The organism is Rhodoferax sp. TH121, assembly GCF_002251855.1.
In the GTDB taxonomy this organism is placed as follows: Bacteria; Pseudomonadota; Gammaproteobacteria; order Burkholderiales; family Burkholderiaceae_C; genus Allorhodoferax.
On the sequence record NZ_NOXW01000020.1, the window covers coordinates 112,320 to 168,224 of the forward strand.

Here is a 55,905-nt window from a genome sequence, read left to right on the forward strand (position 1 = left end):
GCGAGAAGGGGCTTTGTCATGATTGACATGATTTACAACACGGGTTTGGGATTGATCGCCTCATCGTGGTGGGCCGGCTTTGTATGGCCTGTGATTTGGACTCTGCTGAAAATTGTCGTGGTGGTCCTACCACTCATGGGTGCCGTTGCTTACCTCACTTTGTGGGAGCGCAAGTTTCTCGGGTGGATGCAGGTCCGTGTCGGTCCGAATCGTGTCGGCCCTTGGGGTTTGTTGCAGCCTATTGCCGACGCCTTGAAACTGCTTACGAAGGAAATTCTGGTTCCAACCCAGGCTAGCAAAGGCCTGTTCTTCATTGGGCCCATTCTGACTATCATGCCTGCCATGGCGGCTTGGGCTGTCATTCCCTTCGGTCCCGATGTCGCACTTGCAAATATCAATGCGGGCCTGCTGTTCGTAATGGCCATTACCTCCATGGAAGTGTATGGCGTGGTGATTGCCGGTTGGGCATCCAACTCCAAATACGCCTTTCTCGGGGCTCTACGTGCTTCGGCGCAGATGGTCAGTTACGAAATTGCGATGGGTTTTTGCTTGGTGATCGTATTGATGATTTCCGGAAGTATGAATCTTTCGGAAATTGTGATGGGGCAGGGCAAGGGTGACTTTGCCGCGATGGGCCTTGGCTTTCTGTCTTGGAACTGGCTGCCTTTGCTGCCCATTTTTGTTGTTTACATTATTTCTGGCTTGGCTGAAACCAACCGTCATCCTTTCGATGTGGTCGAGGGCGAAGCGGAAATTGTTGCCGGCCATATGGTCGAGTACTCGGGTATGTCCTACGCCATGTTTTATTTGGCCGAGTACGCCAACATGTGGCTGATTTCCATCCTGGCCTCCCTGATGTTTTTGGGTGGCTGGTTGTCGCCAGTGGCCGCGCTGGACTTCATCCCCGGATGGATTTGGCTTGGCATCAAGACCTGTGCCATTGTCAGTTTGTTCATCTGGGTGCGTGCCACATTCCCTCGTTTCCGTTATGACCAGATCATGCGTTTGGGGTGGAAAGTATTTATCCCCGTCACACTGGTTTGGCTCCTGGTCATTGGTGGCTGGATGCAAACCCCCTTCAGCATCTGGAAGTGAAGGAGCTGCCCATGTCTTCCAATTCTGTTGCCCGTATGCCTTCCGCTTTTTCTCTCAAGGATTTTCTCTACAGCTTCCTGCTCGTGGAGCTTTTCAAGGGCTTGGCCCTGACGGGGCGTTACCTGTTCCGCCGCAAGGTGACAGTCCAGTTCCCCGAAGAGAAAACGCCGCTGTCTCCTCGCTTTCGTGGCCTGCATGCACTGCGCCGCTACGAAAACGGTGAAGAGCGGTGTATTGCCTGCAAGCTGTGTGAAGCAGTGTGCCCAGCGATGGCAATCACCATTGAATCCGACGTGCGGGACGATGGTTCGCGTCGCACCACCCGTTACGACATCGATCTGACGAAATGTATTTTCTGTGGCTTCTGTGAAGAAAGCTGCCCCGTGGACTCAATTGTGGAGACCCATATCTTGGAATACCACGGCGAGAAGCGCGGGGATTTATATTTCACCAAAGAGATGCTGTTGGCTGTTGGTGATCGTTATGAGCCAGAGATTGCTGCCAACAAGCAAGCTGACGCCAAGTACCGCTGATCTGTCGCAAGAAAGTGTTTGAATCATGAGTGTTACGACTGGTCTCTTTTATGCCTTCTCGGCCGTGCTGCTGTTCGCCGCATTCCGAGTCATCACGGCGCGTAATCCGGTACATGCTGCCCTGTATCTCGTGTTGACCTTTTTTCAGGCCGCACTGATCTGGATGTTGCTCAAAGCCGAGTTTTTGTCCATCGCGCTGGTGCTGGTCTATGTGGGGGCTGTGATGGTGCTGTTTTTGTTCGTCGTGATGATGATGGACGTCAATGTGGAAAATTTACGCTTGGGTTTCTGGAAGCATTTCCCGCTGGCCGCGCTTGTCGGTGTCGTCATTGCCCTGGAAATGGCGGCAGTGCTGATGGGCGGGTTCCGTATCGTCGAGGATCCCTCGCTAGCGGCAACAGCCAGCAACTCGAACACCAAGGACATCGGCGTGCTGCTATTCACGCAATATCTCCTTCCGCTGGAAGTAGCTGCAGCCATTTTGTTGGTTGCCATGATCGCTGCCATCGCACTGACCTTGCGCGCCCGCAAGGACAGCAAGTATGTAGATCCTGCGGAACAGGTTCGTGTCAAATCACGTGACCGTATGACCGTAGTGAAGATGGCCTCTACCCAGGCCGCCCCGGCAGTTCTTGCCGAAGCCGACGCGGAGAAAAAACAATGACTTTGACCTTGGGCCATTTTCTGTCGCTGGGTGCCATGCTGTTCGCCCTGTCGGTGGTCGGCATTTTCCTGAACCGCCGCAATCTGATCGTTCTGCTGATGGCCATCGAACTTATGCTGCTGGCTGTCAACACCAACTTTGTGGCCTTTTCCCATTACCTCAATGACCTGCACGGACAGATTTTCGTGCTCTTCATCATGACAGTGGCCGCCGCCGAAGCCGCTATTGGCCTGGCCATTTTGGTGCTGTTGTTCCGCAACAAGAACAGCATCAGCGTGGACGAACTCAATTCGCTCAAAGGTTAAACACAATGAGCCAAACCCTTTCCGCATCGACCTTGCTGGCCGTTCCGCTGGCCCCTCTGGCTGGTGCCGCGCTGGCCGGTATATTCGGCACCCGTTTCGGTGGTAACTGGATCGGTCGCAAGCTGAGTCACACACTCACGATCCTCGGCGTGCTGATCGCATTTATCCTGTCGGTCGACACCCTGAAGTCTGTGGTCTTGGATGGCGCACACTTCAACGAAACACTCTACACCTGGATGGTGGTGGGAGGGCTCAAGATGGAGGTCGGCTTTCTGGTAGATAGCCTGACTGCCATGATGATGTGTGTCGTGACTTTCGTGTCCCTGATGGTGCACCTCTACACCGTGGGCTACATGGAAGAAGACGAAGGCTATAACCGCTTTTTCGCCTACATCTCGTTGTTCACCTTCTCCATGCTCATGCTGGTAATGAGCAACAACTTGCTGCAGCTGTTTTTCGGTTGGGAAGCTGTGGGCTTGGTGTCTTACCTGTTAATCGGCTTCTGGTTCAACAAGCCCACTGCCATCTTTGCCAACATGAAGGCCTTCTTGGTCAACCGTGTCGGTGACTTCGGCTTTATCTTGGGCATCGGCCTCATTGTGGCCTATGCGGGCACGCTGAACTACAGCGAGGTGTTTGCGAAGACCGGTGAATTGGCGCAGCTAGGCTTTCCCGGTACCGACTGGATGTTGGTCACCGTTATCTGTATCTGCCTGTTTGTTGGCGCTATGGGCAAGTCTGCGCAGTTCCCGCTGCACGTGTGGTTGCCCGACTCCATGGAAGGGCCTACGCCGATTTCCGCGTTGATCCACGCTGCAACTATGGTGACCGCCGGAATCTTTATGGTGGCACGCATGTCGCCCCTGTTCGAGCTCAGCGACACAGCTTTGAACTTCATCCTCGTCATTGGCGCCATCACGGCACTCTTCATGGGATTTCTAGGCATCATCCAGAACGACATCAAGCGTGTCGTAGCCTACTCCACGCTATCGCAGTTGGGTTACATGACGGTGGCCCTCGGAGCTTCGGCCTACTCGGTGGCAGTGTTCCACCTGATGACCCACGCCTTCTTCAAGGCCTTGCTGTTCCTTGGTGCTGGTTCAGTGATCATGGGCGTGCACCACAACCAAGACATACGCTGGATGGGTGGGTTGCGCAAGTACATGCCGATCACGTGGATCACCTCTTTGCTGGGCTCTCTTGCACTGATCGGAACGCCTTTGTTTGCTGGCTTTTATTCCAAAGACAGCATTATCGAAGCCGTGCACTTCAGTCATTTGCCAGCTGCCGGTTTCGCAAACTTTGCGGTGTTGGCAGGTGTGTTCGTGACTGCGTTTTATTCGTTCCGTATGTATTTCTTGGTGTTCCACGGCAAGGAGCGGTTTGACCAAAATCCCGATGCGCACCACGATGATCATCATGGTGATCATGGGCACGACCATCAGCCACACGAGTCTCCTTGGGTCGTAACTGTACCGTTGGTTTTGTTGGCGATTCCCTCTGTACTGATTGGGTACTTGACCATTCAGCCCATGCTGTTCGGCGATTTCTTCAAGGATGTGATTTTTGTCAATGCCGAAAAGCATGGCGCTATGGCAGGCCTAGCAGGGATTTTCCATGGGCCCTCGCAAATGGCCATGCATGCGTTTTCCACTGCACCCTTCTGGTTGGCACTCGCAGGTGTGGTGGCTTCGTATCTGATGTACATGGTTTTCCCTGCTGTTCCTGCGGCCATCAAGCGCAGTGTCATGCCTTTGTTTTACTTGCTGGAAAACAAGTATTACCTGGACTGGATCAACGAAAACATCCTTGCCCGTGGTGCCCGTGCATTAGGGACAGGCCTATGGAAGGTTGGTGACCAAGCGGTAATTGATGGCACGGTGGTCAATGGTTCTTGGAAGCTGGTGGGCTGGGTGTCATCCATCGTGCGCAAGGGACAGTCCGGTTATTTGTACCACTATGCGCTGGTCATGATTCTTGGCATCTTTGTCCTGATGACGTACTTCGTTTGGCTCAAGTAGGAGAAAAATAATATGGGTTTGTTGAGCCTCGCTATCTGGGTTCCCATCGCATTCGGCGCGGTGCTGTTGGCTTGTGGTCGTGACGAACATGTCAAGGCGGTTCGCTGGATTGCCTTGGTTGGTGCTGTGGTCAGCTTCCTGTTGACCTTGCCTTTATATGGACAGTTTGACACCACGACCGCAGCCATGCAGTTTGTGGAAAAGGCAGCTTGGATTAGCCGCTTCAATGTCTACTACCACTTGGGCGTAGATGGCATCTCCTTCTGGTTTGTTCCGCTCACAGCCTTTATTACTGTAGTGGTGGTCATTGCAGGCTGGGAGGCTATCACTCAGCGCGTCAACCAATACATGGGCGCCTTCCTGATTTTGAGCGGACTCATGATTGGTGTGTTCACAGCACTGGATGGTTTGCTGTTCTACGTGTTCTTCGAAGCCACACTGATTCCGATGTACCTCATCATCGGTATCTGGGGTGGTCCCAACAAGATCTACGCCGCGTTCAAGTTCTTTCTCTACACCTTGCTCGGCTCCCTGTTGATGTTGGTGGCTTTGATTTACCTCTACACCAAGTCGGGTGGTAGCTTTGACTTGGCCACTTGGCATGCCCTGCCTCTGGGTAGTACCGCGCAAACCTTGCTGTTCTTTGCTTTTTTTGCAGCATTTGCAGTGAAGGTTCCAATGTGGCCAGTACACACTTGGCTGCCAGATGTGCACGTTGAGGCGCCCACTGGTGGCTCTGCCGTACTGGCCGCCATCATGCTCAAACTTGGCGCCTACGGTTTTCTGCGTTTCTCAATGCCCATTGCACCCGATGCTGCACACGAGTGGGGTGGTGTCATGGTGGCGCTGTCCTTGATTGCAGTTGTTTACGTGGGCTTGGTAGCCATGGTGCAGCAAGACATGAAGAAGCTGGTGGCGTATTCGTCGGTGGCGCACATGGGCTTCGTGACCCTGGGTTTCTTTATCTTCAATGACTTGGGTGTGTCCGGTGGCTTGGTGCAAATGATCGCGCACGGCTTTGTGTCTGGCGCCATGTTCTTGTCGATTGGTGTGTTGTATGACCGTGTGCATTCGCGGGAAATCGCCAGTTATGGCGGTGTGGTCAACACCATGCCCAAATTCGCCGCATTTGCCTTGTTGTTTGCCATGGCCAATTGTGGTTTGCCAGGTACCGCCGGCTTTGTGGGCGAATGGATGGTGATCCTGGGGGCTGTGAAGTTCAATTTTTGGATCGGTTTTGCAGCTGCCAGTGCACTGATTTTTGGTGCCGCCTATACCTTGTGGATGTTCAAGCGGGTGTATCTTGGTCCTGTCACCAATGACGATGTGAAGGGGTTGACGGATATCAATGCACGAGAGTTCTTTATGTTGGCACTCTTAGCTGTCGCGGTGTTGTACATGGGGCTCCACCCCAAACCCTTCACTGATGTGATGGACGTTTCTGTGGCCGAGTTGCTCAAGCACGTGGCCGCGTCCAAGTTGAACTGATCCAACTGAATTGCGAGACGAACGATGATAGACAAACTCAGTTTGATCACGGTATTGCCAGAAATCATTCTGCTGGTCATGGCCTGTGCCATTGCCCTGATTGATTTGCGCGTGAAGTCGCCGTTGCGTGGTGTGACCCATGTGCTGACCTTGTTGACGCTGGCGGCAGTTGCATTGTTGCAAGCGTCCTATGCCTCCACCGGCCTCACGCAGTACGCCTTTAGCAATATGGTGGTAAGCGACGCCATGGGCAACTGGCTCAAGTGCTTTGCCACACTGGCCGTGATGGTGACCCTGGTGTATGGTCGTGCCTACGCTGGACAGCGAGACATGCTACGCGGCGGTGAGCTTTTCACCTTGAGCATTTTTGCGCTGCTTGGCATGTTTGTGATGATTTCCGGCAATAACTTCCTTGTCATTTATATGGGCCTGGAGTTGTTGACTCTGTCCAGTTATGCCTTGGTAGCCTTGCGCCGTGACCATGTGGCCGCGACCGAAGCAGCCATGAAATATTTTGTGCTCGGTGCAATGGCATCTGGCTTCCTGCTTTATGGCATGTCCATGTTGTACGGCGCCACCGGATCTCTGGACGTGAACGAAGTGTTCAAGGCCATCGCGTCGGGCCAGATTCGCCACATGGTGCTGGTGTTTGGTTTGGTGTTTCTGGTGGCTGGCTTGGCGTTCAAGTTGGGTGTGGTGCCGTTCCATATGTGGATTCCCGATGTCTATCAGGGCGCACCCACTGCGGTGACCTTGATGATTGGTGGCGCCCCCAAACTGGCGGCCTTTGCCATCGTCATGCGACTGTTGGTCGAGGGTATGCTGCCCCTGGCGGGAGACTGGCAGCAGATGCTGATGCTCTTGTCGATTGGCTCCCTGCTGATTGGCAACTTGGCTGCCATTGCACAGACCAACATCAAACGTATGCTGGCCTTCTCTACCATTGCACAAATGGGCTTTGTGTTGCTTGGCCTGATGTCTGGTGTTGTGAATGGAAATACAGCGTCGGGCGCCAATGCGTATAGCTCTGCGATGTTCTATGTGGTCAGTTATGTGCTCACCACTTTGGCCACCTTTGGTGTGATCTTGCTGCTGTCGCGCGATGGCTTCGAGAGCGAGGAAATTGCCGACTTCGCAGGTTTGAATCAGCGTAGCCCGCTGTACGCCGCGGTCATGGCAATCTGTCTGTTTTCCTTGGCAGGTATTCCACCGATGGTGGGCTTCTATGCCAAGCTGTCGGTGCTGCAGGCCTTGATTGCATCGGGTGACAGTTTCTATTTGGCGATTGCCGTGTTTGCGGTACTCATGTCGCTGATCGGTGCTTTCTATTACTTGCGTCTTATCAAAGTCATGTACTTTGATGAGCCCATCACCGTCACAACTGTCACAGCACCTGTGGACGTGCGTGTGGTCTTGTGCATCAACGGTGGACTGGTGCTGGTGCTGGGTGTTTTCCCAAGCGGCCTGATGGCTGTCTGTGCCAACTCCGTACGCCAAATGCTGGGCAGCTAAGCACTTTGGCGCTTAGTCTAGGCCTAGCCTTGACGTAACAACCATGATGAATTCTTTTTCTGCAGGTTTCGTCCTTGCTTTGGCTTTCGTGTGTGCCAACCTCCCGTTCTTCACGGAACGTCTGCTGGGCCTGTATCGTTTGGGGGCTGCGAATAAGTCCTTGGGCTGGCGGCTGCTGGAGCTTTTGTTCCTATACAGCCTGACGGGTGCCGTTGGCTTGGGACTGGAGCATCGTGCAGGGCAAATCAGTCCACAGGGGTGGGAGTTTTATGCCATCACCCTTGCTTTGTTTGTGACGTTTGCGTTCCCGGGTTTTGTCTACCGCTACCTGTTCAAACGAGCGGGGTAAGTCAAAGATCACCATGGACGATGACAGTCACCTGATCGAGCGCAAGACATCTGGCGAGGAAATTCTCAAAGGGCATTTTCTACACGCATTTCGTGACCAGGTGTTGCTGCCCAATGGAAAGGCGGCAACGCGTGAATATGTGATCCACCCCGGTGCGGTAATGGTCATACCCTTGCTCGACGACGGCAGTGGGGGGCTCAAGTTGGTGTTGGAGCGCCAGTACCGTTACCCCGTAGAGCGCGTGATGATCGAGTTCCCGGCGGGCAAACTGGATGCAGGCGAAGGTGTACAGCGCTGTGCTGAGCGTGAATTGCTGGAAGAGACTGGTTACACGGCAGGCGCGTGGGCTCGGGCCGGTGTCATGCACCCTGTCATTTCGTATTCCACTGAGTTCATCGACATTTGGTTCGCTCGCGACTTGAAATTGGGGCCACGCAAGCTTGACGAGGGCGAGTTCCTCGATGTGTTCACCGCAACACCCACTGAATTCCTGCAGTGGTGCCGTGAAGGACGCGTCACCGATGCGAAGACCTTGGCCGGCGCACTCTGGGTCCAGAACGTGCTCAAAGGGAATTGGTCATTGGAGTGGGGCGCACCGTTGTCCGTCTGAACTGGGCCTTGGCATGAAAGTCCTTGATCTCGCGTGCAGCCGGCATCACCTCTTTGAAGGCTGGTTTGCGTCGGAAGACGATTTCGTCAATCAGTGCCAGCTCGGTTTGGTGCAATGCCCTGTGTGCGCAGACCCGACGGTGGTGAAGAAGCTCAGTGCGCCGCGGCTTAACCTTTCGGGTGCACGTGAACCTCAGCCTTCTACGCCTGCCCTGGCATCAGCCCCTAGCCCCACCCCACCTGCACGCATGGGTGAAGTGGAAACTGCGCTGGCCGCTGCCTGGATGGCCGTGGCCCGCCATGTGATAGCGAACACCGCCGATGTGGGCGGCCAATTCGTGGAAGAAGCCCGCAAGATGCATTACGGCGAAGCGGAAGTGCGCAGCATCCGTGGGCAGGCCACCTTGGAACAGGCGCAGGAGCTGGTGGAGGAGGGCATTGAAGTCATGCCGCTCCTGTTGCCCGAGGCCTTGAAAGGCCCGCTCCAGTAGAGCGGGCGCCCGCGTCAGGGGTACAGGCCGCGCAACTCGCGCGCGTGCAGTATGCGCTTGCAGGCGACGATGAAGGTGGCGGTGCGCAGGCTGACCTTGTGGTCTTGTGCCACGTTCCAGACGCCGGCAAAGGCCTCCTTCATGATGCGCACCAGGCGGGCATTGATCTCGTCCTCGCTCCAGAAGAAGCTGGAGAAATCCTGCACCCATTCAAAGTAGCTCACTGTCACACCGCCGGCATTGGCAATCACATCGGGCAATACCAGCACATTGCGCTCTTGCAGGATGTCGTCTGCCTCGGGGGTGGTCGGGCCGTTCGCGCCTTCGATGACCAGCTTGGCCTTGATGCGCCCGGCGTTCGCCTTGGTGATTTGCTGCTCCAGCGCAGCAGGAATCAGGATGTCGCAGTCCACATCCCAGAAGGCATCATTCGCAAGGGTTTCGGCGGGTGTGAACCCAGCCACCGTTCCGTGCGCGGCCACGTGGGCCAGCAGTGCCGGCACATCCAGGCCGGACTCTTTGTAGATGGTGCCGCCGTGGTCCTGCACCGCCACCACACGGGCGCCAGCTTGTGCAAACAGCTTGCCGGCGATACCGCCCACGTTGCCAAAACCTTGCACAGCCACACGCGCTTTGGAAACATCCAGGCCGATGTGCTGCGCGGCTTCCACGCCCACGGTGTAGACGCCGCGGCCTGTAGCCTCGCGCCGGCCCAAGGAGCCACCCAGGTCGATCGGCTTACCAGTCACCACACCGGTGGCGGTGGCGCCTTCGTTCATGGAGTAGGTGTCCATCATCCAGGCCATCACCTGTTCATTGGTGTTCACGTCAGGTGCCGGGATGTCCTTGGTGGGCCCGATGATGATGCCGATCTCGCTGGTGTAGCGGCGCGTCAAGCGTTCCAGCTCACCGCGTGACAGTGTCTTGGGATCGACGCGGATGCCGCCCTTGGCCCCGCCGTAAGGCACGTTCACTGCCGCGTTCTTGATAGACATCCATGCTGACAGGGCCATCACTTCCGACAGCGTCACATCCTGGTGAAAACGCACTCCGCCCTTGCCGGGGCCGCGCGAGGTATTGTGCTGCACGCGGTAGCCCTCAAAGTGGGCTACGGTGCCGTTGTCGAGCTGAATAGGCACATCCACGATCAGTGCGCGTTTGGGGCGCTTGAGGGTTTCGGCCCAGCGGGCCAGGTGGCCCAGGTAGGGTGTGACGCGGTCGACTTGTTGCAGGTAAATGCCCCAGGGGCCCAAGTGATCGGCCTGCAGGTAAGAGGGCAGCGCATGGGTGGTGGCTGCGGGATGTGCGGGAGACGCCGGGTTAGCGTGGTGTTGCGACATGAATGCTCCTTGTGGTTGTCGTCATGGCCCGCAATGTAGGCGGGCCACAGCGACCTGTCCAAGGCCACTTCATTTGCAAACTATGCAAAAAATTAATAACGATGTCAGGCCCGAACGTCCAGAATGCGCCCGGTGGATTGTCCCTGGCTGTTCAGCACCGGGGGCGTGTCGCCGTCCTGCTTGAGTGGGTTGCCGCTGGCCGCAAACTTGGGGCTGGCCGTGGTGTACATGCGTTCCAGAAAATTCTGTGTGGCCGGCGGCACTTCGCTGCTGGGGCGGCGAAATGCGCTCGTGTAGGTACTGTCCTTGGCTTGGCCGGCAGCACTGAGTGAGCGCGCGGTCTGATTTTTGTCCTGTGCCTCACGCTCGGCATCGTCAGCCTGCGCACGCAAATCGCTGGCCCGCGCCTCTGCAGAGTCAGCTTCGCGTCGCGCCTGCTCAATACGCGCCTTGCTCAGCGTCGCTTGCAAGGACGGCGATGCCGAGTTGGTAGCGGTGATGGCGACCATGGCCGCAGGCTCCGTGGCGGCTCAGGCGGTGACGTTGAGCAGCTGGCCGGTGGTTTGCCCTTGGGTGTTGACCACGGGTTTGGGCTTGGGTTCTTCGGTCTTTTGGCGTTCAGCTGCTTTGGCCTGGAGTTCGCGTTGCTGCGTTTCCCGCACTTCCTGGGTGCGCTGGGCCGCTTGGGTCTGCTGTACCTGCTGGGGCTTGGCTTTGCTGACGTCCATACCGTTCTCCTGCGAGTTGAATGCCTCGATTTTAGGCACTTTGCCCCCGCTTTTCAATGCTATGTCCAGCGCAGGTCGTGCTCACTCAAGCGTTGAATTGCAGTGCCGCCAGCCCGGCATATACACCGCCGCGCGCCACCAGTTCGGCGTGCGTGCCCTGTTCCACCAGCTGGCCGTGGTCCAGCACCACGATCAGGTCGGCCTTTTGCACCGTGGCGAGGCGGTGGGCAATCACCAGCGTGGTGCGGTCGCGCATGGCACTCTCCAGCGCGGCCTGCACCATGCGTTCGCTCTCGGCGTCCAGCGCGCTGGTGGCTTCGTCCAGCAGGAGCAGGGGCGGGTTCTTGAGCATGGCGCGGGCAATGGCGATGCGTTGGCGCTGCCCGCCGGAGAGCCGCACGCCGCGCTCGCCAAGGAAGGTGTCGTAGCCCAGGGGCAGGGCGCTGATGAACTCGTGGGCGAAGGCGGCCTGGGCGGCGGTTTTTACCTCGGCATCGGTGGCGTCTGGCTTGCCATAGCGGATGTTTTCCAGCGCCGTGCTGGAGAAGATCACCGCGTCTTGCGGCACGATGCCCACGCGCTGGCGCAGTGCGTCCAGCGCCATGTCGCGCGTGCCCATGCCGTCCAGCAAGATGCGGCCACCCTGCGGGTCGTAGTAGCGCAGCAGCAGCTGGAATACCGTGCTCTTGCCCGCTCCGCTGGGGCCGACGATGGCTACGGTCTGGCCGGGTTGCACGTTCAGGCTGAAGTTTTGCAGCGCGGGTTGCAAAGGGCGTGACGGGTAATGGAAGTCAATAGCTTCAAATTTGATAGCACTCCCCGCAGAGGGCATGGGGGCTAGCTGCGGTTTTGAGGGTGAAGTAATGGGCGACTGTGTGTTCAGCAGCTCCATCAGCCGCTCGGTGGCGCCTGCTGCGCGCAGCAGGTCGCCATAGACCTCGCCCAGCACCGCAAAAGCGCTGGCCAGGATGATCACGTACACCACAGTCTGCCCCAGATGGCCGGCGGTGATACGGCCTTCGGCCACCGCCTGGGTGCCCTGGTACAGGCCCCACAGCAGCGCTGCACTGGTGGCAATGATGATGAAGGCCACCAGCACCGAGCGCATCAGGCTGCGCTTGGTGGCGGTCGCAAAGGCGTTGTCGGTGGAGGTGACAAAGCGCACCGTCTCGCGCCCTTCGGCGGTGTAGCTTTGCACCACGGGAATTGCGTTGAGCACCTCGGCCGCAATCGCGCTGGAGTCGGCCACCCGGTCCTGGCTGGCGCGTGAGAGTTTGCGCACCCGCCGGCCGAACCACAGGCTGGGCATCACGATGAGCACCAGCACCGCCAGCACCTGCAGCATCACCACCGGGTTGGTCCACACCAGCACGGCCAGCGCGCCCACGCCCATCACCGCGTTGCGCAGTCCCATGCTCAGCGACGAGCCCACCACGGTTTGCACCAGCGTGGTATCGGCCGACAGGCGCGAGAGCACCTCGCCGGTTTGCGTGGTCTCAAAAAACTCCGGGCTCTGTTTGAGCACATGGCCGTAGACCGCGTTGCGCAGGTCGGCGGTCACGCGCTCGCCCAGCCAGCTGACCATGTAAAACCGCGCTGCCGAAAAAAGGCCCAGCGCCACCGCCACTGCAAACAGCGCAGCAAAGTGATCGCGCAGCGCCATCATCTGCGCCCCCTTGTCGGTCTGCACCAGCCCGCCGTCAATCAGGCTGCGCAGCGCGATCGGGAAGGCCAGCGTGGCGCCCGCTGCCAGCACCAGAAACACCAGCGCCATGCCAATGCGCCCCCGGTAGGGCCGCAGAAACGGCAGCAGGCCGGAGAGGGATTGGGGGTTGCTGGCTTTGGGGCGGTCGGATGAAGTCATGGCAGCCTAGGTGGGGACGAGGGCGGTAGAGGCAAGGCAGGTCGAGAAATATAGTCAAATATGCCTTTGGCCTCCGTCATTATTGCGTGAGCAGCTATTGAATTTGTAGCGTTTGTTTTTCGGTTTGTTGCGGTATGTTGCTGTGCCTTTAGAGCTTCAGGGCTGCTGCATACCCCGTCATCTCCAGGTAGCCGCGCCCCACTAGCGTGCCTTTGCTGTCCCATACTTCGCTCAGGCCTTCCCAGTAGATGGCGCCGGTAGAGCTGCGACTGTCGAGCTCCTGGTTGTCGATAACGGCCTTCACGGTATAGAAATCGCCCGCGGTGCGCACCACCCATTCCACGGGGTAGCTGGCACGGCTCATGGGGCTGCGCCAGCTGCGCACAGGGCGGAACAGCACCTCGCCGCGCGAGAAGGCATACCGTGCGCCGGCCGCGCTGCGGAAGGAGCCACCGTCCCATAAAACGCCGCCTTGCCGGTCGCGCAGCTGAAAGGCGGTCAGTGCGCTGCCGTCGAACAGGTTGATGCCAATCCAGTCCCAGCCCACGGCCTGCGGATGCAGCACTTCTTGGCTCCATTCGTGGTCCAGCCAAGCGGTGCTGCCGGCCTCCAGCGCCCGTGTCTGACCCTGCAGGGTGATGCTGCCACTGACCTGCAGCTGTGGCACGCTGTAGTAGTAGCTGGCCTGCTTTTCCTCCGGCCCCTTGCGTGACAGGCCGTCTTTGCCCTGCAGCAGCACGGGCTGCATGGCTTTGAAGCGCAGGTTCAGGTTGAAGTTGCTCGCAGGAATCTGGGCGTGCAGGTCCGCGCCTTGGCGCAACAGCGACCAATCGCGCAGCAGCACGCCGGTGTCTTGTGCGCTGGCGGAGGCGGTGTCAGCCGGGTTGCTACCCGCAGGTTCGCCGGACCAACGGGCGATGCGCTGGTCGTGCCAGAGTTTCCTGCCTGCCACATCGGTGACGGCCGCATGCGCAAACAGCAGCTGTTTGGCGGCCAGGCGTGATCGCATCTCTTGGGTCGCCGCCACGCGGCTGCGAAAAAATGTGACCTGGAAACCCAAAGCGGCCGTTTGGCCCGCGACGTTGGCGTAGCCCGTGAGGTACCACCACTCGGTGGCGAAGTCGTTGTGGCTACCCGCATCGCGCGGGAAGGTGAGCTGCTTGGCAGGCAGCGCCCAGGCACCGGGCAGCAAGCCTGCCAACAGGGGCGCTGCCAAGGCTTTACGCCGCGCAATCAAGGACGCTGTCACCGTATTCAGCGGCTCCCTGTGCGGGCCAGGCGTTGGGCCACGGTGGGCGAGGGCTTGCCCGACAGTGCGTCCAGGCGCTGGCCCATGGCGGCCTCTAACTGGTCCAGCCGCGTCTGGGTGGCAGGGTGGGTGCTCAGCGCCAGGGTGAAGACCGGGTTGTCGGGTTTGGCCGTGCGCAGCTGCTGCAGCACGGCTACCAGGCCATAGGGGTCAAAACCCGCGCGCGCGGCCAAGGCCACGCCACTGCGGTCGGCATCAAACTCGTCGCCTTGGTCCAGGCCCTTGGAATACACCTCGCGCCCCAGTGCCAGCAGTTGGGCCGAGAGTGCGCCCTGCGCGTTGTTGCCCAGTTGCGATGCAATGGCGCGGGTCAGCAGGCCGGTTTGTGCCGACTTGCGCATTGCAGCCAAGTGGTGTTTGGCCACCACGTGGTGGATCTCGTGCGCCAGGATGCCGGCCAGCTCCGACTCATCGGCCACAGAGTCGATGAGGCCCTTGGTCACAAACACATAACCACCCGGTGCGGCAAAGGCGTTGTAGCCTGCGTCATCCAGCACCGCAAAGGTCCATGGCAGGTTGGGGCGCTCGGATTGCAGGCTGATCCAGCGGCCCAGGCGGTTCACATAGCGCTGCAAGGCTACATCCCGGTGCAGCGGCTTGGCACCCAGCAGCACCGCGGCGAGCTGGCGGCCCATCTCGATTTCCTTGGGTTCGTCGATCTGCTCCATCGATTGCGAGAGCATGTTGGCGAGGTCATGGGTGTTGGCCGCTGCTGCCGGGGCGCTGTTATTGCCCGGTGCATTGGGTTTGAGGATGTTTTGCAGCAAGCCACCCAGCACCTTGCCGGGGTCTTGCGCCACGGCCGACCAGGGCAACGCGGCGCAGCAGGCCGCTAAAGTCAAGGAGAGCAAAGTGCGCTTCATGGGGAATATCCTGGGCCGGAGGCGGTGGCAGGCGTGGGGGGCGCAGGTATTGGCAGCGGGTCCACGAGGCGGGCGCTCAGGCTGGCATCGGCGGCAAATCGTTTGGCCTGCGCCGCATCCTGGCGCAAACCCTCTGCCTGGGCCAGGGCGGCCAGATTGGGTTGGGCGTTGGCTATGTCTTCGGCCCCCAGGCCACGAATGCCCACTGTGGCCGTGGTGCCGCTGGTGTTCGGGTTCGGTGCACTGCCGCGGTTGAACAGGTTGGAGAGCCCGCGCAATGCACCAGTGGCGGCGCTGGCCACGTTGCCCTGTTCGGTGGCCGTGCCTACGTCAAACAGGTGAATCCAACCACTGGCGCCCGCCGCTGTTTTGACCTGCACCCATGGGCCTTGTCGGATGGGTTGGCGGGTCAGGGTAGTTTGGGCTGGCAGCGTGGCCAGGGCCGCGGTGCTGTCGGCGGGGCCTTCGCGCAGAGTGGTCTGGCGCTTGGTGACCAGGGCCTCCTGGGCCCAGGCGCCCGCGCCGCCCATCAGGGCCAGGGCCAGCAAAGTCAGAGAGATGGGTTTACGCATGGAGGCCATTGTCAGGGAAGGGCTGCCACGCGGCAATGCCCAGGCGCGTCACGCTGTGCTCAGTCCGGGTGGGCCTGGGTTTCAGGGTCAGGCTCCTCGCCAATGGCCTTGCGGGTGATGGCAGCCTGCGCCATCAACCAGGCACAAAACGCCTGAATCTCGGGGCGTGTGCGGCTGCGCGGCCCAACCATCAGAAAGTACACCAGCGGCGTGTCGATGCGGCCATTGGGCAGCACCTCCACCAGGTCGCCACTGGCCAGGCTATCGGCCACCAGTGGCATGCGCGCCAGCGCCACGCCCTGGCCGGTCAGCGCCGCCTGCACGATCTGGTGCGCGTAGTTGAAATACATCCAGCGCTTGGGTTCCAGCTTGGGCAGGTCGTTGCCGTCCAGCCAGCGCCGCCAGGTCAGCCATTCCAGGTTCTGGTGGCGGTGACTGTCGCTGGCCTCCAACAGGGCAAAGCGGTTCAGGTCAGCGGCTTTGCGCAGTGGCGGCCCGCTTTTGAGCAGCCAGGGGCTGGCCACGGGGGTGAGCTGCTCGCCAAACAGTCGTACCGCATCAGGACCCGCGTTGCCGGGGCGGGTGTAGCGGATGGCGAGGTCCACATCGCTGGTGTCCAGGTCCACCGGGTTGTCGGTGGCGTCCAAGCGGATGTCGATGTCGGGGTACTCGGCCTGGAAGGCTTCGAGCCGCGGAATCAGCCACATGGACGCAAAGGACGCCCAAGTGGAAATGGCCACACTCTTGCGCCCCGCCGTGCGGCGGATCAGGCGCACGGCACTGTCTACCCGCTCCAGCGAAGGCAGCACGGCACGCAACAATTGCGCGCCCGCGCTGGTCAGTTCCACGGCGCGTGTGTGGCGCAAAAACAGAGGCACGCCCACCTCGTCTTCCAGCGCCTGCACTTGGCGGCTCACCGCGCTTTGGGTCAGCGACAGTTCTTCAGCCGCCGCACGGAAATTGAGGTGGCGCGCCACTGCCTCCAGCGCGCGCAGGTGGCCTACCGCAATGGGGCGGGTGCGCAGACGGATCTCGGTGCTGGAGGGTGCAGCGTTAGACATGGCAGGGCAAAGATTGATGCGGGAATGGAATGAATAGCATAGCCCGATTTCATTGGACGGTGTTGCAGTGCAGCGTGATCATTCATTGCCCAACCACCTTTTGAAGGAGTCCACCATGTCAGCCCACCGCCCATCCTTCCAACGTCCGCTTTCGAAAGGCGTGTCCGACGCCCTGTCCGGCCTCAGCCTTGCCACCCCACTGGACCACGCTGTTGATCTGCCGCCGGATGCCGAGGCAATGGAGCTGGACGCACCCTGGAAGCTGCTCCAGGGCTGCGCCGTGACCTTGCGGCCGCGGACTGCCGGTGTGTTGCGTGTGGTGTCGGGCCGGGCCTGGGCGACGCTGGATGTGTCCTGTCACACCCCGCTGACCGAGAGCGGAGACCATTTCGTCGCCCTGGGTCACGACCTGCAACTGCGCGCCGGGCAGCGTGTGGTGGTGGAGGCGTGGCCCTACAAGGGACAGGACGGAATTCAGCTCCAATGGGTGGCACAGCCACAGACCTGCCTGGCCACGCGCTTCCAGACCAATGTGGTGCAACCGCTGCGCGATGTGGGGCAGGGGCTGGGTCTGGTGGCACGCGCCCTTGGCCGCCTAGTGGCAGGGCTGGCGAGTTATGCCAACGTCCTGACCGCAGGCCGCGGCCGTGTACTGCAAGGGCTGGAATCCAACGCTCCTTGAGCGGAGCGAGGGGTTTCGCTGCCGGGCCGCCCCAAGGCGAAACGCGCCCCCCTGGGGGGCAGCGAGCCGCGCAGCGGCGGAGCGTGGGGGCAATGTCCTAGGCGCTGTCTCTCAGTTGCAGTGTGTAGCCCAGATTGATGCAAGGTGAGGCGACCGTTTCCCCTTGCATCAACGCCACCAGCATCTGCCCCGCGGCTTCGCCTATTTCTGCACGCGGTGTGCGCACCGTCGTCAGCGGCGGCAGCATCTGGTCGCTGCCCGTCAAATCGTTGAAGCCCGCAATCGCCACCTGTTGCGGTACGGCCACCCCCAAGCGCAAGGCGGCCAATAGTGCGCCTTGGGCCAGGTCGTCGTTGCAAAAAAAGATCGCGTCTACCGGCGGCTGTTGGCCCATGATTTGCTCGAACATGCGTGCACCCAGCGACAACGAAGATGCGGCCGGGTTCAGCCATTCCAGTGTGGCATCGTAGTGCCCTGCTGCTTGCAGGGCTTGGCGCCAGCCCTCAAGCCGTTGCAGGGTTCGCGGGTCCAGCTGGGCGGCTGCAAAGGCAATGCGCCGGTGGCCCTTGTCCAGCAAATGGCGCGTCAGATCACGGCCTGCGTCACGCTGGGAAAAGCCTACGCAGTAGGCGCCTTCAGGGGCCTCGGCGGTCATCAGGTGCACACAGGGCACACCACTGTGCGCGATCAGGCTGCGTGTGGCGTCGCTGCGCTCCAGCCCGGTCACGATGAGTCCGGCCGGGCGGTGCAGCAGCTGTTCGCGCAACAAGCTTTCTTCTTCACTCGCGTCGTAATGGGTGATGCCGATCAGGGTCTGGTACCCGGCCTGGCGAAGGGTTTGTTGCAGTGCCTCTAGCAAGTCCACAAACAAGGCGTTGGACAGCATGGGAATCAGTACGGCTACATGGCTGCTCTGGCCCGAAGCCAGGGCACGGGCAGCCGGGTTGGGGACATACCCCAGCGTGTTCGCCGCCGCCTGCACTTTGGCCACCAACTCGGCAGCCACGGCCCGCTCGCCGCGCAAGGCGCGTGACACGGTGATGGGGCTCACACCGGCGAGGTGGGCCACATCGGCCAGCGTAACGCGGCCGGTGGCGCGGGGGCGAAGGGGGGCGGTCATGTCCTAGGGAAACTACTGAAATGGATGGAATGATCTTCGCATAGGATAGCGCTATCCAATGTGGTGATGGTCACGGGCAAACCCGTACTCGGTTTCATTGAGACATTTGCCTGTTTCTGCCCCACATCTTTTTTGAACTATCAAGGATAGCGCTGTCCAATTTATGGAACCCATGCATTCCATCGTCATCATGGGCGTGGCCGGCTGCGGCAAGTCCAGCCTGGGGGAGCAGGTGGCGCAGGCCATGGGGCTGCCGCTGGTGGAGGGCGACGACCACCACAGCCCAGCCAACCGCGACAAGATGGCCCGTGGCATCGCCCTGACCGATGCCGACCGGGCCGACTGGCTGGCTACGCTGGGGGCACAGCTGCAGGCCCGGCCGGGTGGGGCCGTGGTGACATGCTCGGCGCTCAAGCGCGCCTATCGCGACCGCCTGCGCCAAGCTGCACCAGGCCTGCGCTTTGTATTTCTGGAGATCGGCAAGGCCGAAGCCCAGGCCCGTGTGGGTGCGCGCGCATCGCATTTCTTTTCCAGCAGCCTGGTGGACAACCAGTTCGCCACGCTGGAGTCCCCGGTGGGCGAGGCTGGCGTCTTGCGCCTGGACGCAACCCGTCCCCTGGCCCAGCTGCAGACCTCAGTAACCGATTGGCTGGCCACAACGCAGGAGCCTGCATGACTGATCCCGTGAAAGACCCGGCTGCAAGGCCCGGCAAGTTTGTCCATCTGACCCAGGGGCTCATGGCCCTGTGCCTGGGCGTGATGGCGGTATCGGTGTTTGTGAACGTGGTGCTGCGCTACGGCTTTGGCAGTGGCGTGGCTGCCAGCGAAGAGCTGTCGCGCCTTCTGTTTGTCTGGATGGTGTTTATCGGCGCCACGGCGGCATATCCAGCGGGTGAGCACATGGCCTTCACCAGCCTGGTCGCCCTGCTGCAAAAGCGTCCACGGGCGCTGGCGGTGATGACTGCGGTGATCCGTTTGCTGGTGCTGCTGGCCTGTGTGTTGCTGGGGCGCGGTGCCTGGCAGCAAGTGGTGGTGGGGCTGGACAGCTACTCGGTCGTGATGGCGTACCCCACTGCCTTGCTGCCCCTGCCGGCCCTGCTGTGCGCTACTGCAATTGGCGCCATGGCCCTGTGGGAACTCATACAACGTACGCCGCTGGACCTCGGTCACGGCGCAGAAGTCGAATAAGTATGCGCCCCCACGTTCACATTCGTTCACTGCCCCCCGAGGGCGCCGCAGCCCTCCTGGAGGCGGCTCGTCGGAGGTTTCATGTCTAACGAAGGTCTCGCTTTTATTGTGTTTTGCGTCGGCATGCTGGCGCTCATGGGCATCGGCATGAACATGGCCCTGTCGCTGGTGCTGACCGGTGCTGCCATGGCCTGGGTGCTTGATTTTTGGGACACGCAGCTGCTGGCCCAGAACCTGGTGGCGGGGGTTGACAGCTTTCCGCTGCTCGCGGTGCCTTTCTTTATCCTGGCCGGTGAACTGATGAACAGCGGCGGCATCAGCCGGCGCATCATCACCATGGCGCAGGCTTGGGTGGGGCATATCAAAGGCGGTCTGGGCTTTGTGGCGATTGGTGCAGCGGTGCTGATGGCCAGCATGAGCGGCTCGGCTTTGGCCGACACGGCCGCGCTGGCCACCATCCTCATGCCCATGATGCGCCAGCAGGGCTACCCCATGCACACGTCTGCAGGCTTGATTGCCTCGGGCGGCATCATTGCGCCCATCATTCCGCCCAGCATGCCGTTCGTGATTTACGGCGTGACCACCAATACCTCGATCTCGTCGCTGTTTCTCTCTGGCATCGTGCCCGGGCTCATCATGGGTGCGGGTCTTTTGGTGGCCTGGAAACTGGTGCTACGCGACCTGGATTTGCCCGAAGGCCAGCCGCTGCCGCTGCGCGAGCGCCTGCAGGCCACACGCAAGGCGTTCTGGGCGATGCTCATGCCACTGATCATCATCGGCGGCATGAAGACCGGCGTCTTCACGCCGACCGAAGCTGCGGTGGTGGCTGCGTTTTATGCCTTGGTGGTGGCGCTGTTTATCCACCGTGAGATGAAGGCCACGGCCGTGTATGGCGTGCTGGTGCGTGCGGCCAAGACCACGGCCATCGTGATGTTCCTGTGCGCCGGTGCGCAAGTGGCCAGCTACATGATCACTTTGGCGGATCTGCCTGCCACGCTGACCGGCTGGCTCGGCCCACTGGTGGAGAGTCCGCGCCTCTTGATGGTGGTGATGATGCTGGTGTTGATCCTGGTGGGCACCGCGCTGGATCTCACGCCCACCATCCTGATCTTCGCGCCGGTGATGCTGCCCATCGCCGTCAAGGCTGGCATTGACCCGGTCTATTTCGGCCTGATGTTTGTGCTCAACGGCGCCATCGGCCTGATCACGCCGCCGGTGGGTACGGTGCTCAATGTGGTGGCAGGTGTCGGGCGCCTGCCGCTGCACCAGGTCATCAAGGGCGTGAACCCTTTTCTCATCACCTACACGCTGATCCTGTTCCTGTTTGTGCTGTTCCCGCAAATCGTGACTGCGCCCGTGGCGTGGATGCGTTGAGTTCCGTTCCCCCTGTTCCCGCTCTCTTCCCGTCTTTTTTCACAACAACACCAGGAGACATTCCATGAAAACTTCCACCACCCTCATCCGCCGCGCCGTGTTGGCCGTGGCCGGAGCCGCCGTCTTCAGCGCTGCGCTGCCCGCCTTGGCGCAAGACATCAAACCCCGCCTGATCCGTTTTGGCTACGGCCTCAACGAACAAAGCAACCAGGGCCGTGCCGCCAAGGTGTTTGCCGAGGCGGTGGAGAAAGCCTCGGGCGGCAAGATGAAGGTGCGCACCATTGGCGCTTCAGCGCTGGGCCCGGATGTGCAGATGCAGAACTCGCTGATTGGCGGCGCCCAGGAAATGATGGTCGGCTCCACCGCCACACTGGTCGGTATCACCAAAGAAATGGCGCTGTGGGATACGCCCTTTTTGATCAGCAACGCGAAGGAAGCCGATGCGCTCCTGGATGGTCCGATTGGCGACAAGATCCGCAACAAGCTGCCCGAGAAAGGCTTGGTCGGTCTGGCCTATTGGGAAAACGGCTTTCGCAACCTGACCAACAGCAAGCGTGCCATCAGCAAGGTGGAAGATCTGGAAGGTATCAAGCTGCGTGTGATGCAAAACAACGTGTTCCTCAACAGCTTCAAGACCCTGGGTGCCAACGCTGTGCCCATGGCATTCTCGGAGTTGTTCAGCGCGCTGGAAACCAACACTGTGGACGGCCAAGAGAACCCCTTCAACACCATTCTGTCGAGCAAGTTCTACGAAGTGCAGAAGTACATGACGGTGACCAACCACGTCTACAGCCCCTGGATCGTGATGGCCAGCAAGAAGTGGTGGGACCAACTGTCCAAAGACGAACAAAAGATCTTGAGCGACGCCGCCAAGCTGAGCCGTGACTTTGAACGCAAGGATACGCGCGAGGAAGCTTCCCGTGCTGTGGCCGACCTCAAGGCCAAGGGCATGCAGGTCAATGAACTGTCGCCTGCAGAGTCCGCCCGCATGCGCGACAAGCTGACCCGCGTCTACGCCTCCATTGGTGCCGACATCGGCATGGACCTGTGGAACGAAGCGCAAGCCGAGCTGGTCAAGATCCGCACGAAGAAATAAGCGCAGGCGGGGAGGGCGCCTACCAGTCCTCTTTCACTGCCATCACGGCGTCGCGCCCTGCAGCGGCCTGGCCTGACAGCCAGGCCGTTGTTGTTCCGGCCACCACCACCGCGGCGGCCAGTGCTGCCAGCCGGCCCCAGGGCAGGGCCAGCTCCATGGTCCAGTGAAAGCTCTGCGGGTTCACCACATGCACCAGCACCACGGCCACCGCCAGGCCCAGCGCCACGCCGGCCAGAGCGCCCAAGGTGGTCCATGCTGCACCCTCCAACGCGACCACGCGCAGGATTTGTCGACGTGTCAGGCCCAGGTGCACCAGCAAGCCAAATTCTTTGCGCCGCGCCAGCACCTGCGCACTGAAGCTGGCCGCCACGCCAAACAGGCCAATGCCAATCGCCACCGCCTGCAGCCAGTAGGTCACAGCAAAGCTACGGTCAAAAATCCTTAGGCTGGTGGCACGGATTTCGCGGGCCGAGCCAAACTCCAGCAGGTTGCCAGCCGCACCATCGGGTGTGTGGGCCAACTGGTTGGCCAGCGCGCGCAGCTGGTCTTGTACCTGCGCCACATCCGCTTGCGGCCGCAACCAGAAGGCGATGTCGTTGACCCGGGTGTCGGTGCTGTAGCGCGCAAAGTCCGCCGGGTCCATGGCCACGGTACCAAACTGGCGGGCATAGTCGCGCCATACACCCGCTACAAAAAAAGTAGCTGCTTGCGCAGATTCCGCAGAGGCTAGAGGCCTAAATGATGCTGAAAGTGCGGGTAAAGGCTGCCCCACGCGTGCACCGTACAGGTCCAGCATGGCCTCGCTCACGTACACGCCCACTTGCCCGGCGGGCACCGGCACCGGGTTGCCCACCAGCGGCAGGTTGAGTGCGCCCGTCTGGGCATCGCGTAGCGGGCGCACCAGCAGCGCCACAGCGGGTTGGGCCGGGTCCAGCGTGAGCGACAGCGTGCGCTGCGTGCTCAGGCGCTCCACCCCCGGCACGTGTGCCGCGCCCTCTACAAACGCGGGGTCAAAGTACGCCGTGTCGGCCGCGCTGCCACTCGCGGCGGTGCGCACATACAGGGCGGCCGGCAGCACCGCGTCCAGCCAGTCGGTGACCGATGTGCGAAAACTTGCCACCATCACGGTCAGCGCCACTGCTAGGCTCAGCGAGGCCACCACCCCGCTCACTGCCACCGCCGCACTTTCGCGCACGCGGCGCGCGCGTTCCACTGCCAGCAGTGGCAGGGCACGGCGCGCCACGAAGGGCGCCACGCCGTCCAGCACCCAGCCCACGGCGGTGGGTAGGGAGGTGATGCCGCCCAGCAGCAAACACGCCACGCTCAGGTAGGCCGCCAAAGGAATGCCCCACACCGGCGGCAGCAGCGCCAGCAGCCCGCCAGCGACCAGCAGTGCAGCGCCCAGCCGGGCGTGGCTGTGACGTGCATCCGCGGCGCCCAAACCTTTGAGGGTTTGCGCCGGTGGCAGCTGCTGCGCCAGTCGGGCCGGTGCCCAAGCGCCCACCAGGGCCGCAGCCACCCCCAGCAGGCTAAACACCAGCGCGGCTGCACCGCTCCACTGCAGGGCGGGTGCGCTGCCTGCAAAAAATCCGCCTCCCAAATCACCGCCCAGCAGGCGCAGCGCCAGCGCTGCCAAGGCCGTGCCCAGTGCCAGGCCCAGCAGGCTGCCCACGCTGCCCAAGGCCGCTGCTTCCAACATGACGAGCTGCAGTCGCTGCCGTCCAGTCAGGCCCAGCACACCCAAGAGCGCAAACTGCTGCGCCCGCCGTGCCACGCTGAGTGCCAGCACCGAGAACACCAAGAACCCGCCCGTGAACAAGGCCACCAGCGCCAGCACCGTCAGGTTCACGCGGTAGGCGCGCGACAGATTGCTGATGCGTTCGGCCGCATCACCGGGCGCGCGCAGCGTGGCGCCAGCGGGCCAGTCTGCAGCTGTGGTGAGTTCCCGCACAAAGGTGGCGCGGTCGACGCCCGCACGCAGTCGCACATCCACCCGGCTCAGGTCGTTGCGGCCAAACAGGCTTTGCACCGCCGCAATGTCCATCACCGCCAGTGGCGCGCCACCGGCGGCCACACTGCCCGCTACCTGCAGTGTGTGCAGTTGCAGGCCCTGCTGCACTTGCAGCGTGGCGCCCGGCAGTGCCTGACGTGCCAGCAGGTTGAGAAACACGGTGTTGGGTGCAAAGAGGGCCAGGCGGTCGGCGCCTGCCGCGGGCAGGGGCAACAAATCGGGTGCCACGGCAGCCACCTGCAGCGCATCCACACCCACTACACGCAGCAAGGTTTTCTTGTCGCCATGCAGGGCGTAGGTGCTGAGCTCCAGCACCGGTGCCGCCACCGCCACATCAGGGTGGTGCAGCAAACGGCCCCACAGCGCCAGCTCCACGCTGCTGGCGCTGCCGGTTGCGGTGCGCAGTTCCAGGTCGGGCTGGCCTCCCACCGAACGCACGGCCTGCGAGAACTCGTCCAGCGCCGAAGCATTGATGAGGTGCACCGCAAATGCCAGCGCCACCCCCAACATCACTGACACCACTGCCGCCGCGTTGCGCCACGGATGCTGGCGCAGCTCTTGCCAAGAGAAAGTGGTAAGCAAAGGTAGCAACATGGGCCTAGCCTAGCGCAAAGCTCGGCACTGCGTCATAGGGGCTGGTTACTATGCGGACAGGGGCGGCCTTCGGCTGCCAAGGGGACTTGCATGCTGGATGAAGACACCGACACCCTTGCTACTGAAGCCGCCGCGGATCCGATGGCTGAGCGCTGGGTCCAGCGCGCTGCGCTGACCGGCGTGGCGGGGCTGCTGACCGCCTGTGCCACACCGGGTGGCCAGCGGTTGCAGCGCCCCGGCCAGCAGTACAGCCGTGCCCAGACACCCGAGGAAGCCGCGCGATTTCTGTTGCAGGCGCAGTTCTCAGCGTCGGATTCCGAGATTGCCGCGGTGCAAAACAGCAGTTATGCCGACTGGCTGGCGCAACAGTTCGATGCACCGCGGGGCCAAACTGGTTGGGATTGGCTCAACCAACGCGGCTACGGGCAGATTGATAACAGCACGCGCTACTTTGACCACTTTTACCCCGGCGACTACATGGTCTGGAACCAACTCATGACGGCGCCTGACGCGGTGCGCAAGCGTCTGGCGCTGGCCTTGTCCGAGTTCTTTGTGGTTTCCCTCACGGGGCTGGACTTTGCCTGGCGCAGCCACGCCATGGCGCACTATTGGGACACGCTGGCGCAGCATGCGCTGGGCAACTTCCGCACGCTGCTCGAAGAGGTGACGCTCAACCCGGCCATGGGCCACTATCTCAACACCAAGGGCAACCAAAAAGAAAACGCCGCCACGGGCCGCGTGCCCGACGAAAACTATGCCCGCGAGGTGATGCAGCTGTTCACCATCGGCCTGGTGCAGCTGAACCCGGATGGCAGTGAGAAGACGGGCGCCAACGGTCAACGGCTGGAGACCTACACCCAGAGCGATGTGACGCAGTTGGCCCGTGTTTTCACCGGCTATGACTTTGACCAGCGAAACAACGTGGTCACGCCCTTCGACCCCGAAGGCAAACGCAGGGTGGGCAATACGAACTTTGCCCGGCAGCGCATGGTGTTCACGCCCAACCGCCATTCGGAGCTGGCGGCGCACTTTCTGGGCATCACCATCCCGGCCAAAACGTCGGGCGGTGAGGCCCTCAAGTTGGCCTTGGATACGCTGTTTCAGCACCCCAATGTGGGCCCGTTCTTCGGCAAGCAAATGATCCAGCGCCTGGTCACCAGCAACCCCAGCCCGGCCTATGTGGCGCGCGTTGCCGCCGCTTTTGCGGACAACGGCAGCGGGGAGCGTGGTGATTTGCGTGCGGTGTTTGCGGCTATTCTGCTCGACGACGAAGCACGCAGCCCGGCTGGCCTCACCGACCCGCGCTTTGGCCGCTTGCGCGAGCCCATGCTGCGCCTGGTGCAGTGGGGGCGCACCTTTGGCGTCTCGTCGGCCCAGGGCGGCTGGAAGATTGGCGACCTCAGCAATCCGGCCACCCAACTGGGGCAGAGCCCGCTGCGCTCGCCTTCGGTGTTCAATTTCTTCCGCCCCGGTTATGTGCCACCAGCCACCCAGATGGCCGCCGCCGGTGCTTCTGCGCCGGAGTTTCAGATCGTCACCGAGAGCAGCGTGGCAGGCTACATCAATTACCTGCAGGGCGTGGTGCGCAACGGTATCTACGTCAACGACCCGGACCTGCCCAACAACGTGAGCAATTCCAAGAATCCGAAGGCCGGTTTCGACATCAAGGCCAGCTACACCGCCGAGCTCGCACTAGCGTCGGATGCCAAAGCGTTGGTGGCGCGGCTCAACCTTTTGTTGTGTGCAGGGCAGCTGCCTGCGGCCTTGCAGGCGCGCATGGTCGCCGCACTGAACGCCACGCCTCTCACCACTGCAAGCCCGCCTGACAAACGTCTGGACCGTGTGGCCGCTGCCGTGCTGCTGACCATGGCCGCGCCCCAGTACCTGGTCCAGAAATAGGAGTACTGCCATGCACCTGCTCCGACCCCATCTGCATACCCGCCGCGCCTTCTTGCAGCGCGCCGGGCAACTCACGCTGGCAGGCACTGCCTTGCCCACTGCCCTGAACCTCGCTGCGCTGGGGGAAGCCGCAGCAGTTACCGTCACCGATTACAAAGCGCTGGTCTGCGTCTTCCTGTATGGCGGCAATGACTACGCCAATACCGTGGTGACTTTCGACCCAGCTAGCTATGCACAGTACGCGGTTGTGCGGGGTGGTACGGGAGACGCGGGCGGCGGCATTGCGCTGGCCCGTGCTGATTTGGAGCGCACGCTGCTCAAGCCGCAGCGGGCGCTGGCAGAGGGCCGGCAGTACGCACTGCACCCCGCCATGACCGGGCTGGCCGATTTGTTCAACGCCGGGCAGGCAGCGGTGCAACTGAATGTGGGGCCGCTGGTGGTGCCGCTCACCCGTGCGCAGTTCAATAGTGCAGACCGCAAGACCTACCCGCTTCCACCCAAGCTGTTTTCGCACAACGATCAGCAGTCCATCTGGCAGTCGTCGTCGCCCGAGGGTTCTACCGTGGGCTGGGGCGGGCACTTGGGCGACTTGGCGTTGCGCAGCAATGCCAAGTCCTTGTTCACCTGCATGTCGGTCACAGGGAATGCGGTGTTTTTGTCGGGTGATTCGGCGCTGCAATACCAGGTCAGTACCGGCGGCGCGGTGCGTGTGCGCGCTGCTACCGATAACGCGGTCTACGGCTCCAAAGCCGTGAAAGATTTGCTGTCCCAGATGATTTCCGAGCCCAGCGCCCACCCGCTAGAGAACGAGTACGTGCGCGTGATGCAGCGCTCGCGCGAGGCCGAGGTGCACGTAGCCGCCGCACTGGCTGGCAGCCAGACCAGTGCCAAGCCACTTGCCACCGAATTCCCGACGGGTAACCCGCTGGCCGACCAGCTGAAGATGGTGGCCCGCCTGATCCAGGGCCGCGACGTGCTGGGCGCCAAACGCCAGGTGTTCATGGTCTCGCTGGGCGGTTTTGACCTGCATGACAACCTGATCGCCCAGCAGCCCGTGCTGATGGGGCGCGTGAGTGAGGCAATGGCGGCGTTTTACCGCGCCACGGTCGAGCTTGGCGTGGCGCAACAAGTAACCAGCTTCACCGCGTCCGACTTCGGCCGCACGCTCACCTCCAACGGTGACGGTTCCGACCACGGCTGGGGTGGCCACCATCTGGTGGTGGGCGGCGCCGTCAAGGGGCGCGCCTTTTATGGCGCGCCGCCTCCGGTCAGCGTGGGCAACACCGGCGCGCCGGAGGACCAGTGGCACGTGGGCCAAGGCCGCTTGCTGCCCAGCACCTCGGTCGATCAGTACGCCGCCACATTGGCGCGCTGGTTTGGTGTGGGCCCGAAAGAGCTGGGCGGCATTCTGCCGAACCTGCGGCAGTTTGGTGTTGAGGCTGGGCGGCCCGACTATCCTGTGGATTTGGGATTCATGGGGATGCCTGCATGAGAGTGATGGTGTTGGGGGGCTATGGAAATTTTGGGGCACGCATTTGTCGCGCGTTGGCGGCGGATTCGTCCATCGAATTGCTGGTGGCCGGGCGCTATGAAAGTCGAGCCTCCGCGTTTGCCCAAGCACTGAACCAGATCCACCACCGCCATGCCAAGGGTGTGGCGGTGGACTGGCAAAGTGCCCACTTTGTGCAAACCCTGCAGGCGCATGGCGTGGAGTTACTGCTCCACACGGCGGGCCCGTTCCAGGGACAGAACTATGTGGTGGCCCAAGCGTGTGCCGAGGCTGGTGCGCACTACATCGACCTGGCCGACGGTCGGCGGTTTGTCTGCGACTTTGCCGCGGCCCTGCAGGCTCCGTTTGTTGCCGCCAATCGCATAGCCATCACCGGTGCCAGCACGGTGCCTGCGCTGTCGTCAGCCGTGGTGGATTTTTTGTCCCGTGGCTGGTCGCGCATCGACAGCATCGATATCTGCATCGCTCCAGCCCAAACCGCACCGCGCGGTGTCGCGACACTGGAGGCCGTATTGAGCTACTGCGGCATGCCCATTCCGGTGTGGGTGGGCGGGCGCTGGCAGGACCGGGCCGGCTGGGCCGATCTGCAGCCTGTGCAGTTTGCGCGCCTGCGGCCACGCCTCGGCGCGGTGTGCGACATCCCGGACCTGGCGCTGTTCCCCACCCACTACGGCGTGCGAGACCGCGTGGAGTTTCGTGCTGCACTGGAGGTGGGGCTGTCCCAGCGCGCCTTTGCGGTGCTGGCGTGGCTGCGGCAACGGGGCGTGCTCAAGAATCCCGGGTCCTTGGCCCGGCTGCTCAACGCTGGCGCCAAGCTGTTTGACCCACTGGGCTCTGCCCTGGGCGGCATGGTAGTGCGGGTGGCGGGGGTGAACGCGGATGGCGCATCAGTGAAACGCGCCTGGCACATCTCCGCCGACAACGACCACGGCCCCGAAATTCCCTGCATGGCCGCTATCCTGCTCGCCCGTCGGCTGGCGGCGGGTGAGACTGTGGAGCCGGGTGCACGCGCCTGTGTGGGCCTGCACGCACTGGAAGATTTTGCGCCCGAATTCGCCAAGTGGGGCATGGTGACGGATGTGGTGGAAGAGGGTTGAGCGGATGGCACATACAGAGGCGCGTTGGCTGCGGTACAGCCTGGTATTTGTGTGGCTGGCCACGGCGATGGTCAGCGTGCAGGAGTTGCAGGGCCAGAGTCGCGCGCCGCTGGTGGCCAGCGGCGTGACGGATGTGCGTGTGGCCAATGCCCTGGTGTGGGCGGGGGCTGCCGTGGACGCGGTGCTGGGCTTACTGTTGCTGGTGTGGCCAGTGCGGCGCGTGTATGGCCTGGCCTTGCTAGCCATGCTGGGCATGACCGTGGTGGCCACCTTGCTGCAGCCGGTGCTGTGGTTGCACCCGCTGGGACCGTTGACCAAGAACGTGCCGATTGCGGTGGTGTTATGGATATTGATGCGGAGGTCACAGTGAGCCTGTATCTATTCCTGAAGTGGGTGCACGTGCTTTCAAGCGTGGTGCTGGTGGGCACCGGCTTTGGCACCGCCTTTTTCTTCTTCTATGCCAACCGTAGCGGCGTGGTGGCCGCGCAGGCCGTGGTGGCACGGCTGGTAGTACGGGCCGACACCTGGTTCACTTCACCCGCGGTGGTGATCCAGCCAATCACCGGCGTGTGGATGGCCTACCTGGCCGGTTACCCCTGGACCACGCCCTGGTTGCTGGTGACGGTGGCGCTCTACCTATTCACCGGCGCCTGCTGGACGCCCGTGGTGGCACTGCAGCTGCGCATGGCGGACATGGCACAAGTGGCGCATGAAAAGGACGAGCCTTTGCCGAAGCTGTATTGGCAGTACGTGCGCCGCTGGGAGCTGCTCGGCTACCCGGCTTTCATCGCCATGCTGGCGGTGTTCTACCTGATGGTGGCCAAGCCAGCCTTGTGGGCATAGGCCTGTGCTGGAGGCCCACAGACGCAAAAGCCTACAATCCACGCTTCCACCGGGGGTGTCCGTCACAGGACTGAGAAATACCCCATGTACCTGATCTGGGTTATGCCAGCGTAGGAAGTGTGAGAGACCTGTCCCGTCTTGCGGGTGCCGGTTTTTGATGCGACCCGCGGCTGGCGCATTGAAAGCGAGCACACCATGCACCACGGGATTTTTTCGTTTCTGAAGACTAGCTTGGCCACCGCGCTGCTGGCGGGCGGCCTCAGTGCCGCGCAGGCTGCCGATCTGCGTGTGCTGACGCACAGCTCTTTTACTGTGCCCAAGCCCCTGCTGGCACAGTTTGAAAAAGACACGGGCGTGAAGCTGCGCATCACCAAAGGCGGTGACGCGGGCGAGATGCTCAACAAGCTCATTCTGACCAAGGCCAATCCAATCGCCGATGTGGTCTACGGCATTGACAACGCATTGGCCCCCAAGGCCCTGGCTGCAGGTGTGCTGGACAGCTATACCGGCGCTGCCGCCAGCCGCAAGCCCGCTGCCGAGCTGCCGGCACCACTGGTGCCGGTGGATTACGGCTACGTGACGCTGAACTACGACAAAGCCTGGTTCGCCAAGAACGGTGTGGCCGTGCCCAAGGCGCTGGACGACCTGACCCAGCCCGCCTACGCCAAGTTGCTCGTCGTGCAAAACCCTGCTACCAGCAGTCCCGGCTACGCCTTTTTGCTGGCCACCATTGGTGCCATGGGCGAGGACAAGGCCTTTGACTTCTGGGCCAAGTTGCGCGCCAACGGCTTGAAAGTGGCCAAGGGGTGGAGCGAGGCTTACTACACCGAGTTCAGCCAGAACGGCGGCAAGCACCCCATCGTGGTGAGTTACGTCACCAGCCCGGCCGCTGAGGTGTTTTACGCCAAGACCAAGCTGGCTGAGCCGCCCACAGGTTCGCTGAGCTTGCCCGGTGCGGTGTTCCGCCAGGTGGAGGGCGTGGCGCTGGTGAAGGGCGGCAAGGAACGTGCCGCGGCCGAGAAGTTTGTCGAGTTCATGCGCTCCGCCGCCGTGCAGCAGGGCATGCAGACCGAGATGTGGATGTACCCCGCCGAGGCTGGGGTGGCCAAGTCCGATGCCTTCAAGTTCGCCCCCGAACCCACGGCCTTCCACGCACCCAGCGATGCCGACATTGCTGCCAAGGGCGCTGACTGGGTTGCGCGTTGGACCAAGGTGGTTCTGAAGTAAAGGCTGCAACCTGAGTCTGCAGGCGTGAGCGTGCGCCACCGCAACCCTGCGCAGCCCTTGGCGGGCTGGCTACTGCCTCTGCTGCCACTGGTATTTTTGCTGGTGGTGCTGGTTGCGCCTGCGCTGCGGCTCTTGGTGGAAGGCGGGCGCGGCGAGGCGGGCATTGCCACGGTGTTCGCGCCTTGGCTGGACCCCTACCTGCGCGGGCGCATGGCTTGGTCGTTTTTGCAGGCCAGTATCACCTGTATCGCATCCCTCATCCTCGGCCTGCCCATGGCCTGGGTGCTGGCGCGCTTTGACTTTGCCGGCCGCACGCTGATGCTGCGCGGGCTCATGCTGCCCTTTGTGGTGCCCACGCTGGTGGCGGCCATGGGGGTGCTGGCGCTCTTGGGGCCGCAGGGTCTGCTGGTGCGCCTGGGCGGGCCGGACCTGCAAGGCACGCCCTGGCTGCTGCTGTACGGCAATCTGTTTTTCAACCTCTGTGTGGTGGTGCGCGCGGGCACAGACGCGCTGGGGCACGTGAGTGCCTCGCGTGTGGCCGCAGCACGTACGCTGGGCGCTACGCCCTGGCGCGCCTTCTGGCGCGTGGAGTGGCCGGCCATTGCCCCCTGGCTGGCGTCGGCGCTGTGCCTCGTCTTCCTCTACTGCTTTGCTGGCTTTGGCTTGGCGCTGGTGCTGGGCGGGCAGGACTACGCCACGGCCGAGGTGGAGATCTACACCTTGGTCGCGCATGAGCTGCAGCTGCAGCAGGCCGGTGTGTTGGCGGTGTGGATGCTGCTGCTGACCGCCCTGGCGGCGCTGGCCTATGCCGCCATCGAACGCCGCCTGGCCGCGCCGGGCCGTGCGGACCGCATGCAGCGTCTGCAGCCCCAGGGCTTGGTGCAGTGGGCCGCCGTGCTGTCCGTGGTCGCAGTTTATATGCTGATTTGTGCTCTACCGCTCATAGCTATTGCGCAAGCAGCTATCAATTCAGGAGCGGAGGCATGGGCCGTGCTGCTGGAAGAAGACACCTTTGCCGCACTGTGGAACACGGCGCGCTTCACCGCAGTATCCCTGTTGCTGGCCACCGCGCTGGGGCTGGCGCATGCGCTGGCGGCGCGGCGCGTGCTGTGGCTGCGGGCGCTGGTGTTTTTGCCCTTCATGGTATCGCCAGTGATGGTGGCCTTTGGCCTCTTGTTGCTGTACCCGGCGTGGACCGGCAGCTTCAGCCTGCTGGTGGCGGCCTATGCCTTGCTGGCCTACCCGTTTGTGGCCAAGTCCATTGCCTCCGCGTTGAACAGCCTGCCGGAACACTATCTGGACGCCGCGCGGAGCTTGGGTGCCAGTCCGTGGCGCGCCTTTTTGCGGGTGACGCTGCCGCTGCTGGCGCCCGCACTGCGCCGGGGCATGGCGTTTGCGGCGGCTACGGCGGTGGGCGAGTTTGCGGTGACGCTGTTTTTGTCGCGCCCCGAATGGGCCACACTCACCACCCTTATCTACCAACACCTGGGCCGCCCCGGTGCGGCCAACCGTGGCGCCGCGCTGGTGCTGGCCTGCGTGCTCATGGGGCTGGCGTTGCTGGCCTTTGTACTGATTGAATGGAAGCGCCCCGAGGACCCGGACCATGCTTGAGCTGCAAGCCATCTGCAAACATTGGCAGCCCCATACCCCGCGCCATGCAGCACCCCGCGCGCTGCTGCAAGACCTGACACTGCAGGTGCGCCCCGGCGAGACGGCGGCGCTGCTGGGGCCTTCAGGCAGCGGCAAGAGTACGCTGCTCAAGATCGTGGTCGGGCTGGAGCCGCCCGAGAGCGGCCGCGTGTTGTTCGCTGGCCAGGACATTACCGCGACACCACCCGAGCGACGCGGCTTTGCGCTGATGTTCCAGGACTTTGTGCTGTTCCCGCACCTGAATGTGCGGGACAACGTGGCTTTTGGCTTGGTGGAGCAGGGGATGCGCAAGGCCGATGCACGCGCGCAGGCCGTGGCCATGCTGGAGCGCTTTGGTCTGCAGGCCTATGCCAAGTCTAAGGTTTGGCAGCTGTCGGGTGGTGAGCAGCAGCGCGTGGCGCTGGCCCGTGCGCTGATCACCCAGCCACGCGTGCTGCTGTTGGACGAGCCATTTTCCGCGCTGGATGCTGAATTGCGCTTGCAGCTGCGCCAGGAGTTTGTACAGCGTATCGCCGAGTTCCAAATGGCCACGGTTGTGGTGACCCATGACGAAACCGAGGCGCGTGCCATGGGCACGCGCGGTTATCGCTTGGTGGACGGGGCGCTTGCGCCGCAGTGGTGAGAGGACGGACGCGCGCCGGGGGCCTACTTGCTGTCGCGTGGCCGGATGCTCTCCTTGAGTACGGAGGCTGGGTAGTAAGTTTGGAAACTCTTCCACAGGGTGCTGGCTACCGTGGGGCGGTTGAGCAGGGCGAGCAGGGTGGCGCTGTCTTCCTTGCTGACCGAGGACTTGGAGATGTAGAGACCGTTGTCGCCCCAGGGCAGCTCGGCAATCGGGTCAAAACGCAGCTTGTCCAGCAGGTCGCTAACCCGTGCATCGTCCTGAATGGCGCCGACCAAAATCACGGGCGCCATGATGGTTACGTCGCCCGGATTGGCTTTGAGTACACGGGCCACTGCCAGAGGGTCTGACTCCAGTACCAAGCGGTTTTGTCGTTGCAAGACTTCGATCAGCTCTTGGTAGGGTTGGCCGTAGTCAAAGCCGCGCACAAGGACCACGCGCACGTCTTTGCGCTCAATCAGGTCATACATGCTTTTGAAGGGCGCGCGACGTGCGTCTTGGGCGATGACAGTGGCGCGGCTGCGGGTGAGTGGCACAAAAATGCCGTGTTCGTCGCGCCGCGGTGTCCTGACAGCAGGCACCAACAGGTCGGCCTTGGCGGTTTCAAACAGCAGCTCCTGGCGTGCCCGCGGCACCGGGGTCAGTACAAATTCGCAGCCATCTTTGCCGCCCAGGGAACGCAGCAACTCGGGGTAGATGCCACTGATCGCTCCCTCGTTGATGATCACGCTTTGGCCGGTAGAAGACATGGGCACTTGCATGGGGCGGCTGCAATCCGCCTGCGCTGCCAGGCTGCAGAGGGCGCAGGCAGTGGCTGTTAGCAGGTGGCGCATGTGGGTGCGGGCGCGGCGTTGTGTATGCATGAAATCCAGTCTAGCGCAAGCGTGGACACTTGTGTTGCGAGGGGTCTCGCCGCAGTGACCGTCTGTTCAGGGCGATGGCGCGATGCCATCCGCGCGCAGGTGCAGCACCCGGTCGGCCTGCGCGGTAGCGGCTAGCGAATGGGTGACCAGCACCAGCGCCGTGCTGTGCTGGCGGGTTTGCGCCACCAGGGCGTCCATCACCTTGGCGGCGGTGGTCGGGTCCAGGTTGCCGGTGGGTTCATCGGCTAGCAAGAGCGCGGGCTGGTGCACCAGCGCCCGTGCAATGGCCACACGCTGCAGCTGCCCGCCGCTGAGCTGCTGTGGCAGGCGTGCGCCCAGGCCGCCCAGGCCCACAGCCTCCAACAGTGCTTCCACGCGGGTTGGGTCAGGCCGGTTCAGCAGGAGCAGGGGCAGCGCCACGTTCTGCGCAACGTCCAGATGCGGTAGCACGTGGAAGGCCTGGAACACAAAGCCTACGGCCTCACGGCGTAGCAGGGCGCGGGCGTCGTCGGTCATGCCACCCAGGTCATGCTCGGCCAGCTGCACGCTGCCGCTGTCCCAGTGGTCCAGCCCGGCCATGCAGTTGAGCAGGGTGGACTTGCCCACGCCCGATTCGCCCACGATGGCGACAAACTCGCCCGGCGCTACGTCCAGCGACACGTTGGCAAACACCGGCGTGCTGCCGTAGTGCTTGCTGAGGTTCTGCACGCGCAGGCTCATGAGGCTGCCCGGTTGTGCAGTGCCGCGTCTACAGCCGCCAGCACCTGCGCCAGCGCGTCGGGTGCGTCGGCCGGCACGATCTGGCGCTGCGGCATGGAGCGCAGCCAGGTGATTTGCCGCTTGGCGAGTTGGCGCGTGGCGGCAATGCCTTTGTCGCGCAGCTCGGTGATGGGCCACAGGCCGTCCAAGGCCTCCCAGGCTTGCCGGTAGCCCACGCAGCGCACGCTGGGCAGGTCCAGGTGCAAATCGCTCCGTGCGCGCAGGGCCTGCACCTCGTCCAGAAATCCCTGGGCCAGCATGGCGTCAAAGCGCTGGGCGATGCGGCCGTGTAGCCAGGCGCGATCGGCCGGTTCCAAGGAAATTAAGGCTCTAGACCTCGTGGATTCTGCGCGAGAAGCTTCTGTTTCGATAGCACTTTTGGCTGCGTGGAAGTGCGACAAGGGCAGGCCGGAGATGCGGAACACCTCCAGCGCGCGCTGGATGCGCTGGCTGTCGGCCGGGGCGAGGCGGGCGGCAGTGACAGGGTCCACCTCTGCCAGTTGTGCGTGCATGGCGGGCCAGCCTTTCTCGGCCGCCTCGGCGTCCAGCACGGCGCGCACCTCAGGGTTGGCGGCGGGCATGTCGTCCAGCCCGTCAAACAGGGCCTTGAAGTACAGCATGGTGCCGCCCACCAGCAGCGGCAACTTGCCGCGTGCGGCAATATCCACGATCAGCGCCTGCGCGTCCTTCACAAACTCGGCTGCGCTGTAGGCGTGCAGTGGGTCGCGGATGTCGATGAGGTGGTGCGGTACGGCGGCCAGCTCGGCAGTGCTGGGCTTTGCAGTGCCTATGTCCATGCCGCGAAACACCAGTGCGGAGTCTACGCTGATGATTTCGCAGGGATGGCGCTGTGCAATCGCCAGCGCCGCGGCGGTCTTGCCGCTGGCAGTGGGACCCGCCAGGCAGAGGTGAAAAGGCAGCGTGCTCATGCAGCCCGCCCTGGCAGATGGTCCCGTGCCACTTTGCGCAAGAGCAGCACCAAGCCCACAGCGGCCACGGTCAGGCCCACCACCAGCGCAATCCAGAAGCCCTGCGCGCCCATGGCCTGGGCCGGGCGCCAGGGCAGCCACTGCGGTGCCAGGCCCAATACGCAGCCCAGGGGCAAGGAGAAGCCCCAGAACGCGGTGAGGTGGATGACCATGGGGCTGCGCGTGACCTTATAGCCCCGGATGGCGCAGCTGATCACCACCTGGGCCGAGTCCGACAGCTGGAACGCTGCGGCCAGCAAGAGCAGATTTGCTGCCAGTGCAGCCACGGCCGCGTCATTGGTGTAGGCCCATGCAATCTGGTGGGCGCACAGGGCCATGGCGATGGCTGACAGCACACCAAAGCCCAGCCCAGCGTTCACGCCCACCCAGGCCCGAAAGCGCGCCGCCACCGGGTCGCCCGCGCCTAGCGACTGGCCCACGCGCGTGAGCAGCGCAATGCCCAGGCTCAGTGGCACCATAAAGACCAGCGAGGTGAAGTTCAGCGCGATTTGGTGCGCGGCTACCTCGCGGCTGCCAAATTCGGCAATCAAGAGCGCGATGAGTCCGAAGGCGCTGGTCTCGGCAAAGTAGGTGATACCAATGGGAAAGCCCAGCTTCCACAAGGCGCGCAGCTTGGCCGGGTGTGGCCATTCCCAATGGCCAAAGGGCCAGGTGCTGCGGTAGGCCGGTGCAAATTTCATCCACGCCAGCAGGCCCCCAAAGTTGAGCCACACGCACAGCAGCGTGGCCCAGGCGCAGCCCAGCCCACCCAGTCGCGGGAAGGGGCCTACGCCGAACACCAGCAACCAGTTCACCAGTACGTTCAGCGCCAGCGCGGCCAGCGACATCACCATGAGGGGTTTGGTCTGGTTCAGGCTGGCGCTGTAGCCGTAGAGCACGCGGTAGCAGGCGAAGGCCGGCAGGCCAAAGCTGATGATGACAACAAAACCGCTGGCCACCTCGCGCACATGGGGTTCGATGTCCATGTGGTCGAACACACGGGCCGCCAGCTGGACCAGCACCATGGCACACAGGCCCACGCCCAAGGCTTTCCACAGACCCTGGCGCACCAGATGGGGCACATTGTCAAATTCTTGCGCGCCCACGTGGTGGGCAACCAGTGGCGCCACCGACATCATCAGCCCCATGAGGGTGATGATGGTGATGTTCCAGATGGAGACCCCCAGTGAGATACCGGCCAGGTCGTGCGCGGAGGCATGGCCGGCCATGGCCACATCCACCACCGACATGCCCACATTGGCCAACTGACCGATCAAGATCGGCCAAGCCAAGTGCCACAGGGCCACCAGCTCGGCGACAGTGCGCCGCATGCGAGAAAGGGAAGACGGGAGAGGAATGGCAGACATGGGCCTGCCATTCTAGGGGCGCGGTCTGCCCCAGTTGCTGTTGCGATTATTGGCCGTCGCGCGCGGTGACAGCGGTGTCCGGGAAGTCGCTGAATACGCCGTCCACCCCCAGTGCGAAGAAGCGCTTGTACTCGGCCTTGGGGTCGCCCTTGTAGTCGGACAGCAGGCCAGGGGCCTCGCTGCGGAAGGTGTAGGGGTGCACAAACAGGCCCGCAGCGTGGGCATTCTTCACCACGCCGGTGGGTGGCAGGGCCACGCGGTCGGCGTCGGTGATCTTGCCGTCGCCATTCAGGTCGCGGGGTTTGCCATCGGCACCCAGCACATGGGCTGCGCTCGCAAGGTAGGGCTTCCAGGGGCCAATGCCGTCGGCGTAGGTCTTAACTTCCGCCAGTCCTTTGGGGGTCAGCAGGTCGGGGAAGGTGCGGCTGTCCTTGGCTACGGCAAAGTCATACGGCTTGTCAAAGGGGGCCACCAGGGTCACGTTGCCTTTGGAGTCCACATCGTCGGCGTCCACCAGCTGCACCAAGCGTACCTGGGTCAACTTGCGCAGGGCTTTGAGGTTGGAGACTTCGAAGGACTGGATGATGACCGGGGAGTCTTTCTTGGTGTAGCCGTACTCGGCCAGCAGGGCCAGCAGGCGCGGCTCGATGGGCAGGCCGGCGTCCACGTGATAGGTGGGGTGTTTGGTTTCGGGGTAGACGCCGATGGTGCGGCCGGTACGGACAGATTCCGACTTGGCGAGCTCCAAAATTTCGCGGAAGGTAGGGATTTGGAACTGGCCGTCAAACGACTTGTCGCGTGCGGCGTTGGGCTGTTTGGCGCGCAGGGTGCGTAGCTCGGCCAGCGTGAAGTCGGTGGCAAACCAGCCGGTTTCGTTCACACCGTCCACCTTGCGCGTGGTCTTGCGGCCGGCGAACTCGGGGCGGGCCGCAACGTCGGTGGTTGCGGTGATGTTGGGTTCGTGGCGGGCGACCAGCTCACCATCTTTGGTGACAACCAAGTCGGGTTCGATGAAGTCTGCGCCCATCTCCACGGCCTTTTTGTAGGAAGCCAGTGTGTGCTCGGGCAGGTAGCCACTGGCACCGCGGTGGCCAATGACCAGTGGCTTGGCGCCGTTCAGCGTGGGATAGGCGGATTTCTGCAGGCCGGTGTTGGCGCAAGCCGCCACCAAGGCAGCGGCAGACAAAGCTACTGCGGTGGCGGTAAAACGAAAATGTGTCATGGAATGTCCCTTGGTTTGATACGGCTAGCGGCGGATGATGGGCTTGCCGTGTGACCAAACCATGACAGGCGGGTTTCAGGGCTTGGCGTCGATCAGGTCCAGCCAACGCTGCAAAGGGTTGAAACCTGTGATGAGCGCGCTGGCCACCAGCACCAGAGCCCCGCCTATCAGCAGACCGCTGCCTAGCGCCTCGCCCAAAAAAAGGTGGCCCCACAGCACACCAAACACGGGGATCATAAAAATGGGGCTCATAGCGGCCACCGGGGTCACGTGGCGCAGGATGCGCAGGTGCGCCCAGTAAGCCAAACCCGACGTGACAATGCCCATGACAGCGACGGCCAGGAGCGCCTGTAGGGAGAAATGTGCTTGCGGCAAACTGTAGGCGGCGCCAGGCAGCAGCATCAGCAAGGACAGCGCATGGATGCTGGCGGCAATTTGCAGAGGCTGCATGTAGCCCACGGCCTGCTTGGTAATGGGGGCTGAAAAACCGTAGCAAGCCGACGCAGTGATGCACGCCAACACTGCCAGCACCACAGTTGGAGATGGCTGCACTGGCCCCAGACTCACAATAAAGGCCACGCCCGCGAAACCACAGATGCACCCCAGCACCTTGCGTGTGGTGATGGTGTCTTCTCCCATGCGGGCCGAGGCAAACATGCCGAAGATCACCGCCGTGGAATTGAGCAGCGCGCTGTAGCCCGCGGGCAACTGTAGCCCGGCCCAGGCAAACAGCAGAAAGGGCACGGCCACCGACAGTGCGCCAATAACGGCCAGCGTGCGCCAGTGCTGCCAGGCCCAAGGCTGGCGCATGGCACGCATCAGAATCGCCAGTGTGGCGGTTGCCAGACCCACGCGCAGCAGTGCCAGCACATTGGGGCCGAACACGGGGCTGGCGATGCGAATAAAGAGGAAGGAAGCGCCCCACAGGGCAGACAGCGCAACCAGTTGGGCAAAGTATTTGGTTTTCATGCGTCGGACATTGTCCGCCCACGACAAGCAAACCCTGGCCGGGAAAGAACAAAAAAAATAGGAGCTTAGGCGGGCACCTGCTGCCAGCGCAGCGCTTCCTCCACCGTCGCGACGGGCTGTGGTTTGCCAAAGTAGTAGCCCTGGTAGACGTCGCAGCCCATGTCGGCCAGGGCAAGGTGCTGTCCATCGGTTTCCACGCCCTCGGCGATCACGCGCAAGCCCAGGCTGTGGCCCAGCGAGATGATGGTGTTGGCGATGGTGGCGTCGTTGGGGTCGGTGAGGAGATCGCGGACAAAGCCCTGGTCAATTTTTAGCTGTTGCAGTGGCAGGCGCTTCAGATAGGCCAGAGAGGAGTATCCCGTTCCGAAGTCGTCCAGCGAGAAGCTCACCCCGTGTGCGCGCAAGGCGTTCATCTTGAGCACCAAATCTTCCATGTTGGCAGCCAAGGTGCTTTCCGTCAGTTCGAGTTCGAGGCGACCGGCGGGGGCGCCACTGCGCAGCAGGGTCCGCTCAACCTGGGCCACGAAGTCCGCTTGGGCAAACTGGGCGGCACTCACGTTCACCGCAATGCTGAGGTGGGCAGTGGCCGGGTTCTGCGCCCAGCGCTGGAGCTGTTGGCAGGCGGTTTCCAGAACCCATTGGCCTAGCGTTAGGATCAGGCCGGTATCTTCGGCCAAGGGGATGAAGTGCGCGGGGGATACCAAGCCGCGCTCAGGGTGCTGCCAGCGAATCAGCGCCTCAACGCCCAGGACGCGCCCCAACGCGTCGACTTGCAGCTGGTAGTACAGGACGAACTCATGGGCTTGCAAGCCACGGCGGATGTCTTCCTCCAACTGGTTACGCTCCACTGCTTTGGCTTGCATGGCGGGGTCAAAGAAGCAAAAGGTATTGCGCCCCGCAGCTTTGGCTTGGTAGAGCGCAGCGTCGGCTTCTTTGAGCAGGTCGTCATAACTCTTGCTGTTTTCCACAAACAGTGCAATGCCCACGCTGGTGGTGGCTACGTGCGGTTTGCCCTGCAGGCTGCAGGGCTCGGCCAGCAGTTGCAGGACCTTGTGGGCGACAACTTCAGTGCGCGTCGCCGCTTCTTGATGGTGGGCACTGAGGTTTTCCAGTACCAGCACAAACTCGTCACCACCCAAGCGGGCCACGGTGTCACCCTCACGCACTGCCATCTGAAGGCGCTGTGCCACCTGTTGTAACAAATCATCGCCCACCGCATGGCCCTGGGTGTCGTTGACTTGTTTGAAATGGTCCAGGTCCAGAAACATGACTGCGCCATACAACCCGCTGCGGCTGGAGGCGGCCAGCGCATGGCGCAAATGGTCGGCCAACAGGCGGCGGTTGGGCAGGCCGGTCAAGCCGTCATAAAACGCGAGCCTGCGGATTTCCTCTTCGTCTGAGCGTCGCTGGGTGATGTCGCGCACCAATCCGATAAACGTGGCTTCGCCCAAGTGCTCGGTTTTCGATACCGACAGGTTCATGGGGAATGTGCTGCCGTCCTTGCGTCGGCCTTCCAGCTCCCGAGGGCGGTCAATCACACGCTCCTCACCCGTGTGGCGGTAGTGCGCAAGGTAACTGTCGTGCTGGCTTCGGTGGGGCTCTGGCATCAGCATCGAGACATTGTGTCCGACCACTTCGTCAACGCTGTAGCCAAACATGGCAGACGCAGCTTTGTTGAAGGTCCGCACCAAACCGTCCGGACCGATCGTAACCACCCCATCAGCCATGTTGTCCAGGATGGCCTTCGTATGTTGCAGCGAGGCACGCAGCGCGTGTTTGGCGCGCACCCGTTCGGTAATGTCCCGCTGCACCGATACCCAATGCGTGTACCAGCCCGTGTTGTCAGCAATGGGGGCGATGTTGAGCTCGACCCAAAACTCTTTCCCGCTTTTGCTGTAATTGATGAGCTCCGCATGCACCGGTTGCCAGTGTTGCAAGCTATGTCGAATTTGATCGAGCACCGTCCGGTCGGTGTTGGGCCCCTGCAGCAGCCGCGGGGTTTGACCCAGTACTTCTGCCCGCGTGTAGCCGGTCTGGCGTTCAAACGCATCATTCACAAACACAATGCGCGGCCCGTTCCCGAGCAAGGGCTCGGCTTCCGTGATGAGTACGATGTCGTTCAGGTCGGCCATCGCAGTACCCAGGAGTTTGAGTTGCTGCTCCGACTCCATGCGCTCCGTCACCTCGCGGGTCAAGACGATGAGCCGCTGGGGCGATCCAGTCTCCACCGCCTTGCGGGCTGCGGAAAGCTCAAACCAGCGCCAGCCATTACGCAGGCGGAGTTTGACCAGATAGCCGCTGGTGCGGCCCTTGTCCATGGCCTCCTGCAGGGCTGCCAGTACGGTGTTGGCTGCTGCCTGGGGCATCACATCCCGCACATTTTTCCCCACCAGCGTATGGGGCGGTATGCCCAAAAGGTCTATTTGTGGCGTGTGGTAGCTGTGGTAGGTCCCGTTGAGCTCCATCTCAAAAATCATGTCCGGCACGGCTTCCAGCGTTGCCTTGAGGCTGTTTTGCACGGTGTCCAGTGCTTGGTAGGGGCGCTGTACGGTGGCAACAAATATGCTCCGGTACAAATACAAGTAGGCAATGACCTTGTAGACATGACCGGCCAGATTGAAAAGGTCCGTCACGTTGGCATACATCGTGAAAAACAGCTCGCTCATGGCCATGGTCAGCACCGCGCCCAGCATGGCCGTGGCATGGAGTCCCCGTTCGGTCCGCTGGCGTCGCAGCAGGCATGCTGCGGCCACCAAGTGCAGGCCGATGAGACCAAATTCGAGTCGAATCTTGAGTGTCGTTAGACCGCTGCCCGCGATGAATGTGCGGGGAATGGAGGTGGGATAAAACAAAAAAATCCAGTGGGCCAGGACCACAAAAGCCAGAACGCCTGCCAATAGCCCCCAACGGTACACAGGCCGTTGAAGCGGCTTCCAGGGCACGGCCGCGACCAGCACCAGGCTTACCGCGGCCAGAAAACGCGCGGCCAGCCAGAAGTTGATCGCTTTCTCCGGGTCGCTCGGGGTGACGTAGGCCGGCATGCCCTTGAATGACATCAAGTGGGAGAAATCGAGCAGCGCCACGCCCAGAAAGGTGTAGGCCAGCAAGGGCATGCTGCCGGAGGTCTTGTGGGATTGTGCGTTCCAGGCCGTTGCAAAGATCAATCCCGACACCACAATCGAGACAATTTCCAGCAGGGAGTGCAGGGGCTCGAAGCCTGCAATGCCCCGCAGGCTGTCTGGTACCTCCACCCAGAGCAAAAACAACATGCCCGCCAGCAGCGCTAGCAACTGGCTACGTATCGTGCGGACATCTCCCCAGAGCCCGGGTTGGGGTGCAACAGTGTTCAAAAAACAATCTCCTGCGGCTTGGGACGCGCGTGCCCCGGATCAGTTCATGAAAGATAAGGGGAATGGGCGATGGCGTACAGAGCTGGGGCTTGATGCAAGTCAATGTTGCCGAGATTAGCCTGCCGATCCATGGCTTGTTTTCACCTGACGCCAGTGCCGGAGAAGTCGCCTTGCAGGAAAGCGCTGCGCTGGGATGTGGTGAATCTTTCGATCGCATAACGCAGCGTGGTACGGGGCAGGGCGGTGTAGTGGGTGCCCAGAAACCCCAGCAGCTTCGCTTCGTCCCGCTTGCCCAGCTCGCGCAGCATCCAGCCGCAGGCTTTGTGCATGAGGTCGTGCGAGTCGGTCAGCAGCTGGGCATAGAGTTTGAGCGCATCGTCAAAGTCGCTCGCGCGGATGAAGGCAAAGGTGCTGAGTACGGCGATGCGTCGGTCCCAGAGTACGGGAGATTTCGCGAGCTCCCAGATCACGCTGCGGTCACGCTCTAACAGGTAGGGGCCGCTGATGTAGGGCGCCGCGCCATCCACCAGATTCCAGTTGTTCACGCGGTTGCGGTGTGCCATGAAGCAGTCGTAGACCGCGGTCTGCACATCGGCCTTGCCCTTGGTGAAGCGCCGTACCAGGATGTCCAGCGCCAGCACGCGCACCTCGTTGTAGGGGGACTGCAGCAAGGCGGCGCAATCATCGAGCGTGAGGGTGTTGAACTGGCGCGCAGTCTCGCGGATCACCGGCACGCGGATGCCGAGGAACTGATCGCCTTCACCGTACTGGCCGGGCCCGCTTTGGAAGTAGCGTGCTGCAGTTTCGGCTTTGCTGGCATCGGCCAGCGCGAACAGCGCCGCTTCGGCCGCCCGGGCTTCTGCACTGAGGCCCGGCACCGACTGCATGGCTATCGGCCGCGCAAAAACAGGCTGTCCAGCTCCTTGAGTGTGAGCTGGCGCCAGGTGGGGCGGCCGTGGTTGCACTGGTCGCTGCGCTCGGTGGCTTCCATGTCACGCAAGAGCGCGTTCATTTCTTCGAGGGTGAGTTTGCGGTTGGCGCGCACAGCGCCGTGGCAGGCCATGGTGCCCAGAATTTCGTTTTGTGCGCGCTGGATGACGGTGCTGGCATCGTGCTGGGCCAGTTCGGCCAGCACGCTGCGGGCGAGCTCCACGGCGTCACCCTTTGCCAGCGTGGTGGGGACGGCGCGCACAGCCAGGGTTTTGGGCGAGAAGGGACTGATTTCCAAACCCAGGGTATGGAGCGTGGCGACGTGTGCCTCTGTGGTGGCCACTTCATCGGGGGTGGCGGCAAAGGTGGCCGGGATGAGCAGGGGCTGGCTGGCCAGCGGGTGTACGCTGCCATCGGGGGCGGTGAGGCTGATTTGCTGTTTCAGGCGCTCGTACACGATGCGTTCGTGGGCAGCGTGCATGTCCACAATCACTAGGCCTTGGGCGTTTTCGGAGAGGATGTAGACGCCTTGGAGTTGGGCAATCGCTCTTCCTAAGGGCCAAGCTTCCTCTTCGTTGGGTAGGCGGTTGGGCGGCAGAGCGTTCTGCTCCGTGTCCCCCGCCCGCTTTGCGGGCTCCTCCTTGACCTGCGCAGAACGCTCTGCCGCCCAACCTTCTAGGGTTGCGGAGGGGTTGGCATAGCGTTGCCAGAGCAGGCTGATGTCGTTGACGCGGTGGCCGATCAGGCCTTCTTCTGCTTCAAATTTGATAGCTGATTGCGCACTATACATGGGCGCTACTGGCTTGTTGGGCACATAGACGCCGGGTGTGGGCAGTGCGCTGGCGTCGCTGCTAGTCCCAAACAGGCTGGGCGCCTGGGCCTGGCCCGAGACTGCGCCGGCAGCCGTGGCGGCGCGCGGCGTGGCCAGGGTGTCTTCCACCGCATGGCGCACGGCCTGGTGCACTTCGCGGCTGTCGCGGAAGCGCACTTCGATCTTGGTGGGGTGCACGTTCACGTCCACGCGCGTCGGGTCCATGGCCACATAGAGCGCGTAGACCGGCTGGCGGTTTCCGTGCAGCACGTCTTCATAGGCGCTGCGGGCGGCGTGGGTGAGGACCTTGTCGCGCACAAAACGGCCGTTCACATAGCAGAACTGCTGGTCGGCACGGGAGCGGGCGGCATCGGGCACCCCGGCGCGGCCCCAGACGCGCAGGGCGGGCTGCTCGTATTCGTTGGTTGGCTTGCTGTGCCAATCCACGCGCACACTTTGGGCCAAAAATTCGGGGCCGAGCACATCGCTCAAACGTTGGTCCAAGGCGGCCAGAGCGGCGTCCATCGGAGCCTCATTCAGCGGCATATCGAGGCACCGGCGCCACTGTTCCACCAGTTTGCCTTCGTGCCAGATGGCAAAGCCCACGTCCGGGCGCGCCAGCGCGTGGCGGCGTACGGACTCGATGCAGTGGGCCAGCTCAGTGGCGTCGGTCTTGAGGAATTTGCGACGCGCCGGGGTGCTGTAGAACAGCTCTTTGACTTCCACCGTGGTGCCCTGGCCGCGCGCAACCGGGCGCAGCTCGCCAGTGCGGCCATCGAGCAAATAGGCATCATTGATGCCGCTGGCGCGCGACAGAATAGCGCAATCAGCTATGGAATTGATAGCGGCCAGTGCCTCCCCGCGAAAGCCCATGGTGGCCACGCTCTCCAGGTCGTGCAGGTTGCCGATCTTGCTGGTGGCGTGGCGCTTGAAGGCGATCGGCAGTTCGTCACGCAGGATGCCCTGGCCGTCGTCCTCCACGCTGATAAGGCGCACACCACCGGCCAGCAGCCGCAATGTGATCTGGGTGGCGCCAGCGTCCAGCGCGTTGTCAACCAGTTCACGCACCACACTGGCGGGGCGTTCCACCACCTCCCCGGCCGCAATCTGGCTGATGAGTTCGTCGGGAAGTTCGCGGATAGGGCGGCGGGGGGCGGGCATTAGTGGTGCGTTCACCGGGACATTTTAGGGGGCGGGGCGATGGTGCGCGGGCGTGTGGACTGTTGGCCATTCCCATTTGTAACGTCACCAGTTTGCGCTACTTCTCATGGCATAGTAGGAGAGGCGCGCGGAGTGCCGCACATTGATCAACCCTTGCGGGCCTGAGCCCGAAAGCAGATAGCTTCCAAGAAACAAAAGGTATGGCTGTAAAAGTCGTTGGATGGTTGTTGGACCGATTGACCACCTGGGTGTTTCCGGCCGTGCTGGTGGTGCTGGCCGGGTTCACATTGATCTGGCAACTGGGCCACGCGGATCCGGCGCGGGGTGTGACCTTGCCATTGCACGTATGGGAAGAGTCGGAGCCGGTCGACCTGGCGGCCCTGTCGCCCTTGGCACAGCGCCTGGCGGCCTTGCCCGCACAGGACTCTGCCGAGACCCGGCTGTCGGTGCGGCCCTTCTGGTTTCTGTTGCGGGTGCCTGAGGCGGCTGCCCAGCAGTCCCAGGAGATTGACTTCCCGTCACGCCATGCGGCCAACTTGGCGTGCTGGAGTGCCCAGACCGGACAGTTGTTGGGCGAGGCCAATCGCCAGGGTAGCTCCGGTGCCCTGCGACGTAGCCGGGCAGGCTTCTCATTGCCCCTGTTGCCCGCAGCGGAAGGCACTGACTTGCTGTGCCGCGCCGCGTACCGCGGGCCCGCAAAAATTGCTGCAGAGCTGTGGCAGCCCCGCACTCTGGCGCAAGCCCAGCTGGCGCATCAAAAAGCCGGGGTGATGTTGGAAGCCGGGATCGGCGTGCTAGCCATCTTCATGCTGCTGACCGCCATGGTGAACCGCAGCGCGCTTTACTGGACGTTCACTGGTTGGCTGCTGCTGAATATGCGCATGGCTGCTTTGTCCGCCGGGACCGATCTCGAATTGCTGGGCTATCCGGTCGCACCCGCCTGGATGATTCTGAGCCGGCAGTGGACTTTGTGCATGTATTACGCCATGACGATTGGGCTGTTCAGCGCGCTGTTCAAGAGTGAACTTGAAGAGGTCAAGGCGGGCTGGCCGTTGACAGTGCACCAGGTGAGCGCAGTGGCCATCATCGTCGCCTGCCCCTTTTTGACGTACGAGCAGACCTTGCCGATCTTGTGGGGGGCCACGTTCTCGGTCGTGGCGCTCATGCTGCTCTATCTCACCAAGATATTGCGCCATACCCATTCGCGTGTGGCGGGCTGGTATGCCGCGTCCATTGCAGTCACGCTGGTGGCCAGCATGAACGAGGTGGTGGCTGCGGCCACGGGACAGCGTTCCCTGATGGCGGGGCTCAACAGCGTGACGGCTGCAATTGCCTCGGCCTTGCTGGCCTCGGCGGCGGTGGCCGAGCACATGCGTTACCACCGCCTGCAAAACCAACGCGCCCAAAAGTTGCTGGAAGACGCCTACCAGGACTCACCGGTGGGCCTGTTCACCATCGGTTCGGGCCAGAGCATCATCAAGGCCAACCCTGCCTTCCATGCCATGCTGCGTCGCACCGCCCAGGCGGAGCCCATGGGCCTGTCCGATTTGTTTGATGCCGCGGTGGTGGCGCAGGTGCTGGCGCTGCACGGCGCACGGCACAGCACCTCGTTGGACCTGCAGACGCAGACCTTGCTGCCGCGCGCAGGGGTGCAGAGCTGGTTCGCCATCAAAGCGTCGACGGTGGACGGCAGCATCATCGAGTGCTCTTTGCAAGACATCACGGATCGCGTGCAGGCCACCCAGCGCCTGGAGTACATGGCCAGCCATGATCCCCTGACCGGCTGCCTGAACCTGCGCGGCCTTGCGTTGGAGGCCGAGAAGCCCGACTACCAGCCCAGCGCCTTGGCTTACTTCGATTTGGATCGCTTCAAGCTGATCAACGATCTGTACGGCCACACGGCTGGTGACAACGTACTCAAGCAGGTGGCTGAACGCATGGGCAGTGTGTTGCAGCGGCAGGACAAATTGGCGCGGATTGGCGGCGACGAGTTCGTGATCGTGTTCTCCCGTGCCAGCATGGAGGACAGCGAAGCCAGCTGTAACAGCATCGCCATGCTGATCGGTTCCACGCCATTCCAGATCGACAACCAGAGTTTTTCGCTGGACGTTTCCGGTGGGCTGGTGGGCATGGCCCAATTTGGGCAATCGCCGCTCAAGGATGTGGTGTCGGCCGCCGACACCCTGTGCCGCATGGCCAAGAAGCGCAGCACCCAGCGCCTGGTGGTGATGGAGTCGGGGGACCACTTCTTCCAGCAACACCAGGACGAGCTGGACCTGATCAATTGTTTGGAGCGTGGAGAGACGCCTCAAGGCCTGTTTTTGGTGATGCAGCCGGAGTTGTCGCTGAGCCGGCCGTTTGATTCGCTGAATTTTGAAATTCTGGTGCGTTTGCGCAAACCTGATGGCACGGTGGTGCCGGCCGGTACCATCATTGAAGCTGCCGAGGCGCACGGCAAGACAGCGATCATCGACCGCTGGGTCGTGACCACGGCCATTGATTGGCTGGAACGCAATGCCCAGAGCCTGGAGCGCACCCATTTTGTGGGCGTCAACCTCTCCGGGGGCTCGCTCAATGACGAGTTTTTTACTGCCGAGTTGTTTGCCCTGTTTGAGCAGCATCCGCAGGCCTTGTCCAAAATTTGCATCGAGATCACCGAAACCGTGGCCATCACTGATATGCGCAATATGCAGCGATTTATCGACCGTGTGCGCTCCATGGGGGCCAAGGTGGGGCTGGATGATTTCGGCGCCGGGTACTCTTCGTTTGGTTACCTCAAAGGTCTCTCGGTGGATGCCCTCAAGTTGGATGGCTCCCTGGTGCGGGATGCCGCGCGAAGCCAGTCGGGCATGGCCATCATCATGGCAATTGGCGGCTTGGTGAGCAGCCTGGGCATGAAGTCCGTGGGCGAGTTTGCCGAGGACCTGCTCACCATCCGCGCGTTGGTGGATGCGGGCATTGACTATGCCCAGGGCTATGGCATCAGCAAGCCGGTAGAGCCCGAGCGCATCTTGTCAGCCCGCAGTGGTGCGGACTTCATTGAAGATCCGGACATTCTGGCGTTTGTGCGCTTGCTGCAGACGCAGGCGGACGCCACCCTGTCTCTGTTTCCCGACAGCCAACATGGCCTGCTGCACTAGGGGCGTGTCTGTGGCTTAGCAGGCCATGGCGACGCGGGGCGCCTGCTGCAGTGTGGCGGGTGTGTGCATCGGCAGTGCATCCTCTTGGGTGTGCTGATCGGCGTTTGGTTCTGGGCAGTACCAAGTTTGGGGCAGTGGCTTGGCGCGACTCAGGTCGATATCCGGGTGCCGTGTGGCAAAGAAGAAATCATGCAGGTTATGCCGTGCGGCATGCCACAGCGGTTGTACAGCCTGGGGGGCCAGGTACATGACCCGGTGTGGCACGCCACCCGTGAAGGTCATCGGGTAGAAAACACCGGGGTCTCCCACATCGGAGAAGTACAGACTGTCGTAAATACGATCGACCGGTCGACGCCCCGTGGCCAACATCCAGTCCACGTTGTGCTCCAGGCAGTAGGTGTGCAAGGCCTTGAACAGGGCGCTGCGTACCAGGGATGAATTGGGGTTGCCCTTGATGCACAAGCGGGTTGTCTCGACCATGCGGCTGCCACGGAATCGTGTTGGCAGTTTGAGCGAGTGCTGCAGAGGAATGGCGTGGACCACATTGGCATGGGTACGCAGAGTGCCCAACACGGTTCCATCGAATTTGGAGGTGGCAATGAACACTTCGCAGCCAGTTTCGGTGTCGGCGGTTTCAGCTTCCCGCAACTTGCATCCCAGGTCGGGAAGGTGTTTGCCATAGGACGCAGCACGCAGTTGGATCACTCCCTCCATTTGGGCGGGTGAGGCAATCTCGACGCGAAATGGCAGGTGTTCGGTAGGCCCCTCCGAACTCAAAACCCTTGCTGCTGTAACCATGACAACTCCCTTCTATTGCGTTGGTGAAGAATCCAGTCTAGGGTTACTCCTAGGCGCGAATAGTGGAATTAAGGGGTGATTTGCCTGCCTTTTCACGTACCTGCTACCATGCACTTCGCTAGTGCATCCCGCACCGGATTGGGGGCAAATCAGCCATGGCGATAATCTGCCCCCATGGAACTCATTAGCCAGCTTTTCGACTTCATCCTGCACGTAGACCGCTACCTGGAGGTCTTTGTGCAGAACTACGGAACCTGGGTCTATGCCCTGCTGTTTCTCATTGTGTTTGTGGAGACTGGCGTGGTGGTCATGCCTTTTCTGCCCGGCGACTCTCTGCTATTCGTGGTTGGTGCCATGTGTGGGGTGGGGCTTATGAGTTTCCCCATCGCGGTGGGCGTGTTGCTGGTGGCTGCCATTCTGGGTGATCAGTGCAACTATTCCATAGGCCGTTATTTTGGGCCCAAGGTATTCCAGTGGGAGCAGTCGCGCTTTTTCAACAAGGCCGCCTTTGACAAGGCCCATAACTTCTACGAAACGTATGGCGGCTTCACCATCATCGCAGCGCGTTTCATGCCTTTTCTGCGCACCTTTGTGCCCTTTGTGGCTGGCGTGGCGCAGATGAACCGTGCCAAGTTCACGCTGTTCAATGTGGCGGGGGCGCTGCTGTGGGTGCTGGGCATTTGCACCGCTGGCTACTTCTTGGGCAGCTTCCCCTGGGTCAAGGCCAATCTGGACAAAATTATCTGGGCGATGATTCTGATACCAGGCCTGTTTGTGTTGTTTGGCGCCTGGAAAGCCCGCAGCGCCAGCACGGCAGCATAGAGGGCAGGGTTTCGCCGCCGGGCCGTCCCAAGGCGAAACGCGCCCCCTTGGGGGCAGCGACCCGCGCAGCGGCGGAGCGTGGGGGCCTTCTTAACTAGTCGTTCTATTTCTCGCCAGCGGCGGGTTCTTGGCGAAGTAGGCCAGGATGCCGCGCATCAGCGCGTCAGCCAGCTGGTTTTGGTAGACCTCGCTGTTGAGCTTGACCTCCTCGCTGGGGTTGCTGATGAAGGCGGCTTCCACCAGCACACTGGGAATATCCGGTGCCTTGAGCACGGCAAACGAGGCCTGCTCGACCTTTGGCTTGTGCAGCTTGCCCACGCGTTTGATCTCGCCGAGCAAGTTGCTGCCGAGTTTGAGGCTGTCGTTGATTTGGGCAGTGGTGCTCATGTCCAAGAGCGCACGCTGCACGGTCGCATCCTTGGCCTTCACGTTCAGGCCGCCAATCAGGTCGGCTTTGTTTTCCTTCGCCGCCATCCAGCGTGCCGCGCTGCTGGAAGCGCCGCCCTGGCTGAGCGCAAACACGCTGGCACCCTGCGGGTCCGGCGTGAAGAAGGCGTCGGCATGCAGGCTCACAAACAGATCCGCTTGGACACGGCGGGCCTTCTGCACCCGTGTGCCCAGTGGCACAAAGAAGTCTGCATCGCGCGTCAGGTAGGCGCGCATGGCGCTGCCGTTCACCGTGGCGTTGTTGATGCGCTCGCGCAGCAGGTGGGCGAGTTTGAGCACCACATCTTTTTCCTTGGTGCCACCCGGACCAATGGCGCCAGGATCCTCGCCGCCATGGCCGGGGTCCAGTGCGATGATGATCAGACGCTCCGTTGCAGTGCCAGACGCAGCTGTGTTCGCATTTTTAGTGCCAATTTGGCCACTAGCCCCCGTGGATTCTGCGCGAGCAGCTCCTGTTTTAGGAGCATTCTGGCTGGCCGCCATGGCAGGGCCAGAGGCCGGGCGTTGAGTGTGCTGGGCAATCAGCGCGTCCAGCGGGTCGGCTGGGGGTTTGGGGGGCGCATCCTTCAGACGGTCGGCAATCAGGCCCTCCAGCGGGTCCACCTCGTCCACCGGGTACAGGTCAAACACCAGCCGGTGCTGGTAGGCGGCCACCGGGGCCAGCGAGAACACCTGCGGGCGTATAGGGTGCTTGAGGTCTACCACCAGACGCACCACCGTAGGCGTGAACTGGCCCACGCGGATACCGGCAATGTTGGGGTCGTCGGCCTTGACCTTGGCCACCAGCTCCTTGAGCGCAGGGTTGAGCGTGATGCCCTCAATGTCCACCGCCAGGCGGGGCGGGCTGGGTACAAAGGTTTGTTTGGCGCTCAGGGCCGCGTCGGATTCAATGGTGACGCGGGAATATTCGGGTGCGGGCCACACACGCACGGTCATGATGGTGGCGCCACGTGCCAGGTGCGCAGTACCAAGCGTGAGCACCACGCTGCCAGCCTGTAGCAGGGCGCGGCGCTTCATGCGGAAACCCCCGGCAGGCCTTGCAACAAAGCCTGGCCCGCTGCCGTGTGGGCCTGCAGCGTGACGCTGCGACTGCTGTCGTCCTGCGTGCGGATGTGCAGGTCTACGTCAGCTACCGGCAGCACGCCCGCAGCCTTCTCGGGCCATTCCGCCAGCTTCAGGCCGGGGCTGGCAAAGATGTCGCGAAAGCCGGCTTCCTCCCACTCGCGCGGATCGTTGAAGCGGTAGAAGTCAAAGTGCCAGATGTTGAGCGTGTCCAATTCGTAGGGCTCCACCACGGCGTAGGTGGGGCTTTTGATGCGGCCCGTCACGCCCAGGGCCTGCAACAGATGGCGCACCAGCGTGGTTTTGCCGGCGCCCAGGTCACCATGCAGGGCCACAAATGTATTGGCCAGCGCGGGCTGTGCAGCCCAGTGTCGGGCAAAGGCTTGGGTGGCGGCTTCGTCGGGCCAGACCAGGGTGGCGCTTTCTACAATGGGAGGGTGACGATCAACAGCGTGCAAGACAAGGCTCAATTCAGTGGCGACCAGCTGGTGGAACAGGTGCGGGCCTGGGCCCGGGAACTTGGATTCTCCCAAATTGGCGTGGCCGGTGTGGATTTGTCCTCCGCCGAGGCCGGTTTATTGGCCTGGTTGTCGCACGGTTTCCACGGTGAGATGGGCTACATGGCCCAGCACGGCCTCAAACGCGCCCGCCCGGCCGAGCTGGTGCCGGGCACTGTGAGCGTGATCACAGCACGCATGGACTACCTTCCGCAGGCCACCGAAGCCGGTTGGCAAGACACGGAGCTGGCACGCCTGCAGCGCCCTGGCGAGGGCATTGTGTCGCTCTACGCGCGGGGGCGGGACTACCACAAGGTGCTGCGCAATCGCCTGCAAAAGCTGGCGGACCGGCTGTCCGAACACATGGGGCCGCTGGGTTACCGCGTGTTCACCGACTCGGCTCCGGTGCTGGAAGCCGAGCTGGCCTCGCGCAGCGGCCAGGGCTGGCGCGGCAAACACACGCTGCTGCTGAACCGTGAAGCCGGCTCCATGTTCTTCCTCGGTGAGATTTATGTGGACGTGGCCTTGCCTGCCAGCGCACCGCTGGAGGCGCACTGCGGCAGCTGCAGCGCCTGCATCAGCGCCTGCCCCACACAGGCCATCATCGCGCCGCACCGGTTGGATGCACGGCGCTGCATCTCCTATCTGACCATTGAGCATGCAGGGCCCATTCCGCTGGAGATGCGCCCGCTATTGGGCAACCGCATCTACGGCTGCGACGACTGCCAGCTGGTATGTCCCTGGAACAAGTTTGCCCAGCGCAGCAGCCTGCCTGACTTCGATGCCCGCGAGGGCCTGGCCGGTGAGCAACTGGCCACACTGCTGGACTGGACCGAAGACACCTTCCTGAAGCACACCGAAGGCAGCCCGATCCGCCGCATCGGCCATGCGCGCTGGCTGCGCAATGTGGCGGTGGCCTTGGGCAATGCCCTGCACGGCAACGGCCTGAGCGCGGCGCAGCGCGCCACCATGGTCCAGTCCTTGCAACGCCGCGCAAGCCACCCTGATCCCTTGGTGCAGGAACACGTGCAGTGGGCCCTGCAATCTGATTCTTCCGAGTGAACCGACCATGACGCCTTACGACCTGCTTGTGATTGACCCGCAAAACGATTTTCTGGACATCGCGGGCGCAGCCCTGCCGGTGCCCGGTGCGAATGCCGACATGGACCGGCTGGCCGCCTGGCTGACCACGCATGCCGCGCAGGTGCAGAGTCTTACCGTCACGCTGGATTCCCATGCCAGTGTGGGTGTGGAGCGCACCAGCTTTTGGTTGCAGGCCGATGGCAGTGCAGTGGCACCGTTCACGCTGATTCGCGCGGCCGATGTGCAGGCCGGCAGCTTTCGCCCGCGCCATGCGGACAAAACCGCCGAGGTGCTGGCCTACCTGCAGGCGCTGGAGGCCACGGGCCAGCGCCAGCTCATCGTCTGGCCGGTGCACTGCGTGCTGGGGACTTGGGGGCACAACATCCACAGCGGGCTGAGCGACGCCATTGCGCACTGGGAGCAGAGTACGGGGCGGACCTGTCACAAGGTGCTCAAGGGCCAGAATCCCATGACCGAGCAGTACAGCGCTTTCAAGGCCGAGGTGCCTCGGACGGATGATGAAAAAACCTTGCTCAACAAGCCGCTGATGCGCTCCCTTTCTGCGCAAGGCGCTACGCTTTTAATAGCGGGTGAGGCCTTGAGTCACTGTGTGGCGGCTTCGGTGGGAGACTTGATGGCAGAGCTGCCACGGGCCCGCTTGCAGGAGACGGTGCTGCTGACCGACTGCATGAGCCCGGTGGCCGGCTTTGAAGCCATGGGCCAGGAATTTCTGGCGCAGGCCAGTGCGGCTGGTTTGCGCACCGCCGCGCTGAATTCGCTTATTTGACGGCCGGCGGCAGGCCAGCGAACACATCCATGGGCTGCCACTCCAGCGGCAGGCGGATGTCCACGCCGTCCTGGGCGGCCCGCTGCTGCAGGAACTGCATGGAGGCCTCGAAGTCGTCCAATGGTTTGGGCATGGGTTGCATGGGCAGGGTGGACGGAATCCAGAAGTCGTCCCAGTGGATGGGTATCACACGCCGCGCACCCACGGTGGTTACGGTCTCCCGCCAGTAGGCAGCTTTGTGTTCGGCGCTGCGCGGGCCCATAGCGCCAATGCCGAGCAAGATGACATCGGCCTTCACGCCCTTCAGCGCGCCCGGCACAAAACCGGCCGTGCCGGTGATCAGCAGGCTGCGCCCGTCGTGGGTGATGTGGGCCACATAGCTCTGGCCTTCTTTGTACTCGGTGGCGCGCACGGGTGGCTTCAGTGGCGCGGTGATCTCGCCGCCGGTAAAGCCCGTGGGCGTGTGCACCGCCGGGTACAGCGTGACGGTGAAGCGGCCGAAGGTGTAGGGCTTGCGCAGCTCGGCGGTACGAATCTGCGCCTCGGGCAGGCCCCAGCCGCGGCCCACCATGGCGGTGGAGCTGGAGCCCAGCAGCAGGGCACCGGTACGGCGCGCTACTTCAGGTGCGTCCATGGCGTGGTCGTAGTGGGAGTGCAGGGGAATCACGGCGGCCAGCTTGCCGGTGCGTGCGGGAATACCCGCGCGCTCCAGGCCCGCCGCAATCCCTGCCACATCGGGTTCCACCTGGCGCACAAAGGTGGTGAGTTTGTCGGGGCGGGAGAAAAAGCCATCGGTCAGCAGCGCGGTTTCGCCGTCGTCCAGCAGCACCGTGGCCACACCTAAAAAACTCACGCGCAGTGGCGTCTGTGCGGATGTGGGGGCCTGCCAGCGCAGGGCGGTCAAGCCCTCCAGGCCGGGCGGATGGCCTAGCAGCCACGCCAAACCGGCGGCACCTGCCACCAACACCAAGAGAACGACCGCAGCCAGGCGCTTGAAGAATTTCATGCGCGCAGTGTAGGGTCAGCGGCGGAGGCGGCTTCGTCGCGTGCGTTGCAGGGCCAGCAGCTCTCCCATGCCTTGCACCAGGGCCAGCGTCACGGCCAGCCAAGGCAGCAAGGGACTGCGGCGGGGGGCAGGGCGGTGGCGCATCA

52 protein-coding genes and 1 riboswitch (1 of these 53 cut by a window edge) are annotated in these 55,905 nt (G+C 62.4%); of the genes, 28 read left to right on the plus strand and 24 right to left on the minus strand.

From position 1 onward, the window contains the following. The 11 genes in view from nuoG to CHU94_RS06635 are tightly spaced (at most 43 nt apart) and all read left to right on the plus strand, a layout consistent with a single transcriptional unit that may run on beyond the window. Positions 1-22, plus strand: the 3' portion of a protein-coding gene (gene nuoG / locus CHU94_RS06585; RefSeq protein WP_094478029.1) for an NADH-quinone oxidoreductase subunit NuoG. The gene continues 2,117 nt to the left of window position 1, outside the view; only the last 22 of its 2,139 coding nucleotides appear in the window; its start codon lies beyond the left edge, outside the window; the stop codon is at positions 20-22. Next, positions 19-1,095, plus strand: coding sequence for an NADH-quinone oxidoreductase subunit NuoH (gene nuoH / locus CHU94_RS06590; protein WP_094478031.1), 1,077 nt, complete (start codon positions 19-21; stop codon positions 1,093-1,095). Before nuoG ends, nuoH begins: the two co-directional genes overlap by 4 nt. 11 nt (positions 1,096-1,106) lie before the next feature. Continuing rightward, positions 1,107-1,628, plus strand: a complete 522-nt coding sequence (gene nuoI / locus CHU94_RS06595; RefSeq protein ID WP_094479258.1) for an NADH-quinone oxidoreductase subunit NuoI — start codon at positions 1,107-1,109, stop codon at positions 1,626-1,628. Between the two features lie 25 nt (positions 1,629-1,653). After that, positions 1,654-2,292 carry an NADH-quinone oxidoreductase subunit J gene (locus tag CHU94_RS06600; RefSeq protein ID WP_094478033.1) on the plus strand — a complete coding sequence of 213 codons (639 nt, stop codon included), beginning with the start codon at positions 1,654-1,656 and terminating at the stop codon, positions 2,290-2,292. Continuing rightward, the gene (gene nuoK, locus CHU94_RS06605; protein ID WP_094478035.1) at positions 2,289-2,597 is read left to right on the plus strand and encodes an NADH-quinone oxidoreductase subunit NuoK; all 309 of its coding nucleotides are present in this window, start codon (positions 2,289-2,291) and stop codon (positions 2,595-2,597) included. The genes CHU94_RS06600 and nuoK overlap by 4 nt, the downstream gene beginning before the upstream one ends. 5 nt (positions 2,598-2,602) lie before the next feature. Then, complete coding sequence (gene nuoL, locus CHU94_RS06610) at positions 2,603-4,618, plus strand: NADH-quinone oxidoreductase subunit L (RefSeq protein WP_094478037.1); 2,016 nt, start codon at positions 2,603-2,605, stop codon at positions 4,616-4,618. 12 nt (positions 4,619-4,630) lie between these two features. Then, the gene (locus CHU94_RS06615) at positions 4,631-6,106 is read left to right on the plus strand and encodes an NADH-quinone oxidoreductase subunit M (RefSeq protein WP_094478039.1); all 1,476 of its coding nucleotides are present in this window, start codon (positions 4,631-4,633) and stop codon (positions 6,104-6,106) included. A gap of 24 nt (positions 6,107-6,130) precedes the next feature. Next, positions 6,131-7,618: an NADH-quinone oxidoreductase subunit NuoN gene (gene nuoN, locus CHU94_RS06620; RefSeq protein WP_094478041.1), complete on the plus strand. Its 1,488-nt coding sequence runs from the start codon at positions 6,131-6,133 to the stop codon at positions 7,616-7,618. Between the two features lie 43 nt (positions 7,619-7,661). Beyond that, entirely contained in the window at positions 7,662-7,967 is a 306-nt protein-coding gene (locus CHU94_RS06625) for a DUF2818 family protein (protein ID WP_255033868.1), read from the plus strand. 13 nt (positions 7,968-7,980) lie between these two features. Then, positions 7,981-8,577, plus strand: a complete 597-nt coding sequence (locus CHU94_RS06630) for an NUDIX domain-containing protein (protein WP_094478043.1) — start codon at positions 7,981-7,983, stop codon at positions 8,575-8,577. Positions 8,578-8,590: 13 nt separating this feature from the next. Then, positions 8,591-9,067 carry a DUF1178 family protein gene (locus CHU94_RS06635; protein ID WP_094478045.1) on the plus strand — a complete coding sequence of 159 codons (477 nt, stop codon included), beginning with the start codon at positions 8,591-8,593 and terminating at the stop codon, positions 9,065-9,067. Between the two features lie 14 nt (positions 9,068-9,081). On the opposite strand, the gene CHU94_RS06640 is transcribed toward CHU94_RS06635, so the two are convergent. From CHU94_RS06640 to CHU94_RS06675, 8 genes are all read right to left on the minus strand, one after another. Continuing rightward, positions 9,082-10,407: a Glu/Leu/Phe/Val dehydrogenase gene (locus CHU94_RS06640; RefSeq protein ID WP_094478047.1), complete on the minus strand. Its 1,326-nt coding sequence runs from the start codon at positions 10,405-10,407 to the stop codon at positions 9,082-9,084. Positions 10,408-10,511: 104 nt separating this feature from the next. Continuing rightward, the gene (locus CHU94_RS06645) at positions 10,512-10,916 is read right to left on the minus strand and encodes a hypothetical protein (RefSeq protein ID WP_094478049.1); all 405 of its coding nucleotides are present in this window, start codon (positions 10,914-10,916) and stop codon (positions 10,512-10,514) included. Between the two features lie 21 nt (positions 10,917-10,937). Beyond that, complete coding sequence (locus CHU94_RS06650) at positions 10,938-11,135, minus strand: hypothetical protein (RefSeq protein WP_141211402.1); 198 nt, start codon at positions 11,133-11,135, stop codon at positions 10,938-10,940. An 85-nt stretch (positions 11,136-11,220) separates the two neighbouring features. Next, entirely contained in the window at positions 11,221-12,999 is a 1,779-nt protein-coding gene (locus tag CHU94_RS06655; RefSeq protein ID WP_094478053.1) for an ABC transporter transmembrane domain-containing protein, read from the minus strand. A gap of 148 nt (positions 13,000-13,147) precedes the next feature. Continuing rightward, on the minus strand, positions 13,148-14,203 hold the full coding sequence (locus CHU94_RS06660; protein ID WP_255033897.1) for a lipocalin-like domain-containing protein: 1,056 nt from the start codon (positions 14,201-14,203) through the stop codon (positions 13,148-13,150). 50 nt (positions 14,204-14,253) lie between these two features. Then, on the minus strand, positions 14,254-15,171 hold the full coding sequence (locus tag CHU94_RS06665; RefSeq protein WP_094478057.1) for a M48 family metalloprotease: 918 nt from the start codon (positions 15,169-15,171) through the stop codon (positions 14,254-14,256). After that, positions 15,168-15,743, minus strand: coding sequence for an SH3 domain-containing protein (locus CHU94_RS06670; protein ID WP_141211403.1), 576 nt, complete (start codon positions 15,741-15,743; stop codon positions 15,168-15,170). The genes CHU94_RS06665 and CHU94_RS06670 overlap by 4 nt, the downstream gene beginning before the upstream one ends. A 59-nt stretch (positions 15,744-15,802) precedes the next feature. After that, a complete protein-coding gene (locus CHU94_RS06675) occupies positions 15,803-16,804 on the minus strand; it encodes a LysR substrate-binding domain-containing protein (protein WP_094478061.1) in 1,002 nt (333 codons plus the stop codon). 115 nt (positions 16,805-16,919) lie between these two features. Here CHU94_RS06675 and CHU94_RS06680 point away from each other — a divergent pair, with 115 nt between their 5' ends. Then, entirely contained in the window at positions 16,920-17,486 is a 567-nt protein-coding gene (locus CHU94_RS06680) for a DUF2917 domain-containing protein (protein WP_141211404.1), read from the plus strand. 97 nt (positions 17,487-17,583) lie between these two features. On the opposite strand, the gene CHU94_RS06685 is transcribed toward CHU94_RS06680, so the two are convergent. Next, positions 17,584-18,606 carry a LacI family DNA-binding transcriptional regulator gene (locus tag CHU94_RS06685; RefSeq protein WP_094478063.1) on the minus strand — a complete coding sequence of 341 codons (1,023 nt, stop codon included), beginning with the start codon at positions 18,604-18,606 and terminating at the stop codon, positions 17,584-17,586. 172 nt (positions 18,607-18,778) lie between these two features. Here CHU94_RS06685 and CHU94_RS06690 point away from each other — a divergent pair, with 172 nt between their 5' ends. The 4 genes from CHU94_RS06690 to CHU94_RS06705 all read left to right on the plus strand — a co-directional run bounded on the left by CHU94_RS06690 (position 18,779) and on the right by CHU94_RS06705 (position 22,264). After that, positions 18,779-19,282, plus strand: a complete 504-nt coding sequence (locus CHU94_RS06690; protein ID WP_255033869.1) for a gluconokinase — start codon at positions 18,779-18,781, stop codon at positions 19,280-19,282. Positions 19,283-19,344: 62 nt separating this feature from the next. Next, complete coding sequence (locus tag CHU94_RS06695) at positions 19,345-19,794, plus strand: TRAP transporter small permease (RefSeq protein WP_255033898.1); 450 nt, start codon at positions 19,345-19,347, stop codon at positions 19,792-19,794. Positions 19,795-19,875: 81 nt separating this feature from the next. Next, positions 19,876-21,168 carry a TRAP transporter large permease gene (locus CHU94_RS06700; protein ID WP_094478067.1) on the plus strand — a complete coding sequence of 431 codons (1,293 nt, stop codon included), beginning with the start codon at positions 19,876-19,878 and terminating at the stop codon, positions 21,166-21,168. 64 nt (positions 21,169-21,232) lie between these two features. Continuing rightward, positions 21,233-22,264 carry a TRAP transporter substrate-binding protein gene (locus CHU94_RS06705; protein ID WP_094478069.1) on the plus strand — a complete coding sequence of 344 codons (1,032 nt, stop codon included), beginning with the start codon at positions 21,233-21,235 and terminating at the stop codon, positions 22,262-22,264. Between the two features lie 19 nt (positions 22,265-22,283). Here CHU94_RS06705 and CHU94_RS06710 read toward each other — a convergent pair whose 3' ends face one another. Beyond that, positions 22,284-24,869, minus strand: a complete 2,586-nt coding sequence (locus CHU94_RS06710) for an FtsX-like permease family protein (protein WP_094478071.1) — start codon at positions 24,867-24,869, stop codon at positions 22,284-22,286. A gap of 90 nt (positions 24,870-24,959) precedes the next feature. On the opposite strand from CHU94_RS06710, the gene CHU94_RS06715 reads away from it, so the two are divergent. From CHU94_RS06715 to CHU94_RS06750, 8 genes are all read left to right on the plus strand, one after another. Continuing rightward, complete coding sequence (locus tag CHU94_RS06715) at positions 24,960-26,768, plus strand: DUF1800 family protein (RefSeq protein ID WP_094478073.1); 1,809 nt, start codon at positions 24,960-24,962, stop codon at positions 26,766-26,768. A 10-nt stretch (positions 26,769-26,778) separates the two neighbouring features. After that, positions 26,779-28,260 (plus strand): DUF1501 domain-containing protein, encoded by a 1,482-nt coding sequence (locus CHU94_RS06720; protein WP_094478075.1) that lies wholly within the window; start codon positions 26,779-26,781, stop codon positions 28,258-28,260. Then, positions 28,257-29,375, plus strand: coding sequence for a saccharopine dehydrogenase family protein (locus CHU94_RS06725; protein ID WP_094478077.1), 1,119 nt, complete (start codon positions 28,257-28,259; stop codon positions 29,373-29,375). Before CHU94_RS06720 ends, CHU94_RS06725 begins: the two co-directional genes overlap by 4 nt. Positions 29,376-29,379: 4 nt before the next feature. Beyond that, positions 29,380-29,745 carry a DoxX-like family protein gene (locus CHU94_RS06730; RefSeq protein ID WP_094478079.1) on the plus strand — a complete coding sequence of 122 codons (366 nt, stop codon included), beginning with the start codon at positions 29,380-29,382 and terminating at the stop codon, positions 29,743-29,745. After that, a complete protein-coding gene (locus CHU94_RS06735; protein WP_094478081.1) occupies positions 29,742-30,218 on the plus strand; it encodes a DUF2269 domain-containing protein in 477 nt (158 codons plus the stop codon). The genes CHU94_RS06730 and CHU94_RS06735 overlap by 4 nt, the downstream gene beginning before the upstream one ends. A gap of 41 nt (positions 30,219-30,259) precedes the next feature. Next, a riboswitch (TPP riboswitch) is annotated at positions 30,260-30,353 on the plus strand. A 60-nt stretch (positions 30,354-30,413) separates the two neighbouring features. Next, a complete protein-coding gene (locus CHU94_RS06740) occupies positions 30,414-31,445 on the plus strand; it encodes a thiamine ABC transporter substrate binding subunit (RefSeq protein WP_094479266.1) in 1,032 nt (343 codons plus the stop codon). A gap of 24 nt (positions 31,446-31,469) precedes the next feature. Then, a complete protein-coding gene (locus tag CHU94_RS06745) occupies positions 31,470-33,056 on the plus strand; it encodes an iron ABC transporter permease (RefSeq protein ID WP_255033870.1) in 1,587 nt (528 codons plus the stop codon). Further along, positions 33,049-33,717, plus strand: coding sequence for an ABC transporter ATP-binding protein (locus CHU94_RS06750; protein ID WP_094478083.1), 669 nt, complete (start codon positions 33,049-33,051; stop codon positions 33,715-33,717). Before CHU94_RS06745 ends, CHU94_RS06750 begins: the two co-directional genes overlap by 8 nt. Before the next feature lie 23 nt (positions 33,718-33,740). Here CHU94_RS06750 and CHU94_RS06755 read toward each other — a convergent pair whose 3' ends face one another. From CHU94_RS06755 to mutL, 9 genes are all read right to left on the minus strand, one after another. Then, positions 33,741-34,580: an ABC transporter substrate-binding protein gene (locus tag CHU94_RS06755; RefSeq protein ID WP_255033871.1), complete on the minus strand. Its 840-nt coding sequence runs from the start codon at positions 34,578-34,580 to the stop codon at positions 33,741-33,743. 66 nt (positions 34,581-34,646) lie between these two features. Beyond that, the gene (locus tag CHU94_RS06760) at positions 34,647-35,300 is read right to left on the minus strand and encodes an ABC transporter ATP-binding protein (protein WP_094478085.1); all 654 of its coding nucleotides are present in this window, start codon (positions 35,298-35,300) and stop codon (positions 34,647-34,649) included. Beyond that, positions 35,297-36,268: a tRNA (adenosine(37)-N6)-dimethylallyltransferase MiaA gene (gene miaA / locus CHU94_RS06765; protein WP_094478087.1), complete on the minus strand. Its 972-nt coding sequence runs from the start codon at positions 36,266-36,268 to the stop codon at positions 35,297-35,299. Before miaA ends, CHU94_RS06760 begins: the two co-directional genes overlap by 4 nt. After that, entirely contained in the window at positions 36,265-37,638 is a 1,374-nt protein-coding gene (locus tag CHU94_RS06770; protein ID WP_255033872.1) for an MATE family efflux transporter, read from the minus strand. Before CHU94_RS06770 ends, miaA begins: the two co-directional genes overlap by 4 nt. Before the next feature lie 82 nt (positions 37,639-37,720). Further along, entirely contained in the window at positions 37,721-38,896 is a 1,176-nt protein-coding gene (locus tag CHU94_RS06775) for a glycerophosphodiester phosphodiesterase (protein ID WP_094478091.1), read from the minus strand. 75 nt (positions 38,897-38,971) lie between these two features. Further along, positions 38,972-39,865: a DMT family transporter gene (locus CHU94_RS06780; RefSeq protein ID WP_094478093.1), complete on the minus strand. Its 894-nt coding sequence runs from the start codon at positions 39,863-39,865 to the stop codon at positions 38,972-38,974. Between the two features lie 65 nt (positions 39,866-39,930). After that, positions 39,931-43,215: an EAL domain-containing protein gene (locus CHU94_RS06785; RefSeq protein ID WP_141211406.1), complete on the minus strand. Its 3,285-nt coding sequence runs from the start codon at positions 43,213-43,215 to the stop codon at positions 39,931-39,933. A gap of 140 nt (positions 43,216-43,355) precedes the next feature. After that, positions 43,356-44,102, minus strand: a complete 747-nt coding sequence (locus tag CHU94_RS06790) for a DNA alkylation repair protein (protein WP_094478097.1) — start codon at positions 44,100-44,102, stop codon at positions 43,356-43,358. Between the two features lie 2 nt (positions 44,103-44,104). After that, a complete protein-coding gene (mutL, locus tag CHU94_RS06795; protein ID WP_094478099.1) occupies positions 44,105-46,117 on the minus strand; it encodes a DNA mismatch repair endonuclease MutL in 2,013 nt (670 codons plus the stop codon). Positions 46,118-46,317: 200 nt separating this feature from the next. On the opposite strand from mutL, the gene CHU94_RS06800 reads away from it, so the two are divergent. Beyond that, complete coding sequence (locus CHU94_RS06800) at positions 46,318-49,257, plus strand: bifunctional diguanylate cyclase/phosphodiesterase (RefSeq protein ID WP_094478101.1); 2,940 nt, start codon at positions 46,318-46,320, stop codon at positions 49,255-49,257. A 15-nt stretch (positions 49,258-49,272) separates the two neighbouring features. Here the strand turns inward: CHU94_RS06800 and CHU94_RS06805 are convergent, their stop codons facing one another. Then, a complete protein-coding gene (locus tag CHU94_RS06805; RefSeq protein ID WP_141211407.1) occupies positions 49,273-50,055 on the minus strand; it encodes a hypothetical protein in 783 nt (260 codons plus the stop codon). Between the two features lie 174 nt (positions 50,056-50,229). Between CHU94_RS06805 and CHU94_RS06810 the strand changes: the two genes are divergently transcribed. Beyond that, entirely contained in the window at positions 50,230-50,877 is a 648-nt protein-coding gene (locus CHU94_RS06810; protein ID WP_094478105.1) for a VTT domain-containing protein, read from the plus strand. Positions 50,878-50,967: 90 nt separating this feature from the next. Here the strand turns inward: CHU94_RS06810 and CHU94_RS06815 are convergent, their stop codons facing one another. Continuing rightward, positions 50,968-52,341, minus strand: coding sequence for an N-acetylmuramoyl-L-alanine amidase (locus tag CHU94_RS06815; RefSeq protein ID WP_094478107.1), 1,374 nt, complete (start codon positions 52,339-52,341; stop codon positions 50,968-50,970). After that, positions 52,338-52,817: a tRNA (adenosine(37)-N6)-threonylcarbamoyltransferase complex ATPase subunit type 1 TsaE gene (gene tsaE, locus CHU94_RS06820; protein ID WP_255033899.1), complete on the minus strand. Its 480-nt coding sequence runs from the start codon at positions 52,815-52,817 to the stop codon at positions 52,338-52,340. Before tsaE ends, CHU94_RS06815 begins: the two co-directional genes overlap by 4 nt. Before the next feature lie 54 nt (positions 52,818-52,871). Here tsaE and queG point away from each other — a divergent pair, with 54 nt between their 5' ends. Both queG and CHU94_RS06830 read left to right on the plus strand, forming a co-directional pair. After that, positions 52,872-53,945: a tRNA epoxyqueuosine(34) reductase QueG gene (gene queG, locus CHU94_RS06825; RefSeq protein WP_094479272.1), complete on the plus strand. Its 1,074-nt coding sequence runs from the start codon at positions 52,872-52,874 to the stop codon at positions 53,943-53,945. Positions 53,946-53,952: 7 nt separating this feature from the next. After that, a complete protein-coding gene (locus CHU94_RS06830) occupies positions 53,953-54,753 on the plus strand; it encodes a hypothetical protein (RefSeq protein WP_094478111.1) in 801 nt (266 codons plus the stop codon). On the opposite strand, the gene CHU94_RS06835 is transcribed toward CHU94_RS06830, so the two are convergent. After that, positions 54,746-55,759: an MBL fold metallo-hydrolase gene (locus CHU94_RS06835; protein WP_094478113.1), complete on the minus strand. Its 1,014-nt coding sequence runs from the start codon at positions 55,757-55,759 to the stop codon at positions 54,746-54,748. The genes CHU94_RS06830 and CHU94_RS06835 overlap by 8 nt on opposite strands. A gap of 15 nt (positions 55,760-55,774) precedes the next feature. Next, entirely contained in the window at positions 55,775-55,903 is a 129-nt protein-coding gene (locus CHU94_RS19455) for a hypothetical protein (RefSeq protein ID WP_255033873.1), read from the minus strand. Positions 55,904-55,905: the final 2 nt, after the last annotated feature.

Bases quoted from the DNA above. Each gene is read 5' to 3' on its own strand.
- nuoH (WP_094478031.1), top strand. From the start codon at position 19: ATGATTGACATGATTTACAACACGGGTTTGGGATTGATCGCCTCATCG.
- nuoI (WP_094479258.1), top strand. From the start codon at position 1,107: ATGTCTTCCAATTCTGTTGCCCGTATGCCTTCCGCTTTTTCTCTCAAG.
- CHU94_RS06600 (WP_094478033.1), top strand. From the start codon at position 1,654: ATGAGTGTTACGACTGGTCTCTTTTATGCCTTCTCGGCCGTGCTGCTG.
- nuoK (WP_094478035.1), top strand. From the start codon at position 2,289: ATGACTTTGACCTTGGGCCATTTTCTGTCGCTGGGTGCCATGCTGTTC.
- nuoL (WP_094478037.1), top strand. From the start codon at position 2,603: ATGAGCCAAACCCTTTCCGCATCGACCTTGCTGGCCGTTCCGCTGGCC.
- CHU94_RS06615 (WP_094478039.1), top strand. From the start codon at position 4,631: ATGGGTTTGTTGAGCCTCGCTATCTGGGTTCCCATCGCATTCGGCGCG.
- nuoN (WP_094478041.1), top strand. From the start codon at position 6,131: ATGATAGACAAACTCAGTTTGATCACGGTATTGCCAGAAATCATTCTG.
- CHU94_RS06625 (WP_255033868.1), top strand. From the start codon at position 7,662: ATGATGAATTCTTTTTCTGCAGGTTTCGTCCTTGCTTTGGCTTTCGTG.
- CHU94_RS06630 (WP_094478043.1), top strand. From the start codon at position 7,981: ATGGACGATGACAGTCACCTGATCGAGCGCAAGACATCTGGCGAGGAA.
- CHU94_RS06635 (WP_094478045.1), top strand. From the start codon at position 8,591: ATGAAAGTCCTTGATCTCGCGTGCAGCCGGCATCACCTCTTTGAAGGC.
- CHU94_RS06640 (WP_094478047.1), bottom strand. From the start codon at position 10,407: ATGTCGCAACACCACGCTAACCCGGCGTCTCCCGCACATCCCGCAGCC.
- CHU94_RS06645 (WP_094478049.1), bottom strand. From the start codon at position 10,916: ATGGTCGCCATCACCGCTACCAACTCGGCATCGCCGTCCTTGCAAGCG.
- CHU94_RS06650 (WP_141211402.1), bottom strand. From the start codon at position 11,135: ATGGACGTCAGCAAAGCCAAGCCCCAGCAGGTACAGCAGACCCAAGCG.
- CHU94_RS06655 (WP_094478053.1), bottom strand. From the start codon at position 12,999: ATGACTTCATCCGACCGCCCCAAAGCCAGCAACCCCCAATCCCTCTCC.
- CHU94_RS06665 (WP_094478057.1), bottom strand. From the start codon at position 15,171: ATGAAGCGCACTTTGCTCTCCTTGACTTTAGCGGCCTGCTGCGCCGCG.
- CHU94_RS06670 (WP_141211403.1), bottom strand. From the start codon at position 15,743: ATGCGTAAACCCATCTCTCTGACTTTGCTGGCCCTGGCCCTGATGGGC.
- CHU94_RS06675 (WP_094478061.1), bottom strand. From the start codon at position 16,804: ATGTCTAACGCTGCACCCTCCAGCACCGAGATCCGTCTGCGCACCCGC.
- CHU94_RS06680 (WP_141211404.1), top strand. From the start codon at position 16,920: ATGTCAGCCCACCGCCCATCCTTCCAACGTCCGCTTTCGAAAGGCGTG.
- CHU94_RS06685 (WP_094478063.1), bottom strand. From the start codon at position 18,606: ATGACCGCCCCCCTTCGCCCCCGCGCCACCGGCCGCGTTACGCTGGCC.
- CHU94_RS06690 (WP_255033869.1), top strand. From the start codon at position 18,779: ATGCATTCCATCGTCATCATGGGCGTGGCCGGCTGCGGCAAGTCCAGC.
- CHU94_RS06695 (WP_255033898.1), top strand. From the start codon at position 19,345: ATGGCCCTGTGCCTGGGCGTGATGGCGGTATCGGTGTTTGTGAACGTG.
- CHU94_RS06700 (WP_094478067.1), top strand. From the start codon at position 19,876: ATGTCTAACGAAGGTCTCGCTTTTATTGTGTTTTGCGTCGGCATGCTG.
- CHU94_RS06705 (WP_094478069.1), top strand. From the start codon at position 21,233: ATGAAAACTTCCACCACCCTCATCCGCCGCGCCGTGTTGGCCGTGGCC.
- CHU94_RS06710 (WP_094478071.1), bottom strand. From the start codon at position 24,869: ATGTTGCTACCTTTGCTTACCACTTTCTCTTGGCAAGAGCTGCGCCAG.
- CHU94_RS06715 (WP_094478073.1), top strand. From the start codon at position 24,960: ATGCTGGATGAAGACACCGACACCCTTGCTACTGAAGCCGCCGCGGAT.
- CHU94_RS06720 (WP_094478075.1), top strand. From the start codon at position 26,779: ATGCACCTGCTCCGACCCCATCTGCATACCCGCCGCGCCTTCTTGCAG.
- CHU94_RS06725 (WP_094478077.1), top strand. From the start codon at position 28,257: ATGAGAGTGATGGTGTTGGGGGGCTATGGAAATTTTGGGGCACGCATT.
- CHU94_RS06730 (WP_094478079.1), top strand. From the start codon at position 29,380: ATGGCACATACAGAGGCGCGTTGGCTGCGGTACAGCCTGGTATTTGTG.
- CHU94_RS06740 (WP_094479266.1), top strand. From the start codon at position 30,414: ATGCACCACGGGATTTTTTCGTTTCTGAAGACTAGCTTGGCCACCGCG.
- CHU94_RS06750 (WP_094478083.1), top strand. From the start codon at position 33,049: ATGCTTGAGCTGCAAGCCATCTGCAAACATTGGCAGCCCCATACCCCG.
- CHU94_RS06755 (WP_255033871.1), bottom strand. From the start codon at position 34,580: ATGCATACACAACGCCGCGCCCGCACCCACATGCGCCACCTGCTAACA.
- CHU94_RS06760 (WP_094478085.1), bottom strand. From the start codon at position 35,300: ATGAGCCTGCGCGTGCAGAACCTCAGCAAGCACTACGGCAGCACGCCG.
- miaA (WP_094478087.1), bottom strand. From the start codon at position 36,268: ATGAGCACGCTGCCTTTTCACCTCTGCCTGGCGGGTCCCACTGCCAGC.
- CHU94_RS06770 (WP_255033872.1), bottom strand. From the start codon at position 37,638: ATGCGGCGCACTGTCGCCGAGCTGGTGGCCCTGTGGCACTTGGCTTGG.
- CHU94_RS06775 (WP_094478091.1), bottom strand. From the start codon at position 38,896: ATGACACATTTTCGTTTTACCGCCACCGCAGTAGCTTTGTCTGCCGCT.
- CHU94_RS06780 (WP_094478093.1), bottom strand. From the start codon at position 39,865: ATGAAAACCAAATACTTTGCCCAACTGGTTGCGCTGTCTGCCCTGTGG.
- CHU94_RS06790 (WP_094478097.1), bottom strand. From the start codon at position 44,102: ATGCAGTCGGTGCCGGGCCTCAGTGCAGAAGCCCGGGCGGCCGAAGCG.
- mutL (WP_094478099.1), bottom strand. From the start codon at position 46,117: ATGCCCGCCCCCCGCCGCCCTATCCGCGAACTTCCCGACGAACTCATC.
- CHU94_RS06800 (WP_094478101.1), top strand. From the start codon at position 46,318: ATGGCTGTAAAAGTCGTTGGATGGTTGTTGGACCGATTGACCACCTGG.
- CHU94_RS06805 (WP_141211407.1), bottom strand. From the start codon at position 50,055: ATGGTTACAGCAGCAAGGGTTTTGAGTTCGGAGGGGCCTACCGAACAC.
- CHU94_RS06810 (WP_094478105.1), top strand. From the start codon at position 50,230: ATGGAACTCATTAGCCAGCTTTTCGACTTCATCCTGCACGTAGACCGC.
- CHU94_RS06815 (WP_094478107.1), bottom strand. From the start codon at position 52,341: ATGAAGCGCCGCGCCCTGCTACAGGCTGGCAGCGTGGTGCTCACGCTT.
- CHU94_RS06830 (WP_094478111.1), top strand. From the start codon at position 53,953: ATGACGCCTTACGACCTGCTTGTGATTGACCCGCAAAACGATTTTCTG.
- CHU94_RS06835 (WP_094478113.1), bottom strand. From the start codon at position 55,759: ATGAAATTCTTCAAGCGCCTGGCTGCGGTCGTTCTCTTGGTGTTGGTG.
- CHU94_RS19455 (WP_255033873.1), bottom strand. From the start codon at position 55,903: ATGCGCCACCGCCCTGCCCCCCGCCGCAGTCCCTTGCTGCCTTGGCTG.